55 protein-coding genes and 1 pseudogene (2 of these 56 running past the window's edge) are annotated in these 57,155 nt (G+C 73.3%); 21 read left to right on the forward strand and 35 right to left on the reverse strand.

The features are described from left to right. The 3 genes from CLV37_RS14565 to CLV37_RS14575 form a co-directional block, all read left to right on the forward strand. Positions 1–511, forward strand: the 3' portion of a protein-coding gene (locus CLV37_RS14565) for a hypothetical protein (RefSeq protein ID WP_106211610.1). The gene continues 488 nt to the left of window position 1, outside the view; the window shows 511 of its 999 coding nt (coding positions 489–999); the start codon falls outside the window, past its left edge; its stop codon occupies positions 509–511. 156 nt (positions 512–667) lie between these two features. Beyond that, positions 668–1,411, forward strand: coding sequence for a polyprenol monophosphomannose synthase (locus tag CLV37_RS14570; protein ID WP_245885414.1), 744 nt, complete (start codon positions 668–670; stop codon positions 1,409–1,411). Between the two features lie 207 nt (positions 1,412–1,618). After that, a complete protein-coding gene (locus CLV37_RS14575) occupies positions 1,619–2,740 on the forward strand; it encodes an EAL domain-containing protein (protein WP_106211612.1) in 1,122 nt (373 codons plus the stop codon). Between the two features lie 608 nt (positions 2,741–3,348). On the opposite strand, the pseudogene CLV37_RS29010 reads toward CLV37_RS14575, so the two are convergent. From CLV37_RS29010 to CLV37_RS14600, 5 genes and pseudogenes are all read right to left on the reverse strand, one after another. Then, positions 3,349–3,705, reverse strand: a pseudogene (locus tag CLV37_RS29010) (response regulator); the annotation flags it as partial. Positions 3,706–3,709: 4 nt separating this feature from the next. After that, positions 3,710–4,210, reverse strand: a complete 501-nt coding sequence (locus CLV37_RS14585) for a chemotaxis protein CheX (RefSeq protein ID WP_211298660.1) — start codon at positions 4,208–4,210, stop codon at positions 3,710–3,712. Continuing rightward, positions 4,207–4,590 carry a response regulator gene (locus CLV37_RS14590; RefSeq protein ID WP_106211614.1) on the reverse strand — a complete coding sequence of 128 codons (384 nt, stop codon included), beginning with the start codon at positions 4,588–4,590 and terminating at the stop codon, positions 4,207–4,209. Before CLV37_RS14590 ends, CLV37_RS14585 begins: the two co-directional genes overlap by 4 nt. Then, a complete protein-coding gene (locus CLV37_RS14595; protein ID WP_106211616.1) occupies positions 4,587–5,417 on the reverse strand; it encodes a CheR family methyltransferase in 831 nt (276 codons plus the stop codon). Before CLV37_RS14595 ends, CLV37_RS14590 begins: the two co-directional genes overlap by 4 nt. Position 5,418: 1 nt before the next feature. Further along, entirely contained in the window at positions 5,419–6,684 is a 1,266-nt protein-coding gene (locus tag CLV37_RS14600) for a protein-glutamate methylesterase/protein-glutamine glutaminase (protein WP_425433622.1), read from the reverse strand. Positions 6,685–6,941: 257 nt separating this feature from the next. On the opposite strand from CLV37_RS14600, the gene CLV37_RS14605 reads away from it, so the two are divergent. Then, on the forward strand, positions 6,942–7,742 hold the full coding sequence (locus CLV37_RS14605) for an alpha/beta fold hydrolase (protein ID WP_106211618.1): 801 nt from the start codon (positions 6,942–6,944) through the stop codon (positions 7,740–7,742). 7 nt (positions 7,743–7,749) lie between these two features. Further along, positions 7,750–8,406 carry an esterase/lipase family protein gene (locus CLV37_RS14610; protein WP_106211620.1) on the forward strand — a complete coding sequence of 219 codons (657 nt, stop codon included), beginning with the start codon at positions 7,750–7,752 and terminating at the stop codon, positions 8,404–8,406. 43 nt (positions 8,407–8,449) lie between these two features. Here the strand turns inward: CLV37_RS14610 and CLV37_RS14615 are convergent, their stop codons facing one another. Genes CLV37_RS14615 through CLV37_RS14625 form a run of 3 tightly spaced genes read right to left on the reverse strand, consistent with a single transcriptional unit; the run spans position 8,450 to position 10,731 of the window. Further along, complete coding sequence (locus CLV37_RS14615; protein ID WP_106211622.1) at positions 8,450–9,172, reverse strand: YcnI family copper-binding membrane protein; 723 nt, start codon at positions 9,170–9,172, stop codon at positions 8,450–8,452. A gap of 22 nt (positions 9,173–9,194) precedes the next feature. After that, entirely contained in the window at positions 9,195–9,791 is a 597-nt protein-coding gene (locus tag CLV37_RS14620) for a hypothetical protein (RefSeq protein ID WP_106211624.1), read from the reverse strand. Positions 9,792–9,816: 25 nt separating this feature from the next. After that, positions 9,817–10,731, reverse strand: a complete 915-nt coding sequence (locus CLV37_RS14625) for a hypothetical protein (RefSeq protein ID WP_146149419.1) — start codon at positions 10,729–10,731, stop codon at positions 9,817–9,819. 235 nt (positions 10,732–10,966) lie between these two features. On the opposite strand from CLV37_RS14625, the gene CLV37_RS14630 reads away from it, so the two are divergent. Further along, complete coding sequence (locus tag CLV37_RS14630) at positions 10,967–11,743, forward strand: hypothetical protein (RefSeq protein ID WP_106211628.1); 777 nt, start codon at positions 10,967–10,969, stop codon at positions 11,741–11,743. 43 nt (positions 11,744–11,786) lie between these two features. Then, on the forward strand, positions 11,787–12,143 hold the full coding sequence (locus tag CLV37_RS14635; RefSeq protein ID WP_106211630.1) for a signal peptidase I: 357 nt from the start codon (positions 11,787–11,789) through the stop codon (positions 12,141–12,143). Between the two features lie 75 nt (positions 12,144–12,218). On the opposite strand, the gene CLV37_RS14640 is transcribed toward CLV37_RS14635, so the two are convergent. From CLV37_RS14640 to CLV37_RS14670, 7 genes are all read right to left on the reverse strand, one after another. Beyond that, entirely contained in the window at positions 12,219–13,181 is a 963-nt protein-coding gene (locus CLV37_RS14640; protein ID WP_106211632.1) for a zinc metalloprotease, read from the reverse strand. 208 nt (positions 13,182–13,389) lie between these two features. After that, positions 13,390–13,830: a chemotaxis protein CheW gene (locus CLV37_RS14645; RefSeq protein WP_106211634.1), complete on the reverse strand. Its 441-nt coding sequence runs from the start codon at positions 13,828–13,830 to the stop codon at positions 13,390–13,392. A 1-nt stretch (position 13,831) separates the two neighbouring features. Beyond that, on the reverse strand, positions 13,832–16,228 hold the full coding sequence (locus tag CLV37_RS14650) for a chemotaxis protein CheW (protein WP_106211636.1): 2,397 nt from the start codon (positions 16,226–16,228) through the stop codon (positions 13,832–13,834). Between the two features lie 173 nt (positions 16,229–16,401). Next, positions 16,402–17,025 (reverse strand): GTP-binding protein, encoded by a 624-nt coding sequence (locus tag CLV37_RS14655; RefSeq protein WP_106211638.1) that lies wholly within the window; start codon positions 17,023–17,025, stop codon positions 16,402–16,404. Beyond that, a complete protein-coding gene (locus tag CLV37_RS14660; protein WP_106211640.1) occupies positions 17,006–17,401 on the reverse strand; it encodes a DUF742 domain-containing protein in 396 nt (131 codons plus the stop codon). Before CLV37_RS14660 ends, CLV37_RS14655 begins: the two co-directional genes overlap by 20 nt. Before the next feature lie 6 nt (positions 17,402–17,407). Further along, complete coding sequence (locus CLV37_RS14665) at positions 17,408–17,854, reverse strand: roadblock/LC7 domain-containing protein (RefSeq protein ID WP_106211642.1); 447 nt, start codon at positions 17,852–17,854, stop codon at positions 17,408–17,410. An 81-nt stretch (positions 17,855–17,935) separates the two neighbouring features. Continuing rightward, positions 17,936–21,121, reverse strand: coding sequence for a sensor histidine kinase (locus CLV37_RS14670; protein ID WP_106211644.1), 3,186 nt, complete (start codon positions 21,119–21,121; stop codon positions 17,936–17,938). A 181-nt stretch (positions 21,122–21,302) separates the two neighbouring features. On the opposite strand from CLV37_RS14670, the gene CLV37_RS14675 reads away from it, so the two are divergent. Next, positions 21,303–21,911: an NTP transferase domain-containing protein gene (locus CLV37_RS14675; RefSeq protein WP_170127282.1), complete on the forward strand. Its 609-nt coding sequence runs from the start codon at positions 21,303–21,305 to the stop codon at positions 21,909–21,911. Between the two features lie 10 nt (positions 21,912–21,921). Continuing rightward, positions 21,922–22,908, forward strand: a complete 987-nt coding sequence (locus tag CLV37_RS14680; RefSeq protein WP_106211648.1) for a zinc-binding dehydrogenase — start codon at positions 21,922–21,924, stop codon at positions 22,906–22,908. 126 nt (positions 22,909–23,034) lie between these two features. Here the strand turns inward: CLV37_RS14680 and CLV37_RS14685 are convergent, their stop codons facing one another. The 7 genes from CLV37_RS14685 to CLV37_RS14715 all read right to left on the reverse strand — a co-directional run bounded on the left by CLV37_RS14685 (position 23,035) and on the right by CLV37_RS14715 (position 30,354). Further along, entirely contained in the window at positions 23,035–23,475 is a 441-nt protein-coding gene (locus CLV37_RS14685) for an Hsp20/alpha crystallin family protein (protein ID WP_106211650.1), read from the reverse strand. 112 nt (positions 23,476–23,587) lie between these two features. After that, the gene (locus CLV37_RS14690; RefSeq protein ID WP_106211652.1) at positions 23,588–25,258 is read right to left on the reverse strand and encodes a type 2 periplasmic-binding domain-containing protein; all 1,671 of its coding nucleotides are present in this window, start codon (positions 25,256–25,258) and stop codon (positions 23,588–23,590) included. A 39-nt stretch (positions 25,259–25,297) separates the two neighbouring features. Next, entirely contained in the window at positions 25,298–26,170 is an 873-nt protein-coding gene (locus CLV37_RS14695; protein WP_106211980.1) for an ABC transporter permease subunit, read from the reverse strand. A 74-nt stretch (positions 26,171–26,244) separates the two neighbouring features. Further along, a complete protein-coding gene (locus tag CLV37_RS14700) occupies positions 26,245–27,240 on the reverse strand; it encodes an ABC transporter permease (RefSeq protein WP_106211654.1) in 996 nt (331 codons plus the stop codon). Between the two features lie 170 nt (positions 27,241–27,410). Next, positions 27,411–28,283, reverse strand: a complete 873-nt coding sequence (locus CLV37_RS14705) for a sugar phosphate isomerase/epimerase family protein (protein ID WP_106211656.1) — start codon at positions 28,281–28,283, stop codon at positions 27,411–27,413. Positions 28,284–28,294: 11 nt separating this feature from the next. Next, positions 28,295–29,389 (reverse strand): Gfo/Idh/MocA family protein, encoded by a 1,095-nt coding sequence (locus CLV37_RS14710; RefSeq protein WP_106211658.1) that lies wholly within the window; start codon positions 29,387–29,389, stop codon positions 28,295–28,297. Then, positions 29,386–30,354 carry an NAD(P)-dependent oxidoreductase gene (locus CLV37_RS14715; protein WP_106211982.1) on the reverse strand — a complete coding sequence of 323 codons (969 nt, stop codon included), beginning with the start codon at positions 30,352–30,354 and terminating at the stop codon, positions 29,386–29,388. Before CLV37_RS14715 ends, CLV37_RS14710 begins: the two co-directional genes overlap by 4 nt. A 194-nt stretch (positions 30,355–30,548) precedes the next feature. Between CLV37_RS14715 and CLV37_RS14720 the strand changes: the two genes are divergently transcribed. Then, entirely contained in the window at positions 30,549–31,517 is a 969-nt protein-coding gene (locus tag CLV37_RS14720; RefSeq protein WP_106211660.1) for an aldo/keto reductase, read from the forward strand. Between the two features lie 48 nt (positions 31,518–31,565). Here the strand turns inward: CLV37_RS14720 and CLV37_RS14725 are convergent, their stop codons facing one another. The 3 genes from CLV37_RS14725 to CLV37_RS14735 form a co-directional block, all read right to left on the reverse strand. Beyond that, the gene (locus tag CLV37_RS14725; protein WP_146149420.1) at positions 31,566–33,842 is read right to left on the reverse strand and encodes an EAL domain-containing protein; all 2,277 of its coding nucleotides are present in this window, start codon (positions 33,840–33,842) and stop codon (positions 31,566–31,568) included. Between the two features lie 74 nt (positions 33,843–33,916). Beyond that, a complete protein-coding gene (locus CLV37_RS14730; RefSeq protein ID WP_106211662.1) occupies positions 33,917–34,159 on the reverse strand; it encodes a DUF6458 family protein in 243 nt (80 codons plus the stop codon). Positions 34,160–34,221: 62 nt separating this feature from the next. Beyond that, positions 34,222–35,193: a sugar-binding transcriptional regulator gene (locus tag CLV37_RS14735; protein WP_106211664.1), complete on the reverse strand. Its 972-nt coding sequence runs from the start codon at positions 35,191–35,193 to the stop codon at positions 34,222–34,224. 199 nt (positions 35,194–35,392) lie between these two features. Between CLV37_RS14735 and CLV37_RS14740 the strand changes: the two genes are divergently transcribed. The 4 genes from CLV37_RS14740 (at position 35,393) to CLV37_RS14755 (ending at position 40,281) form a co-directional block, all read left to right on the forward strand. Beyond that, complete coding sequence (locus CLV37_RS14740; protein WP_106211666.1) at positions 35,393–36,823, forward strand: ABC transporter substrate-binding protein; 1,431 nt, start codon at positions 35,393–35,395, stop codon at positions 36,821–36,823. Between the two features lie 94 nt (positions 36,824–36,917). After that, complete coding sequence (locus CLV37_RS14745) at positions 36,918–37,883, forward strand: carbohydrate ABC transporter permease (protein WP_106211668.1); 966 nt, start codon at positions 36,918–36,920, stop codon at positions 37,881–37,883. After that, the gene (locus CLV37_RS14750) at positions 37,880–38,761 is read left to right on the forward strand and encodes a carbohydrate ABC transporter permease (protein ID WP_106211670.1); all 882 of its coding nucleotides are present in this window, start codon (positions 37,880–37,882) and stop codon (positions 38,759–38,761) included. The genes CLV37_RS14745 and CLV37_RS14750 overlap by 4 nt, the downstream gene beginning before the upstream one ends. Before the next feature lie 41 nt (positions 38,762–38,802). Further along, positions 38,803–40,281: a mannitol dehydrogenase family protein gene (locus CLV37_RS14755; protein ID WP_106211672.1), complete on the forward strand. Its 1,479-nt coding sequence runs from the start codon at positions 38,803–38,805 to the stop codon at positions 40,279–40,281. Positions 40,282–40,341: 60 nt separating this feature from the next. Here the strand turns inward: CLV37_RS14755 and CLV37_RS14760 are convergent, their stop codons facing one another. Next, positions 40,342–41,466 carry a helix-turn-helix domain-containing protein gene (locus tag CLV37_RS14760; protein ID WP_106211674.1) on the reverse strand — a complete coding sequence of 375 codons (1,125 nt, stop codon included), beginning with the start codon at positions 41,464–41,466 and terminating at the stop codon, positions 40,342–40,344. Between the two features lie 105 nt (positions 41,467–41,571). Between CLV37_RS14760 and CLV37_RS14765 the strand changes: the two genes are divergently transcribed. The 6 genes from CLV37_RS14765 (at position 41,572) to hisS (ending at position 47,940) form a co-directional block, all read left to right on the forward strand. Then, positions 41,572–42,597 (forward strand): alpha/beta hydrolase, encoded by a 1,026-nt coding sequence (locus CLV37_RS14765; RefSeq protein WP_106211676.1) that lies wholly within the window; start codon positions 41,572–41,574, stop codon positions 42,595–42,597. Positions 42,598–42,736: 139 nt separating this feature from the next. After that, positions 42,737–43,780: a sugar ABC transporter substrate-binding protein gene (locus CLV37_RS14770; protein ID WP_106211678.1), complete on the forward strand. Its 1,044-nt coding sequence runs from the start codon at positions 42,737–42,739 to the stop codon at positions 43,778–43,780. After that, a complete protein-coding gene (locus CLV37_RS14775) occupies positions 43,780–44,583 on the forward strand; it encodes an ATP-binding cassette domain-containing protein (RefSeq protein WP_106211680.1) in 804 nt (267 codons plus the stop codon). The genes CLV37_RS14770 and CLV37_RS14775 overlap by 1 nt, the downstream gene beginning before the upstream one ends. Beyond that, complete coding sequence (locus tag CLV37_RS14780; protein ID WP_106211682.1) at positions 44,580–45,632, forward strand: ABC transporter permease; 1,053 nt, start codon at positions 44,580–44,582, stop codon at positions 45,630–45,632. The genes CLV37_RS14775 and CLV37_RS14780 overlap by 4 nt, the downstream gene beginning before the upstream one ends. Further along, positions 45,629–46,603 (forward strand): alpha/beta hydrolase, encoded by a 975-nt coding sequence (locus CLV37_RS14785; RefSeq protein WP_106211684.1) that lies wholly within the window; start codon positions 45,629–45,631, stop codon positions 46,601–46,603. Before CLV37_RS14780 ends, CLV37_RS14785 begins: the two co-directional genes overlap by 4 nt. A 68-nt stretch (positions 46,604–46,671) precedes the next feature. Beyond that, on the forward strand, positions 46,672–47,940 hold the full coding sequence (hisS, locus tag CLV37_RS14790) for a histidine--tRNA ligase (RefSeq protein ID WP_106211686.1): 1,269 nt from the start codon (positions 46,672–46,674) through the stop codon (positions 47,938–47,940). On the opposite strand, the gene CLV37_RS14795 is transcribed toward hisS, so the two are convergent. The 6 genes from CLV37_RS14795 to CLV37_RS14820 all read right to left on the reverse strand — a co-directional run bounded on the left by CLV37_RS14795 (position 47,927) and on the right by CLV37_RS14820 (position 54,185). Beyond that, positions 47,927–48,934 carry an alpha/beta hydrolase gene (locus CLV37_RS14795; protein ID WP_146149422.1) on the reverse strand — a complete coding sequence of 336 codons (1,008 nt, stop codon included), beginning with the start codon at positions 48,932–48,934 and terminating at the stop codon, positions 47,927–47,929. The two genes, hisS and CLV37_RS14795, sit on opposite strands and share 14 nt — an antisense overlap. 106 nt (positions 48,935–49,040) lie before the next feature. Next, a complete protein-coding gene (locus tag CLV37_RS14800; RefSeq protein WP_211298663.1) occupies positions 49,041–49,964 on the reverse strand; it encodes a glycerophosphodiester phosphodiesterase in 924 nt (307 codons plus the stop codon). Between the two features lie 32 nt (positions 49,965–49,996). Next, a complete protein-coding gene (locus tag CLV37_RS14805; protein WP_245885418.1) occupies positions 49,997–51,364 on the reverse strand; it encodes an ABC transporter substrate-binding protein in 1,368 nt (455 codons plus the stop codon). Positions 51,365–51,388: 24 nt separating this feature from the next. After that, on the reverse strand, positions 51,389–52,288 hold the full coding sequence (locus tag CLV37_RS14810; protein ID WP_106211690.1) for a carbohydrate ABC transporter permease: 900 nt from the start codon (positions 52,286–52,288) through the stop codon (positions 51,389–51,391). Further along, positions 52,285–53,205 carry a carbohydrate ABC transporter permease gene (locus tag CLV37_RS14815; RefSeq protein ID WP_106211692.1) on the reverse strand — a complete coding sequence of 307 codons (921 nt, stop codon included), beginning with the start codon at positions 53,203–53,205 and terminating at the stop codon, positions 52,285–52,287. Before CLV37_RS14815 ends, CLV37_RS14810 begins: the two co-directional genes overlap by 4 nt. A gap of 134 nt (positions 53,206–53,339) precedes the next feature. Continuing rightward, positions 53,340–54,185, reverse strand: a complete 846-nt coding sequence (locus CLV37_RS14820; protein ID WP_106211694.1) for a DNA-formamidopyrimidine glycosylase family protein — start codon at positions 54,183–54,185, stop codon at positions 53,340–53,342. A gap of 89 nt (positions 54,186–54,274) precedes the next feature. Here CLV37_RS14820 and CLV37_RS14825 point away from each other — a divergent pair, with 89 nt between their 5' ends. Continuing rightward, the gene (locus CLV37_RS14825) at positions 54,275–55,489 is read left to right on the forward strand and encodes a WD40 repeat domain-containing protein (protein WP_106211696.1); all 1,215 of its coding nucleotides are present in this window, start codon (positions 54,275–54,277) and stop codon (positions 55,487–55,489) included. Between the two features lie 101 nt (positions 55,490–55,590). On the opposite strand, the gene CLV37_RS14830 is transcribed toward CLV37_RS14825, so the two are convergent. The 3 genes in view from CLV37_RS14830 to CLV37_RS28145 are tightly spaced (at most 10 nt apart) and all read right to left on the reverse strand, a layout consistent with a single transcriptional unit that may run on beyond the window. Then, the gene (locus CLV37_RS14830) at positions 55,591–56,664 is read right to left on the reverse strand and encodes an aldose epimerase family protein (RefSeq protein WP_170127283.1); all 1,074 of its coding nucleotides are present in this window, start codon (positions 56,662–56,664) and stop codon (positions 55,591–55,593) included. A gap of 10 nt (positions 56,665–56,674) precedes the next feature. Further along, positions 56,675–56,908 carry a hypothetical protein gene (locus tag CLV37_RS14835; protein ID WP_106211700.1) on the reverse strand — a complete coding sequence of 78 codons (234 nt, stop codon included), beginning with the start codon at positions 56,906–56,908 and terminating at the stop codon, positions 56,675–56,677. Beyond that, on the reverse strand, positions 56,905–57,155 hold the 3' portion of the coding sequence (locus tag CLV37_RS28145; protein WP_211298664.1) for a PspC domain-containing protein. 1,156 nt of this gene lie beyond the right edge of the window; the window shows 251 of its 1,407 coding nt (coding positions 1,157–1,407); the start codon falls outside the window, past its right edge; the stop codon is at positions 56,905–56,907. The genes CLV37_RS14835 and CLV37_RS28145 overlap by 4 nt, the downstream gene beginning before the upstream one ends.

Genomic DNA, 57,155 nt, shown 5'->3' on the forward strand with positions numbered 1-57,155 from the left:
GCAGGCGGTCGACCTGCGTTTCGTCGGCAGCCCTGCGCAGTTCGCCGTCACGGCCGCCGCCGTCGCCGGGCTGATCGCCCTCGCCGTCCGCCGGGCGCGGCAGGTCGTCGACGACCGGCGCGGCCCCGCGGGGGCGGTCCCCCGGCCCCGGACCGTCCTGCTCGCCGCGTTCGGCGTCACGACCGGTTTCTGGCTGCTCGACCTGTTCCTGGTCCCGGTGGCCGGGGCGTGGGTGGGCGTCTGCTGCGGGGCGGCGGTCCTGGCCGGCGGGGCGGTGCTGCTGTCCCGGGCCTCGCGCCGGGCGGGCTGGGGTTCGCAGCACCGTCTCGCCGCGGCCTGCGGTGCTCTCCCGACGTACCTGTGGCTGGCCCCGGTGAACACGGCCCAGCTCGGGATCCCCCCGGCCCTGGGCGCGGCCGGCAACGTCGTGTTCGGTGCGAGCGCGGTGCTGCTGGCGGTGGCCGCGTGGCGGGCGGACGCGCACCGGCGCCCGGTGGAGGCCCGCGTCTGACGAGGTGACGAGGCGGTGGCGGGGTCGAACGGGGCGACCTCCACCCGATCCCCACCCGACCCCCTCCCGCCCGCGGGCCCGACCGGCGCGATCGCGGCCCGGAACCGGTGTAGCGTCGGGCGACCTGTTCGCCCCGAGCACCCGAGCGAGTTCCCGTTGCCCGAAGCCCTGCGCTGCGTCGTCGTCCTGCCCACGTACGACGAGGCCGAGAACATCGCCGGGATGCTGGACCGGGTCCTGGCCTCCCCCGTCGTGCCCGACGTCCTGGTCGTGGACGACTCATCCCCCGACGGCACGGGGGCGCTCGTGGAGCAGGTCGCGGCGCGCTACCCCTCCGGCCGGGTGCGGTTGCTGACGCGCACCACGAAGGACGGGCTGGGCGCCGCCTACCGGGCGGGGTTCGCGCACGTCCTCGCCACGGGGGACCACGACGTCGTCGTGCAGATGGACGCCGACGGCTCGCACCCCGTGGAGGCGCTGACGCGGATGCTGGCGCAGATCGACCACGGCGCGGACCTGGTCCTGGGTGCGCGGTACGTGCGCGGCGGCGCGCTCGACGAGGCGTGGCCCTGGTACCGCAAGGCCCTCTCGCGCGGGGCGAACGTCTACGCGCGGGTCCTGCTGGGGGCTCCGGTGGCCGACCTGACGGGCGGTTTCAAGGCCTGGCGCGCGGACCTGCTGCGGTCGCTGGACCTGTCGCAGCTGACCGCGGCCGGCTACGCGTTCCAGATCCAGACGACGCTGGCGGCGCTGCAGCGGGGGGCGACGGTCCGCGAGGTCCCGATCCTGTTCACCGAGCGGACCCACGGGACGTCGAAGATGAGCGGGGACATCATCCGCGAGGCGATGGTCTCGGTCGTGCGGATGCGGCGGTACGGCCCGACGGGCCGCCGTCCCTGAGCCGCCGCCCGGATCGGGCGCCGCGTGAGCCAGAACACGCAGGGTCACGAGTGGTCGCTGTGACTCGCTCGTGATTGTGTAGAGCGCAGGGTTCTGGAAAGGTCAGCCGAGCGCACGATCCCGACGCACCGACCCGCGCGGTGCCCGATCGGACTGCGGACACGGTGGGGCAGGCAGGCGACGGGCACGTCCGCGGGAGGTCGACAGGTGCAGGTGCACGCGCAGGACGACGACGCCGACGCCGTCGCCCAACTCCTGGACCTGGCGCGTGACATCTTCGGCACGCCCGTCGCCGCCCTGACCCGCCCCACCGTCACCACGCCCCACCACGTGGAGCAGACCAGCAGCGAGCTGGACCCGCACGCCACCGTCCGGTTGCTGGCGGCGACGGACCTGGCCCTGGCGTCCCCGGCGGTCGACGTCGTCCGTCCCGACGGTGCGGCCGACGGCCGGATCGTCGGGGTCGGCGCGGACCCCTCCGAACGGCTCGAACCGCGGCAGCTGGAGGCCCTGCACGTCGTGGCGGCGCTCATCGCGGGGGTCCTGCACCACCGCGACCGGCGCCGCGCCGACCGCGAGGACCGGCTGGCCTCCCTCGACGCGCTCGTCGCGGGCTCGGGTCGCAGCACGGTCCTGCAACCCATCGTGGACCTGCGCTCGGGAGCGGTGGTGGGCGCGGAGGCGCTGAGCCGGTTCACGAGCCCGGCCGGGACGGCCCGCCGGCCCGAGCAGGTGTTCTCCGACGCCCGGACGGCCGGCGTCGGCGTGGAGCTCGAACAGGCCGCCATCGCCTCCGCGCTGGATCAGCTGCCGCTCGTCCCGATGGGCGGCTACCTCAGCGTCAACGCCTCGGCCGACGCCCTGCTCGACCCCCGCACGCGTGACCTGCTGACCGCGGACGGGTCCGAGCGCCTCGTCGTGGAGATCACCGAGCACGACCCCGTCGCCGACTACGAGGCCCTCACCGGCGTCACCTCCGCCCTGCGCCGGCACGGTGTCCGCATCGCCGTCGACGACGCCGGCGCCGGTTTCGCCAGCCTCCAGCACGTGCTGCACCTGACCCCGGACATCGTGAAGCTCGACATCGCGTTCGTGCGCGGGATCGACACCGACCCCGCGCGGCGCGCCGTCGCGCGGGCCCTGGTGGGTTTCGCCTCCGAACTCGGCTCGACGATGGTCGCCGAGGGGGTCGAGCGCGAGGACGAGCTCGCCGTCCTCACCGAGCTCGGCGTCGAGTGCGGGCAGGGGTACCTGCTGGGCCGGCCCACCGCGACGCCCTACTGGGGCGCCGGCCCCGACGGCACGACCGCGATCGTCCTGCCCCGCTGAACGACCCGCGCCGGACGCACGAGAACCCCCCGCCCGGACGGGCGAGGGGTTCTCGGGACGGACGCGGCTCAGAACGTGACGATGCTCAGCGCGCCCTTGCCGTAGCGGGACACCTCGACGGCCAGGTCGAGACGGCTGCCCGTGCGGGTGGCCCAGTCCACGACGTCCGGGCGCAGGACCTCACCCGGGACGTACGACGCGTACAGCTTCAGGTGCGCGGCACCCTCGACGTTGAACAGCGACGCCATGATGTTGAGCACCTCCCGCGCGTTCACGGCGAGGTTCTCGGGCAGTTCGCGGTCCTCGACGGCGGCCTCGCTGGCCCCGGGGGGCAGCAGGCCGATCGCGGCACCGGCGTGGGCGGCCAGGGCGAAGTCGAAGACCACGACGGCCTTGGACTTCAGGTGGTCGTCCACGTACAGGCCCACGAGCGAGCCGGGCGCGCCGCCGACGGGGACGGCCGAACCGTCCTTGAGGTCGACGTCGCGGTTCAGCAGGTCCGAGAGGAGGTTGCGGATCGCCAGGTTCGACGGCAACGGGTTGACCTCGAACCTGACCTCGCCCTGGGCGACGGAGGTCTCGGCCGCACCGGACCCGGCGTCGCCGCCGAGGACGGGGGCGAGCGCCGCGGCGAACGCCTCGGGGGTGAAGGGCTTGGCGATGAGGAACAGGGCGCCGGCAGCGGCCGCCTTGTCGCGCATCTCCTCCGAGCCCTCCGAGGTGACGAAGCCGAACGGCACGTCGATGCCCGAACCGCGCAGGTTCTGCAGCATCTCGATGCCCGTGGCCTCGGGCATGTTCCAGTCCGAGAGGACGATGTCCGGGTTCTCCGAGCGGACGAGGTCGAAACCCTCCTTGCCGTTCTCGGCCTGGACGACGTCGACCCAGTCGTAGCCCGCCTGCCGCAGCGTGCGGATGACGATCTGCCGCATGACGCGGCTGTCGTCGACCACCAGCGCCTTCACGACGTCACCCCTGCCCGTTCTCGGAACCGCCGGCCAGCCACACTTCGAAGGTGAGCCACTGACCCTGCCAGTTCGCGTCCAGACGCGCTGCCAGGCGGTCCGAGGCGCCGTGCAGGGGCTTGGCGGTCGACACGACCGGCAGACCCAGTGGTCCCGCGTCGGGGACGAGGGCCTTGATGTTGCCGCCGACGATGTTCGCGACCTCACCCAGGGAGTCGTACACGTCCTCGTCCTCCAGCTCGCCGTCCTCCTGCAGGAGGGCGGCGGCCAGCGGGGTGGCGAGCGGGCGCTCGACGCTGACGGTGACGATGCCCGGGCGGGCGCCCGAGATCGTCACCGACGCGCAGAGGATGTCGCCCTCGATGTCGTGCTGCTCGAACGACGGCAGCAGGAACTCGGTGTGCGCGAAGTACGACGACCACATGGCGTCGACGATCTGGCCCAGGGCCTCGTCCTCGACGTAGTCGGTCGGTTCGTCGTAGAACTCCTCGACCAGTTCGGTCACGCCTGCACCCCTTCCGGCAGCAACCCGAGGAGCGACAGCTTCTCCTCGAGGGACTCGACCGTGAACGGCTTGATGAGGTACTCGTGCGCACCGGCGGCCAGGGCGCGGACGATCTGCCCGTGCTCGGCCTCGGTGGTGACCATCATCAGGGTGAGCGCGCGGTAGTCACGGTTCGCCCGGACCTGGGTGACGAACGTGAGCCCGTCCATCACCGGCATGTTCCAGTCGACCGTGGCGAGGTCGGGCAGCGGGCCCGCCTCCAGAGCCTTCAGCGCCTCGGCGCCGTCGGCCGCCTCGACCGTTTCGTACCCGAGCTTCCGCAGCGCACCGGCGATGATCTTCCGCATGGCGCGGGAGTCGTCGACAACAAGAGCCCTCATGCCTGACCTCCGTTCTTGGGACGGTGGACCGAAACCCGTCCGATGAGTTCGCGGTCCCAGTTCTCATCGACGCCCAGCGTCGTTTCTGCACCCCCGAGGAACATGTATCCACCGGGGCGGAGGACCTTCCTGACCCGGGACAGGATGTCCCGCTTGGTCTCGAGGTCGAAGTAGATGAGCACGTTGCGCAGGAACACCACGTCGAACTGACCGAGGGCCGCGTACGAGCTCGTGAGGTTCAGCTGCTGGAAACGCACCATGCGCTTGATGTCGTCGTTCACCTGCCACTGGGTGCCCACGCGGGTGAAGTGGCGGACCAGCAGGGGCGCCGGCAGACCGCGGTTCATCTCCAACTGCGAGTAGCGTCCCGCCTTGGCCTTCTCCAGCACCTCGTTCGAGAGGTCGGTCCCGATGATCTCGGCCCGCCACCCCTCCGCGACCAGGCTGTCCTGCAGCGAGATCGCGAGGCTGTAGGCCTCCTGACCCGTCGAGCTGGCCGCGGACCAGACGCGCAGCGACCGGGTGGTCGCCCGCGCCTGCTTCAGGGCCGGCAGGACCGACGTCGAGAAGGCCTGGAACGGGGCGCCGTCGCGGAACCACGACGTCTCGTTCGTCGTGAGGGCTTCGACGATGGCGGTCTGCGCCCGGCGGTCGGGACGCAGCCGGACACCGTCGACGTACGCGGAGACGTCGGCGGCGCCGGCGGCACGCGCCAGCGGCACGAGCCGGGACTCGACGAGGTACTCCTTGCCCTTCTCGAGGACGATCGCACTCTCCTTGCGCACGAGGGTGCAGACCCAGTCGAAGGCCGTGGGTGTGAGTGCCATGTCACCACCTGCCTTGGGGGGGACGGGCCGCCGGGGCGGCCGGACGGAACGTCGACGGGCGGGCCGACGGGGAACTGGAGGAACCGGAGGAACCGGCAGAACCGGTGGAGCGGGGGGTGGTGCCGAACGGGGTGGACCTGACCGCCGGGGCGGGGGCCGTCGTCCGGGGCGCGGCGGCGGGCGCCACCCGGCCCGCCGGCCCCAGCCGGCGCTGGACGGCGTCAGCGATGGAGCCCAGGGGAAGGACCTCGTCCGCGATGCCCTCGCGGGTGACGGCTCCGGGCATCCCCCAGACGACCGAGGTGGCCTCGTCCTGGGCGAGGACCTGTCCCCCGGCCGCGGCGACGGCCTTGCACCCGAGCTTGCCGTCCGAGCCCATCCCGGTGAGGATCACCGCGAGGAGCTCGCCGCCGTACGTCGCGACCGCCGAGCGGATCATGACGTCGACCGCGGGTCTGCAGAAGTTCTCGGCAGGCCCCTGGTTCAACTTGATCACCGTCTGCGGACCGCGCCGGACGACCTCCATGTGGAAGTCCCCCGGGGCGACGTAGACGGTGCCCGGCACCACGACGTCGCCGTCGGCGGCCTCGACGACGCGCAGCGCGCTGACCTTGTCCAGGCGCTGGGCGTACAGGCGGGTGAAGACGGGCGGCATGTGCTGGGTCACCAGCACGGGGACGCCGAGGTTCGCGGGGAGCTTGGCCAGGACCGCCGACAGCGCCTCGGGGCCGCCGGTGGAGGAACCGACGACGAGGGCGCGGGGCGCCTTGAGGGCACCGGTGCGCTCGCGGGTCGTGACGGGGGTGGCCGCGCGGGCCGGCTCGGCCGCGGCGGGGCGGGCGAGGGCCGGGGCGGCGGGCGCACCGTGCCCGGGGACGAGCGCCTTGATCTTGGGGATGAGCTGCTGGCGGACCGACTCCATGGACTCCTGGACGCTGCCGACGTTGGCCGGCTTCGTCACGTAGTCCGAGGCGCCCGAGGACAGGGCCTCCAGGGTCGCGGTCGCGCCGCGCTCGGTGAGCGTGGAGAACATGATGACCGGCAGCTTCCGGTCGACCTTGCGGATCTCCTTGACGGTCTCGAGGCCGTCCATGACGGGCATCTCGATGTCCAGGGTCACCGCGTCGGGCTTGAGCTGGGCGATCTTCTCGAGCGCGATCCTGCCGTTGGCCGCCGTGCCGACGACCTCGATGGCCGGGTCCGAGGCCAGGACGTCGGTCACGATCCGCCGGACGACGACGGAGTCGTCCACCGTGAGCACACGGATCCTCTGGCCCACCTCGCACCGCCCTTCCTCACCGTCGGCGCGCGGTCCGGCGCCGTGGGACACCGCCCGCGACGGGCGACTCCCTATCCATCGGCGGCGGGGCCGCAACCTTGAACGACGGCACGCACCTCGTGACTGTCCCTACCCAGCTACTGTGCGTCGCCGAGCGCTCACTCGTCGACCGGGCCCGCGTCGGGGCCGGCCGCCGGGCGCCCAGCACCCGGCGAACCCCCAGCGGGACCGGCGATGATGCGCGGGTGCCCCGCCGCCTGACCGCCGCCGACATGCCCAGCGGGCTCACCGTCCGCATCGACCGCGTCCGCCGGGACGGCGCGTGGCTGCGGACGTGGACGATGTGGATCGCCGAGACCGACGACGTCCCCCCGCAGCACCGGCACGACGTCGTCCTCGTCCACGGCCTCGGGGTCTCCTCGGCGTACTTCCAGCGCCTCGCCGTGGAACTGGCCCGCTTCGGCACCGTGCACCTCGTGGAGCTGCCGGGCTTCGCGGGCGTCCCGCACCCGGACCGGCGCATGACGACGCAGGAGATGGGCAGGCTCGTCGCCTCCTGGGTCCGCGAGCAGGGCCTGACGGGGGTGCTGCTCCTGGGGCACTCGATGGGCGCCCAGGTCGTGACCGAGGTCGCCCTGCGCGACCCCGACCTCGTCGGGCACGTCGCGCTCGTCGGGCCGCCGGTGAACCTGGAGGAACGCTCGGTCCCGAAGCAGGTGGCCCGGTTGCTGCAGGCCGCGGTCTTCGAACCCCCCGCGGTGCGCCGGATGTCGATCGAGGGCTACCTGCGCTGCGGGTGGCGGTGGATCGCCCACACGCTCCCGTCGATGATGCGCTACCCCATCGAGGACCGGATCACCGGCGTCGACGTCCCCGTCCTCGTCCTGCGCGGCGCCCACGACGCCGTCGCGCCCGAGGGATGGTGCCGGATGCTCGCCGACCGTGCCCGCAAGGGGACCTTCGCGCAGGTCCCCGGCGCCCACTCGGTCGTGTTCGACCACGCCCGCGAGGTCGCCGACCACCTCGCCGGGCTCGTCACCCGGTGACCGCCCCGTGAACCTCACCGCCCGGCTGGCCGACTACGCCTGGCTCGTGCGGGCCCAGCTGCGGTTGCGGACCCCGGACTGGTCCGCTGGCACGGGTGCCCCGGTGCTGCTGGTCCCGGGGATCTGGGAGACGTGGCACGTGATGCGCGGGCTCGGGGACGCGCTGCACCGGGCCGGGCACCCCGTCCACGGCCTCGACCTCGGGACGAACTCCGCGGACCTGGCGTCCTCGGCGGAGCGGCTGTGCGCGCGCCTCGACGGCCTCGACCTGCGGCACGCGGTCGTCGTCGCCCACTCCAAGGGCGGGCTCGTCGCCAAGCTCGCCCTCGGGCGCACCGACCGCCTCGACGGGGTCGTGGCGCTGGCGACCCCCTTCGCCGGGTCCCGGTACGCGACGTGGTTCCCGGCCCGGCCCGTGCGGCGGCTGTCCCCGCGCGACCCGGAGATCCGGGCCCTGGCCGCCGACGCGAGCCGGCACGCGCGCATCGTCGCGTTCCGGCCCCGCTACGACCCGCACGTCCCCCGGGCCGCGACGGGGGCGGCCGCGCTCACCGGGGCCGTGGAGATCGAGGTCGACCTGGAGGGCCACTTCCGGCTGCTGGGGGACCCGGGCGTCCAGGCGGCCGTCGTGCGCGCGGTGGAGGGGTTCGGCGCCGGCCGGTGAGCCCGACGGCCCCCGCGGGACGGGGAGGCCGTCGGGCCGGTCGTCAGGACCGCTGGCGGCGCAGCAGCACGACCACCAGCGCGGCCAGCCCGAGGACGAGACCGCCCCCGGCCAGGCCGCGGGCCAGCGGGTCCGCCCCCGAGCCCGTCGCCGTCGTCGCGGCCACGGGTTCGGTCGCGGCCGTCGTGGCGTGCCCCGAGCCGTGCTCGTCGTCGGCCGCGGCGGTCGTCGTGAACTCCGGCGCCGGGTGCTCCGGTTCGGCCGCCCCCGCGGCGGCGACCTCGGTCCAGTTCGAGACCTCGCCGTCGGCGTAGGTCTGCACGGTCGGCAGGGTGACGCGGGTGCCCGCCGCGGGCAGCGGGCCGACCTGGGCCTCGAACTCCTGGAACTGGTGGACGGGGATGCCCGGGGTCCCGGGGTCGGCGGTCCAGGTGATCGTCAGCGGCGCCTTCGTGACGGTCGCGCCGGCCACGTCCACCGGCTCCGGCAGGGCCCCCTCGATGACCTGGGCGGTCCACCCGGTGAGGGGTTTCGTCGCGACGTAGGTGAGCGGGTGGTCGGTCGGCAGGGACACGACGATCGACGTCGTGGCGGCCGCGTCGGACTCGTTGGGGACGCGGAACGTCACGACGCTGTACCCGTCGGCGGCCGTCGCGTCGGGGGTGGCGTGGACGTGCGCGGAGGCGGGGACGGCGGCGAGCAGGACTGCGGCGCAGGCGGTCGCGGACACGGCCAAGGCGCGGGTGGGCAGGGTGGAACGGTTCACGGTGGGTCCTTCAGGGGTGTCGTCAGAACGTGGTGGCGAGGGCGGGGACCCTCGGCGGACCACGTCGGCGGACCCGGCGCGCGACGACCGCGCGCGGCCGCGGGACGACCGGCACCGGCGCGGGGACGACCCGCGCACGGACGAAGCGCACGAGCGCGAGCAGCACCCGGACGACGGGGCGCAGCCACGCCCACAGCGACCACACCAGGGACTCGCCGTGCTGCAGGGCGACCACCGCCAGGACCGTCGCCAGCAGGTGGGCACCCGTCATCACCGGCGACGGCGTCATCGGGTCGGCCGTCCCGGACAGGACCAGCGTCTGGTGGTGCCCGGAGGTGACGACCGTCGCCATCGGCCCCGAGCAGGCGTCGAAGACCTCGTGCAGCGCGAGCTGCCCGCCGCCCAGGACGGCCGACAGCACGGGCCAGGACAGCCGCCGGCCCGCCAGCAGCAGGCACACCGCGCTCACCACGACCGCGACGGCCGTGAACAGGAACGGGCCCGGCAAGCGGCCGCCGGCCGCGACGTGGGCCCCCGCGGCCAGGCCCAGGACTGTGGCCGACACCGCCCCGGCCCGCCACCGGCGCAGGACGCCGGTCGTGGGGGCGGGGGTCAGCACCCGCCCACGGTACCGGGGCGGTCGATCACTCCGGGCCGAACGCGGCCTCCCACGGCCGCAGCAGGACCGCGCGGGCGTCCGAGCTCAGCAGGTCGGCCACGACCTCGGCGTGCACGACGCCGCTGACGACGTTCCACAACCCGTTCGCCCCGTCCGCGGCGTCCAGCCCCCCGGCGCGGAACGCGCGCACGGCCAGCAGCTGCGCGGCGGCCGCGGTGCGGACGCGGTCGGACAAGTGCACCGCCCACGAGGCGTCGTGCACGGCGGAGGCCCACTCCCCCGCCGACGGACGGCCGCCGGCGGCGACGGCCCGCAGGCAGGCGCGGTCGGTGCCGTCGAGGCGGCGCAGGGTGTCCAGGACGCGCGCGACCCCGGCCTGCTCGGGTCCCAGGCCCGCCGGCTGCTCGGGCAGCGGCGCCAGGTCGCGGACGGCCTGCAGGTAGGGGTGGGCCAGGACGCGCCGGACGTGGTCGGGCAGCCGGTCGCCGAGGTAGGCGGACACGGCCGCGTCGGCCAGGACGTCCGCGGCCCGGCCGGCGTCCTCGGTGCGCAGCCGGGGACCACCGGCCAGCGGCGTCGACCACGTCCAGTCGAAGACGTCGTGGTGGACGAGCCGCACGAGGGCGTCGGCGTCGGCGATGGTGCTGGTCTGCAGGACGCGCACGACGCCGTCCTCCACGCGGGCGCCGGAGACCTCGTCGGCGAAGTCGTCGTGCTTGAGCCCGTTGGCGACCTGGTGCAGGACGTCGGTGATCTGCGGCAGGTTGTCCACCGCGCGGCGGACCGTCTCCCACGCCGACGCGCGGGCCTGCGGGTCGTGGCGGGCGGCGAGGACCGCGATCTCGCGCGGGCCGCACTCCAGCGCGCGCAGCAGGACCTCCGCCGCGGAGTCGCCGTCGCGGAGCCGGACGAGGTCGAAACCCAGGACGGGGGAGCTCACGAGGGAGTAGTGCACGGTGTCGCCTCCGGTGCCGGGTCGGGCTCGGTACCGGTCGGGTACCGCTCCACCGGTCCGGCGGAGTGGCTCAACCCTGACACTGCGTGACCTCCCGGGCCAGGGGACGTCCTCCGTCCGGCCCCCTGGCGGGGTCCACGACCCCCCGTGCGGGTCACGGCGCGGCACCGCGTTGAGCCGTCCGGGCGACGGCGGACGGCCCCGGCCGTAACGTCGGGTCGTGCAGCCGGAGGGGACCGCCGAGCCCGACCCGCCGCCGGAGGAGTCCCGGCACTGGTTGTCGTGGGTGCTCGTCGCGGGGTGCGCCGCCCCGGCCCTGCTGCTGGCCGAGGCCGCCCGCCGGGTCCTGCGCGGCGGGTACGACGCGCAGTACTTCGGCGGCTACCCCGCCGCCTACCTGGGCGACGCCGACGCCACGGACCGCCTCGACGTCACGACCGCCGAGCGCTTCCAGGTCCTGTGGTCGCTGCTGTCCCTGCCCGGGCCGCTGCTCGGCGCGGCCGTGGTGGGGGTCCTCGTCGTCGCGGTCGTGCTGGCCGGGCGGCCGGCGTGGCTCGTGCCCGACCGGTGGGGCCGCCGCGTCGCCGCGCTCGCGCTGTGGCTGGCCGCCGCCGTCTCCGCGGGGGTCGTCGCCGGGGTGCTGCAGGGGTACTCCGCCCCGGTGGAGTCGCAGGCGGACTCCCTGCAGGTCTTCCTCGGCAACCGCAGCCCCGACGACTTCCCCGGGGTGGCCGGCGCGCTGGCGCTGCTGCTGCCCGCCGTCGTCGTGCCCGCGCTCGGCGGCGCGGTGCTGTGGCGCACGGGGGACGCGCCGCCGGTCGTCCCCGCCGGGGGCGTGGTTCCCGACGAGGACGAGGAGGACGGGGCGCAGGACCCCGGACCCCCCGGACCGGAAGGAGCCGCGGCGGCGCCGGTGCCGGAGCGCGAACCCGTCGCGCCGGTGTCCCCGCCCACCGTGCCCGAGGCCCAGCGCCACCTGTACCGGCGCCCCGGCTGACGTCCGGCTCGTGCGCGCGGCCCACCCCGGGGACGATCACCGGGTGAGCTGGTACGCGGGCAACGCCGACGTCGACGGCGCGCAGGACGGGGGGTGGTTCTTCGGGTCCTTCATGGCCGGTCGCGCACCGGCCCGGACCAGCGAGCACCTCGAGGTGAAGTGGGCGCAGCTGGACCCGGGGTCGCGGGACGAGGAGTGGACCGCGCCGGAGGCGGAGACGTCGCTGTGCGTCCTGGTGGCCGGGTCCCAGCGGCTGCGCTTCCGCGAGGGGGACGTGCTGCTGAGCACCCCCGGGGACTACGTCGTCTGGTTCCCCGGCGAGCAGCACACCTGGGAGTCCTCCCCCACCGAGGTGACCACGACCATCACCGTCCGCTGGCCCTCGCGGGCGGGCGGCTGAGGACGACGCGGGTGCCCGGACAGGTTGCGGCGCAGCACGTCTGACCGCCCGGGACCCGATCCGTCGGCGGTCCGGTCAGCCGTTGCCGCCGACGCGGAACTCGATCCAGGCGTCGTTCATCCGCTGGGCCTGGCCCGGGGTGAACGTGTCCATGCAACCGTCGTCGGAGTAGTCCATGAAGTTGTGGACCGGGTCCAGCCCGGGCGCGGCGCAGGTGTCGGCGCCGACGGGGCACCCGAACTGCGGGACCGCCTCGCGCGGGGTGTCGGCGACCCCGTCACCGCTGGCGGAGCAGGCGCTGGCGAAGGTGTGCTCCAGACCCATCCAGTGGCCCACCTCGTGGGTCAACGTGTCGCCCCGGTTGTACGGGGCCGCCGTGCCGCCCGGCATGGACTCGTCGAGCATCACGACCCCGTCGACGTAGTCACGGCCGTTGTTGTACCCCTTGGGGAAGTAGGCGTAGCCGAGCAGCCCACCGCCGAGGTCGCCGACGTAGACGTTGAGGGTCTCCGAGTCACCCTCGTGCAGCGCCCGCTTCACGTCCCGTTCCGCCTTGCCCGGCGCCAGCGACGCCCAGGCGGCGTTCACCGTGTACGTCGTGCGCTCGAGCGCGAACCGGAACGGGGACGCAGCCGCGTCGGGCGAGGTCCTGCCGGCGTAGGCGTCGTTGAGCACCTTCACCTGCGCCGCGATCAGGGTTGCGTAGCGCGACCTCTCGGCCGGGGTCGTCGGCCGGCCGGTCACGACGTGGAAGACCGTCTCGACCGTCACCGACCCCGCGGGCAGCATCGGGTGGGGTTTGATGACGCCGTACTTCCCGGCGTCCTTCGCCGCGTAGAGCGCCGGTTCCGCGGCGGCACCGCCCTTGGCGACGCGCGCCGCGGAGCCGGACCCGGCGCACCCGGCGGTGGACGCCGGAGCCGCGGCCGACGACGACGTGACCGCCCCGGAGACCGTCACGGCGCTGAGCGTCGCGGCGGCGACGACGGGGGCCAGCCTGCGGGTGAGGTGCCGGACACGGGAGACGCGAACCGTCATGGCGGGATCCAGTCGTCGCGGGGTGAGGTGGCGACCACCCTGGCACACCGCAGGGTCTGCGGGCAGGGGGTTCCCAGGATCCGTCCAGCCGTCGTGCCGCACCGGCGCACGCGGGGTCCCGCCTCGTCCGTCCCGCCCGGACGCGGACGCGGAACGGGGTGGGACCCGAAGGTCCCACCCCGTTCGTCACCCGTGCGTCACCCGTGCGTCAGGCCGCGTGCTCGGCCCCCTCGATCTCGAGCGCCTTGTCGACGTCGAGGACGAGCAGCAGCGCACCGTCGAGCTTGTAGGCGCCGCGGATGAGTTCGCGGATCGGCCCGGACAGCGTGTCCGGCGGCGGTTCGAAGGTCGAGTCGGTGACCTCGATGACGCCCCCGATGGAGTCGACGAGCAGGCTCCAGACCTCCTCGGCGGCCCGGACGACGACGTTCATCGCGACCTTGCCCTCCTCGCGGTCGGGCATGTTCAGCCGCCGGCGCAGGTCCAGGGCCGTGACGACCTGACCGCGCAGGTTGATGAGGCCGGCGACCGCGTACGGCGCCAGCGGCGCGGGCGTGCGGGGCTGCTCGGTGAGCACCTCCTGCACGCGCCGGACCTCGACACCGAACAGGTGCCCGGCCAGGTGGAACGTGGCGTACTGCGTGGACACGTCAGACCCCCAGTCGCTTGGACGCTTCGGCGAGCTCGTTCTGAGCCTGCTCGGTGAAGAAGTGCGGGTCGGCCGCCAGGATCGCGGACCGGACGTCGAGGAGCTCGGTCACGCGGTCGCGGATGACCGCGGAACCGACCAGACCGGCGTCGTCGATGTCGGAGTGCGCGTCCTGACCGGCGACGATGTCGACGATCTCGTCGACGACGATCGCGACCGACCGGCCGCGCGCGGAGTACACGACGCCCGGGAGCGAGGTGACCTCCTGCGCGCCGTAGGTGGCCCGGGAACCGCCACCGAGGTGGTTGGACAGGCGGACCAGCGGCAGGATCTCGCCGCGGTAGCGGACGACCTCGCGGCGCCCGACCCGCTCGATGGAGTCCGTCTTGAACTCCTCCAGGCGGGTGACGACGTCCAGCGGGATCGCGACCCGGCGGTTGTCGCCGAGGCCGACGACCAGCAGGCGCTGCCCGTCGCCGGTGGCGGTCTGGGTCTCGGCCGCGGTGTCGGTGGCGTGCTCGATGCCGTCGGCGCGCATGGTGCGACGGGCCAGGGACTGCACGTCGAGGATCAGCGAGACCCGGCCGTCGCCCAGGATCGTGGCCCCGGCGTAGGCGCCGATGGCCTTCAGGGCCCCGGACAGGGGCTTGACGACGATCTCCTCGGTGTCCAGGACGCGGTCGACCAGCAGGCCGAACCGGCGTCCGTCGCACTCCAGGACCGCGATGACGAGGTTCGTCGGCAGCTCCACGTCGGCGGGGCGCTTGAGCTCCAGCGCCTCCTCGAGGCGGATCAGCGGCAGCAGGGCCCCGCGCAGGCGGTAGACCTTCGCGCCGCCGACGTCCTCGATGGCCTTGCTCATCTTCTCGGTGTCCAGGCTGACGAGCTCGAGCAGGTTCACCTGCGGCATCGCGTAGCGCTGGCCCGCGCACTCGACCGTCAGGGCCGGGACGATCGCCAGCGTCAGCGGGATCCGCAGGCGCCAGACGGTGCCCTGGCCGGTGACGGACTCGACGTCGACGGACCCGCCGATGCGTTCGATGTTCGTCTTCACGACGTCCATGCCGACCCCGCGGCCGGAGACGTTCGTGACCTTCGCCGCGGTCGAGAACCCCGGCAGGAACAAGAACTGCAGGATGTCGTTCGGGGTGAGCGACTCCAGCTTGGCCGCGGAGACCAGGCCCTTCTCGACGGCCTTGGCGCCGATGACGACCGGGTCGATGCCCTTGCCGTCGTCCTTGATCTCGACGACGACCTGGCCGCCCTCGTGCGCGGCGCGCAGCTTCAGGGTGCCGACCTCGTTCTTGCCCGCGGCGCGGCGCGTCTCGGGGGACTCGATGCCGTGGTCGACGGCGTTGCGGACGATGTGGGTCAACGGGTCCTTGACCGCTTCGAGCAGGGTGCGGTCGAGTTCGGTCTCGCCGCCCTCCATCTCGAGCTTGATCTTGCGGCCCAGCATGTTCCCGAGGTCGCGGACGACGCGGGGCAGCTTCGACCACAGGTGGTCGATGGCCTGCATGCGGGTGCGCATGACGGTTTCCTGCATCTCGCTCGCGACGAGGTTCAGGCGGTGGCAGGCGCGGGTCAGGTCCTCGTCGCGCAGCGCGCCGGCGCGCTGGAGGATCTGGTTGCGGGCCAGGACGAGCTCACCGGCCTGACGGACGAGGGACTCCAGGAGCTCGACGTCGACGCGGATGGTGGCGTCGGCGGCCGAGGCCTTCTCGCCACCGGCCGCGGGGGCGGCGGGGGCCGGAGCGGCGGCGGGCGCCGGGGCGGCCACGGGGGCCACGGGGGCCGGCGCCGGGGCGGCCACGGGAGCGGGGCCCTCGACGACCGGTTCGGGCTCGGGCTCGACGACCGGTTCGGGCTCGACCTCGGCGACCGGCTCGGGCTCCACGACCGGCTCCGGCTCGGGAGCGGCCTCGACGACGGGGGCGGGGGCGGTCTCGACGAGCGGCGCGACCGCGGCGACCTCGACACCGGCGCCGTCGGCCGGCGGCAGGTCCGGGGTCTCCCCGTCGAGCACGGCGCGGATGGCCGCGACGACCTGCGCGACCTCGACACCACCCTCGGAGTGGGTCTCCTCGATGGAGGCCAGCAGCGCGCGGATCGTGTCGACCATGCGCAGCAGGACGTCGGTCGTCGTCGGGGTCATGACCAGCTGACCGTCGCGCAGACGGGCCAGCAGGTTCTCCCCGACGTGGGCGACGGACTCCAGCTTGGAGAAGGCCAGGAAGCCGGAGGTGCCCTTGATCGTGTGGATGGTGCGGAAGACGCTCGCGAGCAGCTCGCGCGAGCCGGGCTGCTGCTCCAGCGCGACGAGGTCGGAGTCCAGCTGGTCCAGGTTCTCGTAGCTCTCGACGAGGAACTCTTGGACGATCTCGTCCATGTCGTCCACGTGGACTCCCACTTCTCGCGTCGGGGCGACCCGGCGGGCCGCTGTTCTTCTAGGTGCTCATCGGCAGCGGAGGCCGGGAGCTGAAACGCCCCCGGGCCCGGCCACCGGGGCGGGGACGCCGAAGAGGCCGGCCCCCGGGGAACGGGGACCGGCCTCGAGGGGCGGTGCGGGGCTCAGGCGCCGGCGTTCAGGCGCGCGAGGGCGGTCTGGACCAGCGTGATGAGGCTGTGCTTCGTGGCGGCCTTGGAGCGCGCGTCGGTGTAGACGAGCGGCACGTGGTCGGGGACCGCGAGCGCCTCGCGGACGGAGTCGAGCTCGTGCTGGGCGACGCCGTCGAAGCAGTTGACGGCGACGACGAAGGGGATGCCGCGGGACTCGAAGTAGTCCACGGCGGGGAAGCACTGGTCGAGGCGGTCGGTGTCGACCAGCACGACCGCGCCGATGGCGCCCTTGACCAGGTCGTCCCACATGAAGAGGAACCGGTCCTGGCCGGGGGTGCCGAACAGGTACAGCCAGAGGTTGCCGGGCAGCGCGATGCGCCCGAAGTCCATGGCGACCGTGGTCGACGTCTTGCGCTCGGAGTTGAGGCCCGCGTCGTCGACGCCGACCGAGTGCTCGGTCATGGCGGCTTCGGTGCGCAGCGGCTCGATGTCGGAGATCGAGCCGATGAAGGTCGTCTTGCCGACGGCGAAGCCGCCGGCGACGACGATCTTGACGACGGTGGGCGGGGCCTGAGTGTCGGTTCCCGCGGGCGCTCCGGCTCCGGCGGGGCTGACGTCAGAGCGAGGAAATGCCATTGAGAACACTCTCCAGGACGCTGATGGTGGTCGCGGGTTGGGGGGCGGAGGTCATGGTGAGGCCGTGGATGCGGACCTTCCCGGACTGGGACAGGTCGCTGACCACGACGCGCACGACGCCGACCGGCAGGTGGACGTGGGCGGACAGTTCGGCGATCGACAGGTAGGACTTCTTGGTGAGTTCGAGGATCTTGCGCCGTTCGGGCGTCATCCCGATCTCGGGTTCGGCCGTGGCCTCCACGAGCGCCTCGACGGGGAGGTCGGCGTTGCTCGGGCGGGTCCGTCCACCGGTGACGGTGTACGGGCGGACGGTGAACTCCTCGACGTCCTGGTCGTCGTCGTCGGACCAGAGGTCCGCGCTACCAGGTGCTGTCACCGGGCGTCACCGCCGCGCCGCGAGCGGCGCGGAGGTGGGCAGGGCGGCCCGCATCTCCGAGACGAGCTGCGGCGTCAGGACGGTCTCGGCGCGCTGGACGAGCATGGCCATCTCGTAGCCGATGAGGCCGACGTCGCAGCCGGCTTCGGCGGCGACGGCCAGGACCGAGCCGTCGGAGATGTTGACCAGGAAGAAGAACGCGTCGTCCATCTCGATGATGGCCTGGCGCACCTCGCCGGACTGGAGCTGGTTGGCGGCCCCGCGGGCCAGGCTCGACACGCCGGAGACGATGGCGGAGAGCTGGTCCCCGGCCTCGCGGTGGAGCTTGTCGGACATGGCCATCAGCAGGCCGTCGGCGGAGACGACGACGGTGTGGGTGACGCCGGGGACGCTCTTGACGAAGTTGTCGAGGAGCCAGCTGAAGTCGGCGGCCTCGGAGCTAAGCGCGGTCACAGTGGGTTTCCTCTTCTCGGGGCGTTCTTCTGGTCAGGGGTGGTGGGTACGGCGACCCGGAGGGTTCTCCGGGGGGTCTGGTCAGGCCTGGTCATCGGCCCCGCCCTCGGTGGGGGCGGCCGGTGCGTCGGCCGAGCGACCGCGGGACACGCCGGCCTGGAAGCCGGAGAGCATCGAGCGGACGTCCGCGGGGGCGCGTCGCTGCCGGTTGGCGGCGGCGGCGCGGGCCGGGGCGGGCTTGGCCGCGGCCGCCGTGGCGCCCGCCTGACGGCGGACCAGCGGAGCGGAGCCGGTGCCCCGGGAGGGGGTGAAGTTCTGGCCCTCGGTGAGGGCGTTGAGCGCTTCGGCCGCGAGGGCGTTGCGCTGGCGCAGGGCCTCGCCGACGGTGGCCCGGCCGGCGGGGGCCGCCGGGGTCTCGGGGGCCAGGCCGATCGGGGCGACGGGCGCCGGGGCCGGGTCGACGACCGGAGCCGGGGCGACCGGCGCCGCGACCACGGGGGCCGGGGCGGCCGGCGCCGCGAGCACGGGCGCCGCGAGCACGGGCGTCTCGACGACGGGGGCCGGCGCGGCGGGTGCCTCGACCACGGGCGTCTCGACCACGGGGATCTCGACGGGCGCCTCGACCACGGCGGGGGCCTGTGCCACCGGCGTCTCGACCACGGGGTCGGGGGTGCCGTTCTGCGCCGCGCGGTCGGCCTCGAGGGCGTCGAGCGCGGAACCCTTCAGCTCCGGTTCGGCCGCCTTCTTGCGGGAGGTCCAGAAGGCCTCGGCCGCGGTCTTGGGCGGGGTGGCGGACTCGCGGACCTGGCGGGGCTTCTTGCCCGCCTTCGGCAGGATGTCCTGCGCCGCGGCCAGAGCCGTCGGGGTCTCGACCTTGCGCTCGCGCTTGGGCATGGCCGCCGCGCCGGCGGCACCGGGGGCCGCGACGGGCTTCCAGTCCTGCTCGGGCTCGGCGACCGGGGCCGCAGCGACCGGGGCCGCAGCCGGGGCGGCGTCGACCTTGGCCTGGGCCTGGGCGGTGCGCTTGCGGGTCGGCAGCTGCCGGCCCTCGACCTTGGCCTTGGGGGCGGTGACCCCGACGTCGGAGCTGGCCGCGGCCTCGGCCGCGGACTTCGACAGCGTCTCGGACAGGGCGTCGCCCAGACCGCTGGCGGCGAGCGGGTTGCTGACGATCGTGTTCACGCCACCGGTGCCGGCGGCGGGGGTGCGGCTCGGCAGGGCACCGGGCTGGGCCGGCGGGACGTCGGGCAGGGCCGAGGCCGCGGTGTCGGGCAGCGCCGACGGCGCGGCGGGCAGCGCGGAGGCGCCCGCGGCACCGGCGCCGTCCCCGAGGGCGGGCAGACCGGAGTCCAGGGCGGCCAGCTCGGGCTCGCCGACCGTGACGCTGCCCGGGGTGAAGAGGGCGGCGGGCAGGACGAGCGTGACGGTGGTGCCCTGTCCCTCGGCGGTGACGAACTCGACCTCGACGTCCAGGCGGCCGGCGAGGCGACCCACGACGTAGAACCCGAGGCGCTGGGCGCCGACGAACTCGGAGGCGCGACCACCGGAGATGCGCTGGTGGGCGGTCTCGACCTCCTCGGCGTTCATGCCGAGGCCGGAGTCCTTGATGGTGACCTCGACGCCGCGGTCGGTCTCGGCGGTGCCGACGACGACGCGGCTGCCGGGGTCGGAGAAGTTCGTCGCGTTCTCGAGCAGTTCGGCGATCATGTGCGAGGCCGACAGCGCGAGGTGACCGACGACGGGCGGGTCGACCTGCAGGGCGAGGTCGACGCGGTCGTAGTGCTCGATCTCGCCGGCGGCGGTGCGGACGACGTCCGACAGCGGCAGCGGGCGGCGCAGACGGCGGCCGGTGTTGATGCCGGCCAGGACGAGCAGGGACTCGGCGTTGCGCCGCATCCGGGTCGCGAGGTGGTCGAGGGTGAACAGGTCCTCGAGGGTGTCCGGGTTCTCCTCGGTGCGCTCGAGCTGGTCCAGGAAGGCCAGCTGGCGGGCGAGCAGCGTCTGGTCGCGGCGGGCGACGTTGACGAACATCTCGGCGATGGAGGCGCGCAGGGCGGCCTGCTCGCCGGCGATGCGGAAGGTCGTCTCGTTGAGGTCGTTGATGACCTTGGTGACCTCGCCGATCTCGTCACCGGAGCTGACCTCGAGCGGGGTGAACTCCACGCCCGGGCCCTCGCCGGGGGTCTGCATGCGCTCGACCATGCGGGGCAGCTCGTCGCGGACCTCGGTCGCGGAGGCGGCCAGGTCGCGCAGGCGGGCGCCGATGCCGCGGACGGTGCGGGCACCGAACCAGACGACGGCGGCGAAGATCAGCAGGGTGACGACGATGAGGACGACGGTGCCGGTGGTGGCGCGCGCGGCCTCGGCGTCCGCCTCGTCGGCGACGTTGACGGCGCGCTCGGTGATGGCCTGCTGGTAGGCCGCGATGACCTGCCCGGAGGTCTTCTCCCAGTCGGCCTGCGCCAGCGACGGGGTGCTGCTGCCCGCGAAGAGGTTGCGGTCCTGGTTGAGGAAGGCGAGCGCGGAGTTCGTCGCGCCGTCGTTCAGCGCGGCGTCGAACTGCGCGACGTCGTCGGCGTGCAGGCGGAAGCGGGCCTGCTGCTCGAAGTACGCACCGCGCTCGATGGAGGTGTCGCGCAGGGCCTCGACGGAGCTGGATGACTTGCCCTGCAGGATGAGGGAGCCGGCGGTCTGCTCGACGGCCAGCGCGTCGACGCGCTTGAGCAGGTACCCGAAGGCCCCGACCTCCTGCGCCATCTCGCGGTCACCGGCCTCCTCGGCCACGGCGACGGTCAGGTCGGTCGCGGTGGAGCTGATGTCGCTGTAGGCGCTGAGCGCGGCGACGGGCGTGGTGGTGCCCCCGTCGACGGCCGCGCGCGTCTGCGGCAGCGTCTGGCCCAGGGCCTGCGTGACGGCGGCGTTGACCGCACCCGCGCTGCCGCTGGTGACGTCGAGGCCGCTGTCGACGACGGCCTGGCGGACGGCGGCGATCGCCGCGTCGGTCCGGGCCCGGTCCTTCGCCAGCTGCGCCTTGCCGGCGTCGCCGGGCGTCACCAGGTACTGGACGCTGTCCTTGCGCTCTCCCTGCAGCGCGCTGAAGAACTCGTTGATCTTGTCCGTCGACTTCGCGTAGGCGGCGAGGTGACGGCGCTCCGAGGTCGAGACCGCGTTCTGGGCGGCCGTGGCGACGACGGCGACGAGCAACAGCACGAGGGGAACGACGAGGAGGACCGCGAGCTTGGCTCGGATGCTCAGGTTCCGCAGCATGTCAACCTTCCGTACGCGGTGGTGGGCGGGCGGGACGTGCCCACCGTTGGTCGAGCAGACTCAGAGGTCTTCGGGACGCGGGACCGCGGAGTGAACCCCGCGGGCCCGAGAACCCTCGTTCGGACCATCGGCAGTCCGGCGCGCCGCTTGACCGGTTCCGGGGAACGTGCAATCCAGAGGGGTGAGCGGATCGGTGGAGGACGTCGGGGTCGTGGTCGTCGCCGGGGGCTCGGGCACCCGGTTCTCGGCCCGTTCGCACCCGGACGCGGACAAGCTCGCCGCGCCCCTGGGGTCATCGACCGTCCGGGGCACCCTGCTGGAGGGGCTGGACGGGTGGCCGGTCGTGGTCGTCGGTCCCGGCGGGGTGCGCGAGGACCCGCCCGGGGGCGGGCCGCTGGCGGGTTTCGCGGCCGGGCTGGCGGCCGTCCCGGGCGAGCTGGTGGTGCTGCTGGGCGGGGACGAGCCGTTCGCGGCGAGCGCCGTCCCGCGCCTGGTCGCGGCCCTGCGCGCCGATCCCGGGCTCGACGCGGTCGTGGGGGTGGACCCGTCCGGGCGGCGCCAGCCGCTGCTGTCGGCGCACCGGCGGCGGGCGGTGGTCCGGGTGCTGGACGGGTTGCCGGCGGTGGCCGGCCAGCCGTTGCGCGAGCTGTTCCGCGGCCGGGTGGGCGAGGTGCCGGTCTCGGCGCGCGAGGCCCTCGACGTCGACGTCCCCGAGGACCTCGACCGGGCGCGGGGGCTGGCGGCGGGGGACGGGGCGGGACCGGAGGCGGGCCCGGACGCCGGGTCGTAGTGTCCCCAGGGTGCGCGCGGTGATCGTCGACCCTCCTGGTTCCCTCCGGCTGTCAGAGCTGCCCGATCCGGTGGCCGGTCCCGGTGAGGTGGTGGTCCGGGTCGCGGCGGCGGGGGTGAACCGCGCCGACGTCGCGCAGCGGCAGGGGAAGTACCCGCCGCCGCCGGGGGCTCCGGGGCACCCGGGGCTGGAGGTGTCGGGGTGGATCTCGGCGCTGGGGCCGGACGTGCAGGGCTGGCGCGTCGGCGAGGCCGTCTGCGCGCTGCTCGCCGGGGGCGGGTACGCCGAGGCCGTCGCGGTGCCGGTGGGTCAGGTGCTGCCGGTCCCGCAGGGTGTGACGGTCGAGGACGCGGCGGCGCTGCCGGAGGTGACGGCCACGGTGTGGAGCAACGTCTTCACCCTGGCGGGGCTGCGCCCGGGCGAGCTGCTGCTCGTGCACGGAGGGTCGAGCGGGATCGGGACGATGGCGATCCAGCTGGCCCGGCAGGTGGGCGCGCGGGTGGCGGTGACGGCCGGCTCGGCCGACAAGCTGCGCGCGTGCGAGGCGCTGGGGGCCCAGCTCGCCGTCGACTACCGCGAGGACGACTTCGTCGCGCGGGTGCGGGAGTTCGAGCCGGCGGGCGCGGACGTCGTCCTCGACGTGGTGGGCGCGCCCTACCTGTCCCGGAACCTGGACGTGCTGGCCACGGACGGCCGCCTGGTGGTGATCGCCACCCAGGGCGGGACGAAGGCGGAGCTGGACCTGGGGGCGATGATGCGCAAGCGCGTCTCGCTGCACGCCACGACGCTGCGGGCCCGCCCGGCGGAGGAGAAGGCCGCGATCGTGGCGAGCGTGCGCGACCACGTGTGGCCGCTCGTCGTCGACGGCGGGGTGCGGCCCGTGGTCCACGAGCGGTTCGCCCTGGCCGACGCCGCCCGGGCCCACGAGGTGATGGAGGCCTCCTCGCACGTCGGCAAGCTGGTCCTGCTCACCGGCGCGCAGCCCCCCGCCCCCTGACCGCCGCCCCGGACCACCCCGCGCACCGCACGCTCTGGACCCCGCGAACCCTCTCCTCGGGGCCCGAAGCACACCTCGGACCCTTCGAGACGGGGATCTCGGGTCCGAGGTGTGCTTCGCGCGGGGTCAGGCCCCGGTGGTGACGGCGATCCGCGTCGGCTGGGCCGCGGCGTGGGCGCCGGCGACCCGGACCGTCAGGACCCCCGCGTCGCTGCTCGCGCTGACGGCCTCGGCCGTCACCGTGCTCGGCAGGGAGAAGCTGCGCCGGAAGGTGCCGTAGCGGCGCTCGGTGCGGCCCCGCGCGTCCTCGGCGCGGGGGTCCTTGCGCTCGCCGCGCACGACGAGCCGGTTCTGCTCGACCTCCACGGTGACGTCGTCGGCCGCGACGCCCGGCAGGTCGAGGGTCACGACGGCGTCGTCCCCGTCGCGGGTGATCTCGGCGGCCGGGGTGAACCCGGCGCCGGTCCCGGAGCCGACGCCGAAGCCGGCGCGGACCAGGGCGTCGAACTGCTGCTCGAAGCGGGCGTCGAAGGGACTGCGGCGCCACACGGACGACTGCTGGGACACGGGTCCTCCTCAGGACTCCTCGGTGGCTCCCGGTGCGGGTGCCTTCGGGGGTCACAACGGGGGTCCTGTCCCCGCCATGCCCGTGTTCGCCTGCGGCGCAAGACCCCAGCGATCAGGGAGCGGCGGTCGTGGTCCCCGCCTTCTGCAGCGCGTCCTGGTACTCGGTGCGCATGGCGTCACCGACGGAGTTCTTCCAGGTGGACACGAGCGTCTTGAGCTCGGAGAACGGGCGGCGTTCCTGGATGACGTCGTTGATGCCGTCGTTGAACGCCTTGTCGGCCGTGGCGTTCTTGCTCGAGGCCGTGTTGGAGTACAGGCCGGTGACGGGGTTCTGGATGCCGGTGGGGACCTCCTTGGACTGGTAGTCGTGCTGGACGTCGGCGTCCTGGGGCCGGCCGGGGACGTAGACGTTGTAGGGGCTGTCGGCGAGGTAGCGGATCGGGATGACGGTGTTCGCGGCCCCGGTCTTGGTGAGGACGGGGTTCCCGCCGGAGTCGACGGTGTGGTCGACGCCCTCCTGGCCGAAGAGGCGGTACTTGTACTCCTCGGTGCCGAACGGGGCGGCGAGCCAGTTCAGGACGCGCAGCGCCAGCTTGATCTTCTCCGGGTCGTCCTGCTTCTTCAGCAGCGTCGTGGAGAAGAACCCGCTGCCCAGGTTCCACTGGGCCAGCTCCCCGCCGTCGCGGGTGTAGACGGGCATGAGGCCGAGCTTGAAGTCGGGGTTGGAGGCGTTGTCGAGCTGGTACTGCACCCAGCCGGGGTACCCGTCGGCGGCGTTGATGGCGACGGTGCCGGCGTTGAACAGCTGCTTGAAGGGGGTCGCGGTGTTGAAGGAGTCGGGGTGCATGACGCCCGACTTCCACATCGCGATGAGGTCGGTGACGGTCTGGGCGTAGGCGTCCGTCTCGTACATGTGGGTGAGCTTGCCGCCGTCCTCGGCCCAGATGTTGGGTTCGCCGTTCATCCGGCCCAGGAGCTGGCGCGGCTGGTTGACCAGGGAGAACGCCCAGCGCCGCTGCTTGGGGTCGGTGAGGGCCTTGGTGGCGTCGACGAACTCGTCGTAGCTCTTGGGCTCGGGCGACACCCCGGCCTTCTCGAACAGGTCCTGCCGAATGAAGTGGTAGTTGCCGATGGCCCCGCGCGGGATGGGGATGCCGTAGATCCCGGAGTTGTAGACCGTGGAGAGCCAGTGCCGGGTCGGGATGTTCGCGAGGTTCGGGTAGTCCTTGACGGCGTCGCCGGACAGGTGCTCGGACAGGTTCGCGAACCGCTTCTCCAGCAGCTGCGGCATGTTCGGCACCGGCGGCGGGGAGCCGTTGGGGACCTGCAGGAGGTCGGGCAGCTCGTTGCCGGCGATGACGGTGGGGAACTTCTGCGGGTAGTCGGCGTTGCCGACCATCTGCAGCTTGAAGTCGACGCCCAGCCGGTCGTTGAGGCCCGCCCAGTACGTGTTGCTGTCCGGGCCCGGCGGCACGGCGTAGTAGATGTTCGCCATCCCGGTCAGGGTCTCCCCGTGGCCGGGGATGTCCTCGACCGACTTGGGGTTGTCGGACGGGAAGGTCCGCCACGCGGGGTCGACGCCCTGCTCGGTGCCGGGCAGGTCGGGGGTCAGCCCGGTGTAGGGGACGTACGTGGGCAGGGTGGCCGTGTTCTCCTTCGAGTCGCCGGAGCCGCCCCCGCTGGAGCCGCTGGAGCACCCCGCGAGCCCACCGGCCGCGACCAGGGCCGCGGTCCCCCCGGCACCGGCGATCAGGGAACGTCGGGTGAAGGCACTGCTGGACATGGATCCTCCTCGATCCGTGGGAACAGGTGGTCGGGGTGCTCAGCCCTTGACGGCGCCGATCATGACGCCCTTGGCGAAGTGCCGCTGCAGGAACGGGTACACGAGCAGGATGGGGACGATCGCGATGACGAGGATGGCCATCTGCAGGGGCAGCTGGGGCGGCAGCGCCTCGGCGCCGCCGACCTGGTCACCGCCGATCGTGGTCTGGTTGACGACGTAGGTCCGCAGCACGAGGGCCATGGGCCACTTGTCGCTGGACTGGATGTAGAGCAGGGCGTTGAAGAACGCGTTCCAGTAGGCCACGGCGTAGAACAGGCCGATGACGGCGAGCACGGCCTTGGACAGCGGCAGCACGATCCGCAGCAGGATCGTCCCCGCCCCCACCCCGTCGATGGCGGCGGACTCGAACAGCTCCTTGGGCAGTTCCTGGAAGAACGCGCGCATGACGATGACGTTGAAGGCGTTCACCAGGACGGGCAGGATCAGCGACCACCACGAGTCCAGGAGGTGGAACTCCTTGACCACGAGGTAGCTGGGGATGAGGCCCGGGGAGAACAGCACGGCGCCCAGCACGAGCATCAGGACGGGTTTGGCGCCCCGGGCCCCGGGCCGCGACAGCCAGTACGCCAGACCGGCCGTGGCGGCCAGCGACAGCAGGGTCCCCACGACGGTGACGGCGATGGAGACGACGACCGCGCGGGTCACGACCCCGCCGGACAGGACGGCCGCGTAGGAGTCGAGGTTGGCCCCGGACCCGGGCCACATGACCATCCCGCCGCCGGCGTCGTTGATCGTCTTCTGGTCGGCGAGCGAGGTGGCGACGACCGACCAGAACGGGATGAGCACGACGGCCACGGCGAAGGCCAGGACGACGAACTTCAGCCCCTGGGTGACGGGACCCGGTTTCTCCATCCACGGCGGCCGGCGGCCGTCCTTGGTGAACGTGCGGACGGTGTCGTCGCCGATGGTCGCGTTCTCGAGCGTGGTCACTTCTCGTACACCCCTCTCTCGCCGAAGACGTGCGCCAGCTTGTTGGCCCCGATCACGAGCAGGACACCCACGAGGCCCTTGACGAGGCCCGCGGCGGCGGAGGTGCCCCAGTTCCCGCCGAGGATGCCGTTGTTGTAGACCCAGGTGTCGAGCACCTCGCTGGCCTGCAGCCCGACCGGGCCCTGCTGCAGGAGGATCTGCTCGAACCCCACCGACAGGCTGCTGCCGAGGCGCAGGATGAGCAGCAGGACGATGAGCCCCTTCAGGGCCGGCAGCGTGATGTGCCACAGGCGCTGGCGGGAGTTCGCGCCGTCGACGGCGGCCGCCTCGTACTGCTCCTGGTCGATGCGGGAGATCGCGGCGAGGAACAGGATCGTGCCCCACCCGGCGTCCTTCCAGATCGCCTGGCTCGTCACGAGCGCCTTGAACAGCTCCGGGGCGCCGATGATGTGCAGGACGGGGAAGTCGTGCTGGACGAGGAACGTGTTCAGCATCCCGGCGTTGCCGAGCATCTGCTGGAACAGCGCGACGACGATGACCCACGACAGGAAGTGCGGCAGGTAGAGGATCGACTGCAGCGTCCGCTTGAGCCGCTCCCCCGCCAGGCTGTTGAGCACCAGGGCCAGGGCCAGCGGGACGGGGAAGATCAGCACGGTCTGGATGACCGTGAGGACGATCGTGTTCCACAGCGCGTTGCGGAACTCGGGGTTGCCGTCCCACAGGAAGGAGAAGTTCTGCCAGCCGACCCAGTCGGACTCGGTGAGCCCGAGGTAGGGCTGGTAGTCCTGCCAGGCGATGACGTTGCCCAGGAGCGGAACGTAGTGGAACACGATCAGCGCGAGCGCGCCGGGCAGGCCGATGGCGACGAGCAGCGCCTGGTCGCGCGTGAGCCGGGGCCGGCGCCGGGTGGACGTCGTGACCGTCACGGGGGTCGTCCGCGAACCCGTGGTCGCGGCGCTGTTCTTCTCACGGGTCGAGTTCGTTCTCACCATTGAGCTCCTGACAGAACACCTGCACGGTCACCTGGACGGTGGGGCGCCGGGACCCGGATCGGGGTAAACGCTTACCCCCGGAGTTCCCCGACGCTAGCACGGCGGTTGCGGGGACGGAAGGGTTTCCCCGGCCCGATCCCGCGCTGCCGCAACGCTTCACCGGAACGCCGTCACGAGACGGTCACGGCTCCGAGCACCTCCTTCGCCCACGCGAACGAGAGGCGGTGCGACTCGGCGACGGAGGAGACGCTGGGGTGGTCGACCTCGATCATGTAGTCACCGTCGTAGTCGTCCGGGAGCGCCTCGAGCACCGCACCGAGGTCGAGGACCCCCCGTCCCGGCTCGGCCCACAACCGGCCGCTGTCGGAGATCTCGCGGTAGCTCCCCCGGGCTTCCCGCGCCGGCAGGTGGTCGGCGTACACGTCCTTGAGGTGGATCCCCCCGATCCGGTCGGCGTACCGCCGGATCAGCGCCACGGGGTCGGCCCCGGCCCAGAACAGGTGCCCCGTGTCCGGCCCGAAGCCGAGGAGGTCCGGGCCGAGGGTGTCGAGCAACGTCGTCACCTCGTGCTCGGTCTCGAACACGCCCCCGACGTGCGAGTGGTGCAGCGGGCGGATCCCCTCCGAGACCAGCACCTCGCACACCTTCCCGGCGTTCTCCACGGCCCGGTCCAGGCGGCCCTGGTCGAACCCGGCCCCCACCGCCGGCCGCTCCATCCGGGCGGGCACGGCCATCGAGGACAGCATGGCGCGGTCGAGCCCGAGCTCGGCCTGCGTCGCCGCGAAGCCGCGCGCCCGCTCCAGCACCTCCCCCATCTCGACGGTCTCGTCGAGCGGGCTGGAGAACAGGCTCAGCGACGGGCTCAGCCCGAACCCGTCGATCCAGCGCGCGTACTCGGCGGCGGACATGCCGTCGAGGACGTCGGCCTTGACGGCGGTGAACCCGATCTCGGCGAGGTCGGTGAACGCGCGCTCGAAGACCTCCCTCGTCTTGCCGGCCTTGGCCCAGTACGGGATGGGGTTCGCGGCGATCCTGCGGGTCATCGGCGTTCCTCTCAGGCGACGGGGACGGGGGTCAGGGACACCGGGCGCCCGGTGCGCTGGGACTCGTACAACCCGGTGATGACGGCGACGGCCTGCCGGTTCTCCTCCAGCCCGACGAGCACGGGTCCCTCCCCGCGCACGGCGGCGAGGAAGTCGCGGTACTGGTCCAGGTGCGCGTCGGGCATGGCCCCCTCGACCGAGACGGTCGGGGCCGGCAGCGAACCGTCGGGTCCGGCGAACCGCTGCACCTGGTTGTCCCGGCCCCGTCCCCCCATGAACGCCTCGGCGGGTTCCTGCCCGACGGGTGTGCCGTGGAAGAACACGAGGCGGTCATCCTCGATGACGGCGGCGCCGCGGTCGCCGTGGACCTGCAGGCGCGTGCTGAGCCCCGGGTAGACCGCGGTCGACCCGTGGACGGTGGCCAGCGCACCGGAGGCGAACCGGACGACGCCGACCGCGACGTCCTCGACCTCGATGCGCTCGTGCGCGAGGGTCCCGGTGAACCCGAACACCTCGACGGGTTCGCCCAGGGCCGCGACCAGCAGGTCGACGGTGTGGACGCCCTGGTTCATCAGCGCGCCCCCGCCGTCGAGGGCCCACGTCCCGCGCCACTGGCCGGAGTCGTAGTAGGTCTGGCCCCGCCACCAGTCGACGTTCGCCACGGCGGAGGTGATCCGGCCGAACTCCCCGGCGCGCACCGCGTCGAGCACGATCCGCGACGACGGGTCGAACCGGTGCTGGGAGACGACCCCGACGAGGGTCCCCGCGCGGTCGCGGGCGGCGATGAGCTCGTCGATGCGTTCCACGGTCGTCTCGGCGGGTTTCTCGACGAGGACGTGCTTGCCCGCGGCGAGGGCCTGCCGGGCGAGGTCGCCGTGCAGGCCGGTGGGGGTGCAGACGACGACGACGTCGATCTCGACCTCGCGCAGCGCCTCCTCCAGCGAGGCGAACGCGCGGCCGCCGCGTTCGTCGGCCAGCGCCTGCGCGCGGTCGACGAGGACGTCCACGACGGCGACGAGCTCGGCCTCGTCGGCGAGCTGGTGCAGGACGACGCCGTGCTGGCGGGCGATGACGCCGCCGCCGACGATCGCGAAACGGGTTCTCATGCGGAGTGCTCCAGGGTCGTGACGGTGACTTCGTGGGCGAAGGGCTGCCCGGCGGCGAAGCGCCCGACCTCGTCGGCCGCCGACGCCGTCAGCCGGCGCAGCTCGTTGCCGAGCGAGCCCGCGACGTGCGGGGTGAGCAGGACGTTCGGGCGGTCCCACAGCGGGTGGTCCGCGGGCAGGGGTTCGGGGTCGGTGACGTCCAGGACGCCGTGCAGGCGACCGGAGACGAGCTCGGCGGTGAGGGCCCAGGGGTCCACCACGGCCCCGCGGGCGGTGTTCACGACCGTCGCGCCGTCGCGCAGCCGGGCCAGGAGCTCGGCGCCGACCAGGCCCCGGGTCTCGGGCAGCAGCGGGGTGTGGACGGACAGGACGTCGGAGCGGTCGAACAGCTCGGTGAGCCCGACGGGTTCGGCGCCCAGGGCGCGGACCTCGGCGTCAGGCACGTAGGGGTCGTGCAGCAGGACGTGCAGGTCGTGGGGGCGCAGCAGGTCGACGACCCGCCGGCCCACCCGCGAGGCCGACAGGATCCCGACCGTCGCGCCGAGGTTGCCGCCGGCGTCGCGCACGAGCGGCCGGCCCCGGGTCAGCGCGAACTCGTGCGCCGCCTCCAGGACCCGCTTGCCGGCGAGCAGGACGACCGCGAGCGTGAACTCGGCGACGGGCACCGCGTTCGCCGCCGCCGCCGAGGAGACCCCGATGCCGGCCTCCCAGACGGCGGGGGTCACGTGGTCGCGCACCGTCCCGGCGGTGTGGACGACGGCGCGCAGCCGCGGGGCGTCCGCCACGACGGAGGCCGTCAGCGGCGGGCAGCCCCAGCCCGTCACGAGCACTTGCGTGCCGGCGAGCGCCGCGCGGGCGGCCGGGGAGGAGAACTCCTCCAGCACCCCGGGGCGGACGTCGGCGACCTCGCCGAGGCGGTCGAGGAACTCGAGGTCGACGACGCGGTCGAAGGTGGCGGCGGCCATGGCCAGGGTGACCGCGGGCCTGTTCGTCACGCGCGCTCCCGGTGGTTCACGGGCTCCTCGTCGTCGAGGTGCCCTGGGGCCGTCACCGTGTCGTGCGTGAGCGAGCACGGTCAAGGTCGTTCGATCAGGGCCGATCGATCGATCCGACGCTCTCCGGACGCGCTGGTCGTGGGCCGGTCGGGCAAGCTGGCCCCGTGGACTACGTGAAACTCGGCCGTACCGGCCTCGAGGTCTCGAAGCTCGTCCTGGGCTGCATGAGCTACGGGGACCCCCACCGGGGCAACCACGCCTGGACGCTGCCGGAGGCCGACAGCGTCCCCTTCCTGCACCGCGCCCTCGACGCCGGAGTGAACTTCTTCGACACGGCCAACGTCTACTCCGACGGGTCCAGCGAGGAGATCGTCGGCAAGGCGCTGCTGGCGAAGGTCCCCCGCGACCAGGTCGTCATCGCCACCAAGGTGAACGGCCGGATGCGCCCGGGCCCCAACGGCGCGGGGCTGTCGCGGCACGCGATCCTCACCGAGATCGACAACTCCCTGCGCCGCCTCGGCACCGACCACGTCGACCTCTACCAGATCCACCGGTTCGACACCACGGTGCCGCTGGAGGAGACGCTGCAGGCGCTGCACGACGTCGTCGTGGCCGGCAAGGTCCGCTACCTGGGGGCGAGTTCCATGTGGGCGTGGCAGTTCGCCAAGGCCCTGCACCTGCAGGAGCTCCACGGCTGGACGCGGTTCTCGACGATGCAGAACCACTACAACCTGCTCTACCGCGAGGAGGAGCGGGAGATGCTGCCGCTGTGCGCCGACGAGGGGATCGGCGTCATCCCGTGGAGCCCGCTGGCACGCGGGAAGCTGACGCGCGACTGGGACGCCGAGACCACCCGCTCGGAGACCGACGAGTTCGGCAAGACCCTGTACCGCGACTCCGACGCCGAGGTCGTGGCGGCGGTGGCCCGGGTCGCCGAGCGCCGCGGGGTGCCGCGGGCCCAGGTGGCGCTGGCGTGGGTGGCGCGCAACCCGGTGGTGACCGCGCCGATCGTGGGGGCGACGAAGCCGCAGCACCTCGAGGACGCGATCGCCGCGGTGGACCTGGAACTGACGGACGACGAGGTCGCCGAGCTCGAGGCGCCCTACGAGCCGCACTCGGTCGCGGGGTTCTGAGACCCGTCCCACCGCGACCGGGCGCGCCCGGTCGCGGTGGGACGGCCGTCAGTCCGTCGGCCGCCACGGGTCGGGGGTGGACGGGACGGGGCGTCCCAGGTGGTGACCCTGACCGTGGGAGACCCCCAGGTCGCGCAGGCACTGCAGCTCGTGGACGTCCTCGATGCCTTCGGCGACGACCCGGGCGCCCGTCTGGTGGGCGAAGGTCGTCAAGGACGCCGCCAGCGCCCGCCGGGTGGCGTCGAGGTGGATGCCGCGGATCAGGCTCACGTCCAGCTTGATGAAGTCCGGTTGCAGGGCCAGCACGTGGCGCAGGCTGGCGAACCCGGCCCCGGCGTCGTCGACGGCGACGCGCAGGCCGTCCTCGCGCAACGGCGCCAGGTGCCGCAGCAGCCCGGGGTAGTCGTCGACCGCCTCGTGCTCGGTGATCTCCAGCACGAGGTCCTCGCGCGACCACCCGTCCAGCGCGCGGGCCAGGGCGGGCAAGGCGGCCAGGGCGGGACTGACGTTCAGCGACAGGAAACCGTCCCCGGCGGGACGCTGCCGCAGCGCTGCGCGCACCGCGGCGAGTTCCAGCTCCTGTCCCGCCCCCACCCGCGCGGCGTCGGCGAACCAGGTGTCGGGGGCACCGGCGGGGAAGCGGCTCAGCGCCTCGTGGCCCACCGGACGCAGACCGGCCAGCTCGACGACGGGCTGGTAGACCGGGCGCGGCCCCCCGTCGCGGTGCAGCGCGTCCAGCCGGGCCAGCACCGAGCGGCGTTCACGGACCCGGTGCTGCTCGTGGGTGAGCAGCTCCCCCAGCGCTTCGGCGATGATCTCCAGCACCCCGGCGTCACGTTCGCGCAGACCCGGCTGCGCGGTGGTCGACAGCGCGCACAGCGTCCCGTAGAGGCTGCCGTCGTCCAGGCGCACCGGGACGCCCACGTAGGCGCCGATGCCCACGGCGGTGGTGATGGGCAGGGTCGAGGTGAGCGGGTGCGCGTCGGCGTCCGCGACGACGGGTTCGAGGGAACCGTCCAGCACCCGCTGGCAGTAGGTCGCGCTGCGGTGGGTGTCGAACCCGCGCAGGTCGAGGGTGCCGGGAGCGCCGGCGGTGTTCCGCAACGTCCAGGTGTCACCGGAGAACTGCCCCAGGACGGCGGCGTCCATGCCCAGCTGACGACGCGCCACGTCGAGCAGCCGGTCGATGCGCGCGTTGAGCGCGGCACCGCCCACCGGCTGCGGGGTGGTCTCCAGCAGGTCCACCGGGAAGGGGCCCGCACCGGCCGCCGGGAACCGTTGCGCGGCGGCGGTGGCCACCTGCCCGGCCCGCGCGCTCTTGTCGGCGTACATGGCGGCGTCGGCCTCCCGCCACGCCGCGGCCAGGCCCGTCGCCGCGCGCCGGGTCGCCGCTCCCAGCGAGGCGTGCACCCCCGCCGCCCCCAGTCCCTCCCGCAGCCGGGCGAGCAGCGCGTCGGCCGTCGCGCGGTCCGCCGTGGGCAGCAGGGCCGCGAACTCGTCCCCACCGAGGCGGGCGAGCACGTCACCGGGGCGCAGGTGGGCGCGCACGACCTGGGCGGTCTGCACGAGGAGGGCGTCACCGGCGTCGTGCCCCTGCGTGTCGTTGAGCGTCTTGAGACCGTCCAGGTCCACCACGAGCACCGAGGCGGTGGACCCCAGCCGCTGGGCGCGGGCCTCCTCGGCGGTCAGGGCGCCGTCCCAGGCGCGGCGGTTGCCCACGCCGGTGAGGGCGTCGCGCTCGGCGACGGCCTCGGCCTGCTCCGCGCGGCGGGCCTCGTGCTCCAGGCGCAGCTCGTAGGACAGCACGGTGGCGAGCAGGTCCGCGGCCAGCTCGACCTCGGGCAGGTGCTGCTCCAGGGCCGGGTCCACCGCTTCGCGCCCACCCGCGCACAACGTGCCCAGCACGGTGCCGTCGGGACTGGTCAGCGGCACCGACAGGTAGGAGCGCCAGGGGAAGCCGGTGGCCCGCAGGGCGCGGGCCCACCCGGACTCCTGCTCCACCGCGACGGAGAAGCGCGGTGCCTGCCCCGCGTCCACCGCGCCGCAGAACGTGTCCTGCCAGAGCAGGACGTCGCCGGCGCGCAGACCGACGTCGGCGGCGTCGAGGGCGGACAGGACGACGTAGTCCTCCCCGTCGCGGCGCGCCACGGCCCAGGTCTCCAGGCCGACCCGCTCGTGCAGGTGCCGGAGGGTGGCCGCGGCCGCCGTGGCGAAGTCGTCCACGGCCACCGCGGTCGGCGCGACGAGCCCGGCGGGAGCGGACGACGGCGCGGGCGCGGGACGTGGTGGTGCCGCGCCGTCCGCGTCCTGCGCGTCCGTTCTCATCAGCAGCACCCGGGGTCGAGGTTCGCAGGGCGGAAGAAGGTGGCGGGGCCGCCCCCGGCGGGAGCGGCGGCGCCTCAGATGTCGCGGCGGGTGGTCTCGTGGCGGGTGGTGCCCGAGACGGGGTCGGCCGTCGTGACGCTCGTGGTCCGGCGGGTGCGGGGCCGGAAGAGGGCGAACTCGAGGATGAGCCCGAGCACGCCGACGAGCATGAGGATGACGCCGACGGTCCGGATGTCGATCCCGGAGACGGAGAAGGTCACCGCGAAGGTCAGGATCGCCCCGACGGCGAGCAGGAAGATGCTGGTGCCGAGTCGCATCCTCAGAGAGTGGCGCGCCTCGGCGTGATCCGCGCGCGGAAGGCGTGTCGCACGGGCGGGGCTCAGGTCGTCGCGAGCACGGAGCGCGCCAGGGAGTCGTGGGTGACGAGCGTGGAGACGAGGCCGCTGCGCAGGACGGTGGCGGTGGCCTCGGCGCGCAGGTCGCCGCAGGCCATGGCGATCACGTCGGGGGTGGCGTGCAGCTGGGGCCCGGTGACGCCGATGACCCGGTCGCTGAGGGCGTCGATCTCCTTGCCGCCCGGTCCGACGAGGACGCCGGTGACCTCCGCGACGACACCGGCGGCGGTCAGGGCCTCGCGATCGCCGTCCCCGAGGGCGTCGAGCGCCGTGGACTCCCCCGGCCGCCAGGCGCCGACGGACACGACGGCCTTGGTGAGCCGGTCGAGCTCGGCGAGGGCCTCGCTGATGCCGGACTGGGACCGCAGCGCGTCGGCGGTGGCGGCGTCGGGGACGGCGAGGGGGGCGTAGAAGGTGGTGGCCGACGAGCCGGTGGCCTCGGCGGCGCGGCGGACGAGCTCGACGGCGCTCTCCTCGACGTCGGGCCGGGGCAGGGCGCCGGAGAGCTGGACGAAGCGGCAGCCGAGGGTGGCCGAGAGGGTGGCCGCGAGCTGGGAGATGGAGCGCCCCCACGCGAGGCCGACGACGTCCTCGGCGGTGACGCTCTCCTCCAGCAGGCCGGCGGTGAACGCGGCGACGGCGCGGCGCTGGCCCTGGATCGAGTCGTCCTCGGGGCGCACGACGTAGACGGCCCGGATGCCGAAGCGTTCGCGCAGCGCGTCGGCGAGGTCCCCGTCGAGGGAGCTGGGCACGACGACCTGGATCTGCACGAGGCCGGCCTCCTGGGCGTCCGCCAGCAGGCGCGCGACCTTGAACCGGCTGACCCCGAGCTGCCGGGCGATCTCGACCTTCGTCAGGCCCTCGACGTAGAAGCGCCGGGCGGCCGCGGCGGCCAGGGCGAGGGCGCTGGTCGACAGGCGTCGGGACGCGGCACCACGGGCAGGCGTCTTCGCCATGGGCACCTCCTCGGGAGGACGGACTCGGGGACGGGGAGCGGCGTACGGAGTTGACAGTGACCCGGGCAGCGGGTCACGATCAGCACAGCTGAGACTAGCCCGCTCAGATGAGCGCTTGCAACGGTCGCAGACCGGGAGCACCACCGAGACGGCGACCCGGAACTCGGACCTTGTCGACGAAGACACTGGAGGGGACACGATGGCTGGACGTCAGAGCCCGCACCTCGGACCGAACGGGGCCGGCTCGACCTCGCGCATCAGCCGGAGGGCCGCCCTCGGCGGCACCGCCGGCCTGGGTGGCGCGGCGTTCCTGAGCGCCTGCGCCGGTGCGGGCGGCGGCGGGGGCGCGGGCGGCGGGGGCGGTGGCGGTGGCGACGACAAGAGCGTCAACGTGATCATGGTGAACAACCCGCAGATGGTCGACCTGCAGAAGTTGACGGCGGACAACTTCACCAAGGACACCGGCATCAAGGTCAACTACACCGTGCTGCCCGAGAACGACGTGCGCGACAAGATCAGCCAGGAGTTCTCCAGCCAGGCCGGCCAGTACGACGTCGCCTCCATCTCGAACTACGAGGTGCCGTTCTACTCCAAGAACGGCTGGCTCGCGCCCCTGGACGACTACATCTCCAAGGACTCCGAGTTCAACCAGGACGACATCCTCAAACCCCTCGCGACCGCCCTGACCGGCGACGACGGCAAGGTCTACGCCGAACCGTTCTACGGCGAGAGCTCGTTCCTGATGTACCGCAAGGACATCTTCGAGTCCAAGGGCCTGACCATGCCGGACAAGCCGACCTGGCAGGAGGTCGCGGACTTCGCCGCCCAGCTCGACGGCGCCGCCCCGGGCATGAAGGGCATCGCCCTGCGCGGCCAGCCCGGCTGGGGGCAGGTCTTCGCCCCGCTGACGACGGTCGTCAACACCTTCGGCGGCACCTGGTTCAACGAGGACTGGACCGCGCAGGTCAACGCGCCGGAGTTCGTCGAGGCCGTGAAGTTCTACGTCGACCTCGTCCGGGCCCACGGCGAGGCCGGTGCCCCGCAGGCCGGGTTCACCGAGTGCCTCAACGGCATGACCCAGTCGCAGGTCGCCATGTGGTACGACGCGACGTCGGCCGCCGGCTCCCTCGACGCCGCCGGTTCCCCGGTGGCCGGGAAGATGGGCTACGTCGCCGCCCCGGTCAACAAGACCGACTCCTCGGGGTGGCTGTACACGTGGGCGTGGGGCGTGCAGAAGGCGTCCAAGCGTCAGGAGAACGCCTGGAAGTTCATCTCCTGGGCCTCCAGCCAGAAGTACGAGGAGCTCGTCGGGTCGAAGGTCGGCTGGGCCTCGGTCCCCGCCGGCAAGCGCAACTCGACCTACGAGAACGCCGACTACCAGAAGTCCGCGGCCCCGTTCTACAAGGCGACCCAGGACGCCATCAACGCGGCGAACCCGAGCGACCCCGGCGTGCAGAAGCGCCCGGCGCCCGGCATCCAGTTCGTCGCGATCCCCGAGTTCGCCGACCTCGGGACGCAGGTCTCGCAGTTCATCTCCTCGGCCATCGCCGGCCAGACGAGCGTCGAGGACGCCTGCGACCAGGGCCAGGAGCTCGCGACGAAGCTGGTCACCGACAAGTACAAGAAGTGATCCCCGCCGCGGGTCCCCGGGCCGTCCCGGGGGCCCGCGGTCTTCCCGTCACCGGTCCCTGCAGTTCCCGCGGAAGCCTGAAGGACGTCCTTCCATGAGCGCAAGCACCGCCTCCAGCCACTCCAAGGTGGGCCCCGACCGGCCCCAGGTCCACGCGGGTTCGGCGCGCAAGGCCGCCGACTGGGCCCGCCGTGCTCCCCTGCTGCCCGCCCTGATCTTCACGATCGTCGTCACCCAGCTCCCGTTCGTGGCGACCATCGTCATCTCGTTCATGAACTGGAACTCGTACTACCCGCAGGACCGGGGCTTCGGCGGGGTCAGCAACTACGTCTCGGTCTTCACCAACGCCCAGCTCCGCTCGGCCGTGGTGAACACCGTGATCCTCACCGTCACGGTCGTGCTGGTCAGCCTCGTGCTGGGCATGCTCATCGCGCTGCTGCTGGACCGGAAGTTCGCCGGTCGCGGCGCCGTGCGCACCATGATGATCGCGCCGTTCCTCGTCGTCCCGATCGCCGCGGCCCTGCTGTGGAAGCACGCCCTGTTCAACCCGAACTACGGCCTGCTGAACGGCACGCTCAACGCGATCTGGAAGCTGTTCGGCTCGGACTCCGCCCCGCAGGTCGACTGGCTGTCCACCGCCCCGAAGATCGCCATCGAGGTGTCCCTCGTCTGGCAGTGGACGCCGTTCATGATGCTGATCCTGCTGGCCGGGCTGCAGTCCAAGCCCGCCGACGCCGAGGAGGCCGCCCGCATGGACGGCGCCACGAGCTTCCAGATCTTCCGCTACCTGACGTTCCCGCACCTGCGGCAGTACCTCGAGCTCGGCGGTCTGCTGGGCGCCATCTACATCGTCCAGAACTTCGACGCCGTGTTCACCATCACCGCCGGCGGCCTGGGGACGGCGAACCTGCCGTACACGATCTACCAGACCGTGTTCTCGGCCCACGACTACGGCCTCGCCTCCGCCATGGGCGTCGTCGTCGTCATCGCCACCATCGTCGTCGCGACCTTCGCCCTGCGCGTCGTGTCGAGCATGTTCAAGCAGGAGGCCGGTCGATGAGCACCCTCACCGCGACCATCCCCGGGACCAACGTCTCCACGTCGCGCCGGGACCAGAAGGCCCGCTCGATGAACCGCAGCAAGCCGCTGTGGAGCGTGCTGGCCTGGATCGTGGGCGTCCTGTTCGTCCTGCCCGTGCTGTGGATGGTCCTGACCTCCCTGCACTCCGAGCCCGACGCCGCGACCAACCCGCCGTCGATCGCGGCCGCCCTCACCCTCGACGGGTACCGCTCGTTCTTCTCCGCCCAGCCCGCCGCACCGCTGATCAACTCGGCGATGGCCTCGATCGTCTCCACGCTCCTCGTCCTGTGCCTGGCGATCCCGGCCGCCTTCGCCCTGTCGATCCGCCCGGTCCAGAAGTGGACCGACGTCATGTTCTTCTTCCTGTCGACGAAGTTCATGCCGCTGGTCGCCGGGCTGCTGCCGCTGTACCTGTTCGCCACCAAGACCGGCACGCTGGACAACATCTGGCTGCTCATCGTCCTGTACACGTCGATGAACCTGCCGATCGCGGTGTGGATGATGCAGTCCTTCCTGGCCGAGGTGCCCGGCGAGATGCTGGAGGCCGCCTCCATCGACGGTGCCGGGCTCATCCGGATGCTGTGGTCGATCGTGCGCCCGGTCGCGATGCCGGGCGTCGCGGCCACCGCGCTCATCTGCTTCATCTTCAGCTGGAACGAGCTGCTGCTGGCCCGCACCCTGACCAACACCGTCGCCAGCACCGCCCCGGTGTTCCTCACCGGGTTCGTCACCAGCCAGGGCCTGTTCCTGGCCCAGCTGTGCGCCGCCGCCACGGTGATCTCGCTGCCCGTGCTCGTCGCCGGGTTCGCCGCCCAGGACAAGCTCGTGCAGGGTCTGTCCATGGGTGCCGTCAAGTGACCGCCGGCGAAGTGACCGTACCGAACCACGGGAGTCCTGCTGTGAGCCTGCCCCTGACCACGGAGAACCTCGCCGCGATCGGCGCAGAGGTCCCCGTCCCGAGCTACGACCGTTCGCAGGTCACACCCGGGATCGTCCACCTCGGCGTCGGCGGGTTCCACCGCGCCCACCAGGCCATGTACCTCGACCGCCTGATGAACGACGGTGAGGCCCTGGACTGGGGCATCCGCGGGATCGGCGTCCTGCCGCACGACGCGCGGATGAAGGAGGTCATGGACGCGCAGGACGGGCTCTACACCCTCGTCCTGAAGGACCCCGACGGGTCGCGCGAACCGCGCGTGATCGGCTCGATACTGGACTTCCTGCACGCGCCGGCCGACCCCGACGCCGCGATCGAGGCCATGGCCGACCCGCGCATCCGGATCGTGTCCCTCACCGTGACCGAGGGCGGCTACAACATCGACGCGGTGACGGGCGAGTTCGTCCTCGACGAGCCCGGGGTGGCCGCCGACCTCACCGACGGCGCGGTCCCCCGGACGTCGTTCGGCCTGGTCACCGAAGCGCTGCGCCGTCGCCGCGACCGCGGCGTCCCGGCGTTCACCGTGATGTCCTGCGACAACATCCAGGGCAACGGGCACGTCGCGCGCAAGGTGTTCACCACGTTCGCCACCGCCAAGGACGCCGAGCTCGGCGCGTGGATCTCCGAGAACGTGCGGTTCCCGAACTGCATGGTCGACCGGATCACCCCCGGCACCACCGACGACGACCGGGCCGAGGTGACCGACCGGTTCGGGATCGAGGACGCCTGGCCCGTCGTGTGCGAGCCGTTCGTGCAGTGGGTCCTCGAGGACGACTTCGGCCTCGGCCGGCCCCCCTACGAGGACGCCGGCGTCCAGGTGGTCGACGACGTCGAACCGTACGAGCTCATGAAGCTGCGGCTGCTGAACGCCAGCCACCAGGCCCTGTGCTACTTCGGCTACCTCGCCGGGTACCGCCTCGTCCACGACGTCGCCCAGGACCCGCTGTTCGCGACGTTCCTGCTCGCCTACATGGAACGCGAGGGCACCCCGACCCTGGCGCCCGTCCCGGGCATCGACCTCGACGCCTACCGGCGCGAGCTCATCAGCCGCTTCTCCAACGGCGAGGTGCGCGACACCGTCGCCCGGCTGTGCAACGAGAGCTCGGACCGGATCCCGAAGTGGCTCATCCCCGTGATCAAGGAGCAGATCGCCTCCGGCGGGGAGTTCTTCCGCGCTGCGGCCGTCGTCGCGAGCTGGGCCCGCTACGCCGAGGGCGTCGACGAGCAGGGCGAGCCGATCGAGGTGTCCGACCGGATCGCCGAGCGGCTCGTCGCCACCGCGCAGAAGAACCGGACCGACCCGACGGCCTTCATCGCCGACCGGTCCCTGTTCGGCGACCTCGCCGACGACGAGGGGTTCGTCGCGGAGTACACCGCGACGCTCGCGTCCCTGCACGCCAAGGGCGCCCGGGCGACGCTGGAGGACCTCGTCGCCCGCTGAGGGCGCGGCCCCAGGAATCGGCACGTTGCCTCCACGGTCCCGTTCATCGAGACCGCGGAGTCAACGTGCCGATTCGCTGCCGCCGTGCAACTGCCACAGCAGCAACGCGGTCCGGGCCCGGTACCGCCCCTGCGGCGTCCGGACCTCGAAACCGAGCACGGCCTCGACGCCGTCGAGCCGGTAGGCCGCGCTGGAGTGGTGCAGGTGCACCGCGGCCGCCGCCTCCCGCACCGACTTCAGGTGGCAGGCCGCTTCCAGCAGCTGCAGGTCCAGGTCGCCGCCGCGGCGCGCGGCCAGGGCGTCCACCGCCTGCACGTCGGGCTGGGCCTGGACGACCTCCTCCGGCACGTCGGCCAGCACGACGACGGCGCCGAGCGCGCTCAGCCGCTGCCAGGGTGACCACTGACCACCCAGCGCCGCGAACCGCACGCCCCGGCGCACCGCCGTCCAGGGGGCGGCGCAGCGCTCGACGGGCACCGCGTCCCCGACGCAGGCCACCACGCCGGGGGGCAGCGCGGGCTCCGGCGTCGTCCCGGCGCTGAGCAGCAGCACGGCCAACCGGTCGCTGAGCGCCGTCCCGACCACCCGCCGGCCGGTCTGGTCCACCAACGCGGTGCGGACCGCGGCCAGCGCCTCCTCCACGCCGGAGGCGGCGGCGAGGGCGATGGGCACCACCAACTGGCCGGGGGCGAACCCGAGCAGCCGCACCGCGCGGGAGACCTCCGCCTCCCCCGCGCCGCCACCACCGCGCAGGAGGACCTGCAGGACCGCGGGGTCGGCCAGTCCGAGGTGCGCCGGGGGCGCCTCGGCGGCGGCCCGGCCGCTGACCGCGGCCATCGTCAGCGCCATCCGGGCCAGGATGAGGTCGTCCCAGTCCGCCGAACCGGCGCACCGGTCCAGCCACACCCGGCCGACCCCGCTGCCGTCGACGACGACGTCGTGCACCGAGGCGTGGTCGGAGGGGCCCGTGGCGCCCAGTGCGCGCCCGTCCTGGGTGATGCTCACCGCGATGCCGAGCCGGTCGTCGACGGCGCCGGCGGTGGCCTCGGCCAGGACCGCGGTGGCCCGGACCACGGCTTCGAGGTCGGCCCGGTGCATGACCAGCTGGTCGAAGAACTCGATGAGGCGCAGGCCGCGTTCGGCGTCGGAGTCCAGGCTGGCGAGCTTGCGCAGCAGTCCCTGCATCAGCGGAGCGTAGACCCGGGGCCCGTCGGCTCCAGCCGCCACGTGGCGGACGCGGGACGGGCAGCGTGCGCCGCGCGGCGGTCGCCGCGGACCGGCCCGGTGAGGATGCTGACCGGGGTGAACGGCACGCGCACCCTGGACCCCGAGCTGGCCGCCCTGGCCACGCTCATCCCCCTGATCGACCTGCACGACATGGAGCAGGCCCGGCGGATCGAACGCACCGTGGTCGAGGAGATGCACCGCGGCTCCCACCCCGGCCCCGTCGAGCACCACAGCGCCCCCCGTCCGGACGGGAGCGGCGTCGCGCTGACCCTGCGTCGCCCCCGGCCGGCCTCCCGGCGCATCCCCGGCGCGGTCCCGCGCGCCAGCCTGCCCGTCCTGGTGTTCCTGCACGGCGGCAGCTTCGTGACCGGTGGCCTGCACACCGAGGAGGAGCGGTGCGGGTACTACGCCGACGCGACGGGTTGCGCGGTGCTGTCCGTCGACTACCGCCTCTCGCCCGAGCACCCCTACCCGGCGGCGCTGGACGACTGCGGGTGGGTCCTGGACTGGCTGGCGGACAACGCGGCGGGTCTGGGACTGGACCCCACCCGGGTCGCGATGGGGGGCCTGTCGGCCGGTGGTGCGCTGGCGGCCGGGACGGCGTTGAGGTGGCGCGACGCCCGGCGCACCGCAGCCGGTGGTGGAGCCCGCCTGCAGGTGGTGCTCCAGCTGCTGCTGCACCCGGTGCTGGACGGGACGCTGGGCACGGCGTCGGTGAGGCTGTTCGAGGACACGCCCATCATCACCGGGCAGCACCTGCGCGACTGCTGGGCGATGTACCTCGGGGTGGGGCTCGGCGACGACGAGGGGTTGCAGGCCGCGGTCCGTGCGCCGTCGGCGCGCTACGCCTCCCCGGGCCGGGTGGACGACCTGGCCGGGCTGCCACCCGTCTTCCTGTCGACCGCCGAGTTCGACCCGTTGCGCGACGAGGGACTGTCGTTCGCCCTCGGCCTGCTGGCGGCGGGGATCCCGGTGGAGCTGCACCACTACGCCCGCGCGTTCCACTCCTTCGACTCCTTCAGCGCCACCCGCATGGGGCGCACCGCCCTGGCCGCGCACGTCGACGCCCTGCACGCGGCGTTCCGGTAGCGCGCGGAACCACCGCCGACTGACGGAAGAGCACCGCGGTTTCTCCGCCGCCTGGACCTGGGAGGCGCAGGTGGCGGTTCCTACTCTCGACGACGTACAGCACCGGAGGGCGACGACGCCCGGGAAAGGACCTTCGACGATGAAGCGCTCACGTCCGACCACCACGTCCACGACGGGAACCACCGCACGAGTTCTCACCGCGGTCGCCGCCACCTCCTCGGCGCTGCTCCTGCTCGCCGGGTGCGGGAACGGCACCGCACCGGCGAGTTCGACCGGTGCCGGCGGTTCCGCCCCGGCCGCGCTGAACGGCAACCGCAGCGTGCAGTTCGTGAACCCCCTCCCGAACTACCCCGCCTGGCGCGCCGCCGGGGACTGCATGGCGGCGGAGGCGAAGGCCAAGGGGGTGGAGTTCACCGAGACCGGCCCGACCGGCCAGGCCATCGACGCCACCACGATGATCGAGCAGGTGCAGTCGGCCATCGCGAACCGGAAGGGCGCGATCATCACCCTGCCCGCCTCCGACGCCTTCACCCCGCTGCTGCAGCAGGCGCAGAACGCGGGGATCGTCACCGAGACCTTCTACGGCACCGGTGCCGCGCACACCGGCGCCGACATCAACGTCGGCCTGGACTGGAACGAGCTCGGGGAGCTGTACGTCGGGGAGATCGCGAAACTGCCCGGTGAGCAGAAGCTCGGTCTGATCGCCTCCGCCGACACCGGACTGGGCAAGGCGTGGCTGGACGGGATGGAGCAGGCCGCGGCGAAGACGGAGAACGTCGAGGTGGTCGGCGAGGTCTACACCGGCGACGACTCCGCCAAGGCCCTGGCCCAGACCAACGCCCTGCTCACCGCCCACGGCGACCTCACCGCCATCGCCACCCACATGGGCACCGTGACGCAGGGCGCCGTCAGTGCGCTCACGGCCAAGGGCCTGGCGGGGAAGCTCGCCTACCTCGGCAACGGACCGGACAACGGCGGGCGCGAGGCGCTGGCCGACGGGTCGGCCTACCGGCTGCTCCTGCAGGACCTCTGCACCGCGGGCAAGGACGGTCTGGACGCGGCCCTGGCCAGGATCGACGCCGGTCGCACCGCCACCGACGGGGCGGCGCAGTTCATCCAGGTCGGTACGGCCATGGGCACGAAGGACGACCTGCAGCAGTACCTCGACGAGGGGTGGCACTGATGGCCCGCCAGGCCGGTGCACCGGGCCCGGCCTCCCCCACCGGGACCCCCGGCCTCGTCCCGACCCTGGAACTGCGGGGCATCGCCAAGTCCTTCGGATCCGTCCGCGCCCTGGAACGGGTCGACTTCTCCGCCCACGCCGGCGAGGTGCACGCCATCGTCGGTGACAACGGCGCCGGCAAGTCCACCACCATCAAGATCGTGACCGGCCTGCACCGCGGCGACGAAGGAACCATCCACGTCGCCGGGGAACGGCTCGACCTCGCCCACGACGCCTCCGACGCCCGCAGCCGGGGCATCGCCGTCGTCCACCAGGACCTGGCCCTGGTGGAGTGCCTCGACATCTCCACGAACATGGCCCTGGGGAACCTCCCCCGCCGCTTCGGGGTCCTGGACCGGCGCCGCATGGACCGCGAGGCGGCTCAGGTGCTGCGGGACCTGCAGGTGCGCGTCGGGGACGTCAGGACACCGGTGGGGTTGCTCTCCGGCGGTCAGCGGCAGGTCGTCGCCATCGCCCGGGCCGTGCGCATGGACACGCCGATCGTGCTGCTCGACGAACCCACCGCGGCGCTCGGGGTGCAGGAGTCCGCGCGCGTCGGGACCATCCTCGACAACCTCAAGGCCGCGGGCAAGGCCGTCATCTGCATCAGCCACGACCTGGAGTTCGTCTTCCGGCACGCCGACCGCATCACCGTGCTGCGGCTCGGACGCACCGTCGGCACGCGCGAGGTGGCCCGCACCACCCGCGACGAGGTCATCTCCCTGATCACCGGACTCGCCCACGACGAAGGCAGCGCAGCGTGAACAGCACCCCGGCCCCCGGTCCGACCACCACCGCACCCGCCCCCACCCCGCCGGTGACCGGCCCCGAGGAGGGAGGAACCCGACGCACGGCGGGGACCACCGCCCGCGGGATCCTGCTGCGTCAGGAGACCACGCTGCTGGCGGTCGTCGTCGTGATCGGCGCCGTCACCGCGGCGAAGAACCCGGCGTTCCTCTCTGCGGACAACCTGCTGGAGGTGCTGCGCAGTTCCGTCGTGTACTTCGTCATGGGCTGCGGCGCGGCGCTGCTGGTCATCGGCGGTGGCCTCGACTTCTCCGTCGGGGCGGGTTTCACGCTGGGGGCGCTGACCTCCACCAGCCTCATGAGCCACGGGCTGTGGTGGCCGCTGGCGGTGCTCGCCGGCCTGGCGGCCGGAGCCGCGCTGGGAACCGTCAACCACCTGGTCATCTCCCGGCTGCACGTGCCACCGATCATCGCCACGCTGGGGACGTTCTTCGTCTGCCTGGGACTGAACACCCAGATGACCGGCGGGGTCGACGTGCTCCCCCTCCCCCAGCCCTTCCTCGTCTTCGGGCAGGGCACCTTCGCCGGTCTGCCGAACGTCATCTGGTTCGCCCTGCTCACCGGGATCGTGTTCTGGTTCCTGCTCGAGCACACCCGGTTCGGCGTCGACGTCCGCGCCCTCGGCGGGAACCGGCAGGCCGCCGTCGGGAACGGGCTGCGGACCACCCGCATCGACCTGGCCCTGTACGTCGTCGCGGGCGTCACGGCGGCGTTCGCCGGCGTCGTCTACTCCGCCCGGGTGGGTGCCGGTCAGGTCGAGGCCGGCGGGTCGTCCACCACCCTCGTCGTCGTCACCGCGGTCCTCATCGGGGGAGTCTCGCTGCTCGGCGGCCTGGGGTCGATCACCGGTGTCGCCGTCGGGGCGGTCCTGCTGTCGGTCATCGACAACGCGCTGATCGTCGCGGCCGTCCCGCCGCAGTACAACAACATCGTGGTCGGGACCATCCTCATCGCCGCCGTCGCGGTCGACCACCTGCGCCGCCGCCGGCTGTACGACCGGCGATGACGACCCTCGACCCCGACGTGGCCGCCGCCCTGCGCGACCTGGACGGTCTGCTGCCGCGCACCGCGCCCGACAGCCCACCGGCGGCGGTGCGCGAGCAGTACCGGCTCGTGCTGAGCCACCTGCGCACCGGCACCCCGGCGGAGTTCAGCGGTTCCAGCGTGGACGCCGCCGTTCCGGGCCCGCACGGTCCCGTGCCGGTGCGCCGGTACACCCCGCACGGCTGGCGAGCCGGCGGACCCGTCGTCGTGTGGATCCACGGCGGCGGCTGGGTGGTGGGGGACCTGGACTCCGCCGAACCCTCCGCGCAGACCCTGGCCGCGGCGACCGGAGCCCACGTGGTGTCCGTCGGCTACCGCCTGGCCCCGGAGAACCGCTTCCCCGCCGCCCTGCAGGACTGCCTGGCCGTGGTGCGTTGCGAAGCCGGGAGAACCTCCCGGCTGGGGGTCGGCGGGGATTCCACGGGCGGGAACCTCGCCGCCGCGGCCGCGCTCGCCGCCCGCTCGGCGGGTGCCGCCGTCGACGCCGTGCTGCTGGTGTACCCCGCCCTCGACGCGCGCACGGGCAGCGACTCCTACCGGACCTTCGCCGACGGCCCCTTCCTGACCCGGGCCGCCATGGAGTACTACTGGGCCGCCTACGGCGGCGGGGCCGAGAGCGCCGACCCCGCGGACCCGCACCTGCAGCCGTCCCGCGCGGGCGACCTGCAGCGCTTCCCCCCCACCGTCCTGACGACCGCGGGTTTCGACCCGCTGCAGGACGAGGGCACGGCCTTCGCGGGCCGGCTCGCGGCCACCGGGACCCCGGTCCTCCACCTGCACGCTCCCGCGCTGCCGCACGGGTGGCTGGAGATGACCGACCGGTCGCCCGCCGCGCTGGCCGAACGCACCCGGACCTGGCGGGCGTTCGGCGCTCTCCTGCGGCGGCCCGACCCGTCCACCGCGCGGGAGGTGCTCCGGGAACCGGCACGTTGACTCCACGGTCCCTTTCACCGGGACCGGGGAGGCAACGTGCCGTCCCGACGCGCCCCTACCATGGCCCCATGGCTTCCAAGGTGGTCCCCGCACGGGGCATGCGCGACGTCCTGCCGGTCGAGAAGGCTCGCCGGGAGCACGCGCTGCACGTGATCCGGGAGGTCTACCGCTCGTTCGGCTTCGACGAGGTCGAGACGCCGGTCGTCGAGGAGCTGTCCCGGCTGGAGTCGGGGCAGGGCGGCGAGAACGAGAAGATGCTGTTCAAGGTCATGCGCCGGGGCCTGGCGGCCGACGAGCCGCTGCTGCCCGCCGACGCCGCCGACCTGGGCCTGCGCTTCGACCTCACCGTGCCCCTGACCAGGTACGTCGCGACGAACGCGGCGACGCTGCGGATGCCGTTCAAGGCGGTCCAGATCGGTCCGGTGTTCCGGGCCGAGCGACCGCAGAAGGGCCGCTACCGCCAGTTCGTCCAGTGCGACATCGACATCGTCGGTGAGGCCGGGACGCTGGCCGAGGTGGAACTCGTCACCGCGACCCACACGGCGCTCAGCCGGCTCGGGCTGACGGGGACGACGCTGCGCCTCAACGACCGCGGCGTCCTCACGGGCCTGCTGAACGGGTGCGGTTTCGCCGAGACCGACCACGGCAGCGTCCTCATCACGGTCGACAAGCTCGACAAGATCGCCCTCGACGGGGTCCTCGCGGAACTGCGCGCCAAGGGTTTCGGCGAGGAGCAGGTCGCTGCGCTGGAGAAGGCGCTGACCGACCTCCTGCCGCTGCGCGACGTCGCCCGGATCGGCGACGGCGCCCTGCCGTCCACCGTCCCCGCGACCTCGATCGCGAACCTGCAGGAGATCGCGGCCGCGCTGGCCGTCTCGGCGCCGGACCTGAACGTCGAGTTCGACGTGACGCTGGTGCGCGGGATGGGCTACTACACGGGGCCGATCTTCGAGATGTCGCTCGCGACCGGCGGTTCCTCGATCGCCGGGGGCGGGCGCTACGACAACATGGTCGGCCGGTTCTCCGGCCGGGACCTGCCCGCGGCGGGTTTCTCGATCGGGTTCGAGCGCATCGTCGACGAGATCGCGCTGCCCACCGACCCCGCCGGGGCCGTCGCCCTCGTCCACCCCGCGGGTGCCGACGCCGGTGCCCTGCTGCGCAAGCAGCAGGAACTGCGCGCCGGCGGGGCCCGTGTGGCCCTCGTCCGGCAGGCCAAGCGGATGCAGCCGCTGTTCGACGCGCTCGTCGCCGAGGGCTACACGCGGGTCGTGCGGGCCCGCACGAACGACGAGGGCGTGCTGGAGTTCTCCGAGCCGTCGGAGCTCAGCGCGAGCTGACGGGTGCCTGCAGGTGCTGGCTGAAGAACGCGAACACCTGCGGCATCGCCGCTTTGAAGGACGTCGTGAGGTGCTTGCCGCCGTCCTGCAGCGCGACCTGCGCGCTCGAGGGCGCCGTGACGAGGGCTGAGAACCGCTGCGCCTGCGTCACGTCCTCGGGGCTGTCGGTACCGGCGACGAGCAGCCACGCGAGGGTCCCGCCGAACCCGGGCGCCAGCGCCGAGGGGTACAGGGCCTGCACCGCGGGCGCCTTGTGCGGCAGGTTCGTCTCCATGTCGAAGTAGCCGGCGATGCTCACGACGGCGCCGTACTCCCCGGGGTGGCGCAGGGCGATGGCGGCGGCGCAGTAGGCCCCCGACGAGGCCCCCGCCGTCCCCCAGCCCTTCCCGGGCGGCAGGACGCGGAAGTCGTGCTGGACCATCGCCGGGACGTCGGTGTCGAGGAACGTGCCGACGGCGGGCTGCCCGGGCAGGTCGGTGCACTCGGTGTCGACGTCCTTGGAGACCTGCATCTCGGGCATGACGAACACGAACGGCAGCACCGAACCGTCGCGCGAGCCCTGGTCGACGACCTCCTGCGCCGAGTACGACCGGTCGGTCCAGTTGTTGTAGGTGGCCCCGTCGCCGCCGGGGTAGAGGAACAGCACGGGGAACTCGGTGTGCGCGTACCGCGGGTCGTCGTACTGCGGCGGCGTCCAGACCCACACCTTCATGCTGACGCCGGACGTCGCGCCGTGCAGCGTCGTCTCCCGGACGTCCTCGGCGCCGAAGTTCACGGTCGTGAACCGCTGGCCGTCGGGGGTCCGCGACGGGCTGGGCGAGGCCGACGCGGTGGTCGAGGTGGTGCTCGAGGTGGTGCTCGTGGTGGTGCTCGGAGAGCTGCCGGCGGAGGGGGAACGGCGGTGCTCGGGCATCGTGCGGTGCGACGGCGGCGCCGAGCACCCCACGACGAGCAGGGCCACACCGACGACAACGGGGAGTGCGCGCAACCTCACGCCCGGATCGTGCCGCACACCCCGCCCGGCCACGCCCTCCTGCACCGTTCCGACACCGGTCCCCCGCGAGATCCGGCACACGGCTCGCGCGGAGGACCGGGACCGGTCAGGCGGAGGTGAGCCGCGCGGTCGCGTGCCCCTGCCGGGTGGCGGCCAGCGTCAGTTCCTGCCGGTCCTCGAGGGCCCTGTCCTGCGTGGAGCGGACCTCGCGCGCGTCGAGGAAACCCCGGAGCCGCCCGGGGTCGTTCGTGATGATCCCGTCGACCCCGTGGCGCAGCAGGTCCGCCCACAACCGGGGCTCGTCGACGGTGTAGGGGTACGTCGCGACCCCCGCCGCGTGGTACTCGGCGACGACGTGCGGGCTGGCGACGAGAGCGGCGGCGTACGGGTTCACGGCGACGACCCCGAGCTCGGCCACGGCCCGGGCGGCCTGCTCGCGCGCCACCCCGGCCGGGGTGGACAGCGCCGTGAACGGGTCGCCCGCCAGGTCCTGGAACGACTGCTCGAGCTCGTCGGGGTCGACGGGGCCCGGGTGCAGCACCAGCAGCGCCCGGCGGACGTCCGGGGCGACGTCGCGCAGGGCGGCGACGGTCGTGCGGTCGAAGCTCTGGACGACGCTGCGCCCGGCCACCCCGGCCGTCCGCAGGGTCGCGACGGCCCCGGCCGCCTCGGCCGGTGTCCACGCGCCCTTGAACTCCACCAGCAGGCCGGCGGCGGGGAAGCGCGCCACGACGTCGACGACCTCGCGCAGCGTCGGGACGCGCTGCCCGGCGAACGCCGGGGCGAACCACGCCCCGGCGTCGGCGGTGCGCACGGCGGCGCTGGGCAGGTCCCCGACCGCACCCGGGGCGTCGGTGGTGCGGTCCAGGGTGGCGTCGTGCAGGACGACCGGGACCCCGTCGGCGTCGAGCCGGACGTCGAGCTCGAGGAGGTCCGCGCCGGCGCGCAGGGCCGCCTCGAACGCGGCGAGGGTGTTCTCGGGGGCCGCGGCGGAGTAGCCGCGGTGGGCGATCACGAGCGGTCGGGTCACGGGTCCAGGCTCCCAGGTGTCCGGGCGTCCGGTCAGGACTTCAGCAGCGGCTCGACGTCCGCCTCGTAGGACTGCTGGACCTCCTGCTGCGCGGTGCCCCACGCGTCCTTGGACGCGGTGCCCTGCAGCATGACCTTCTCCCAGGCCGTCACCGTGGACTGGTCCCCACCGGGGACGAAGACGCGCGCGTTGTCCTGCTTGCGGACGTTCTTCAGCTGGTCGACGGCGGTCTTGAACAGCGGCGTCTGCGCGTAGACCTCCTGCATCGGGCCGGAGTCCACGGCGCCGGTGGTGACGGGCATGTAGCCGGTGTTCTGCGAGAAGTACGCGGTGTTGTCGTCCTCGGCGAGGAACGCCAGGAACTTCGCGGCCGCGAGCTGCTGCTCGGGCGTGCGCTTGGCGGGGATCGCGAACCCGGCGCCCCCGGTGGGCGTGAACTGCCCGGCCGTGCCGCCGGGCAGGAACGCGTTGCCGACCTCGAAGTTCGCGGCCTTGAGGATGCCCGACAGCGACCCGGTCGAGCCGATGACGGAGGAGTACAGGCCCGCGCCGAAGTCGGAGGCCTGGTCGGAGGAGGAGACCGCGGCCCAGCCCTGCGTGATGTAGCCGCGCAGGTAGTCGCTGGCGGCGAGGACCTTCTCGCTGTCGACGGTCATCGTCCAGTCCTTCGACAGCGCCCCGCCCATGCCCCAGATGAGGTTCTGGTGGATCCAGGTCGCGTTGCCGGTGCCCTTGCCGAGGCCGTAGGGGGCCTGCGCGCCCGTGCCCGCCGCCTTCAGCTTCGGCAGCCACGTCGCGAACTCGTCCCAGGTGTCCGGGCCGCGGTCGGGCAGGCCGGCCGCGGACCAGTGGGCCTTGTTGTAGTAGAACACCGGCGTCGAGCGGCAGTAGGGGACGGCCCACTGCTCGTCCTGGTACTGGTAGTCGGCGTACAGGCCCTTCTGGTAGTTCTCGGTCTTCACCCCGGCGGCGGGCAGCAGCTCCTTCAGCGGGGCGAGCTGGTCGTTGAGGGCGTAGCGGAACCACCAGACGTCGCTGAGCAGCACCAGGTCCGGCAGGTCCGACCCCGTGAGCGCGGCCTGGAACTTCTGCGAGATCTCGTCGTAGTTCGACCCGGCGGTGACGAACTCGACCTTGATGTCGGCGTTCTCCTTCGCCCAGCGGGTCAGGAACTCCGCCTCGACTGCCTGGGAGGACCCGGGGTGGTTCGTCCAGATCGTGACGGTGTCGGCGGGGGTGACCTTCGACCAGTCCGTCGAGGAGGCCGAGGCGGTGCTGTCGTCGGACGCGGCCGTCGACGGGCCGGAGCAGGCGGCCAGGCCCAGGCCGGCGGCACCCAGGCCGACCAGGCCGAGGACCCCGCGGCGGGGCACGGCCACGTCGTTCAGCAGGTTGTTCACGGGACTCTCCAGGGTTTCGGTGGGTCAGTTCGCGAGGGCACCCGCGGCGAGACCCGCCACGAGACGCCGCTGGAAGAAGAGGAAGACGAGCAGGATCGGGAGCATGACCAGCACGGTCCCGGCCATGAGGACGCCCCAGTTGGTGATCCCGTCGTTGTTCTGCAGCAACGTCAGGCCCACGGGCAGGGTCATCATGGTCGAGCGGTCGGTGACGAGCAGCGGCCAGAGGTACTGGTTCCACTCGCCGACGACGGAGACGAGGGCGACGGCCGAGACGGTCGGCGCGGACAGCGGCACGACGAACTGCCACAGGCGCCGCCAGTGGCCCGCCCCGTCGAGGGTCGCGGCCTCCAGGACCGAGACGGGCAGGGTCTGGAAGTGCTGGCGGAACAGGAAGGTGCCGAGCGAGCTCGCGAGCCCGGGCACGACGATCCCCTGGTAGGTGTTCAGCCAGCCGGTCTGCGCGATGAGCGTGTAGTTCGGGATGAGCGTCACCTGCGGGGGGACCATGAGCGCCGCGAGCACGACGAGGAAGACGATCCGCTTGCCGGGGAACTCCACGAACACGAGCGCGTACGCGCACGTGAGGCCGAGGACGACCTTGAACCCCGCACCCAGCACGGTGGTGATGACGCTGTTCAGCAGGAAGTGCGCGAAGGGGACGGTCGCGAAGACGTCGGCGTAGTTCTGCCACTGCAGGGCGTGCGGCAGCCAGCGCGCGGGGATCGTGTAGATCTCGTTGCGCTGCTTGAGGGAGGCCAGCAGCATCCACAGCATCGGGACGACCATGACCAGAGCGGCGACCACGAGGCCGGCGTACCCGAGCACGTCGACGCGGCGCTTCGGTTCCCGCAGTTCCCGGCCGGACGACCGGGGGGCGGGGATGCGCCCCGAGCCCGACGTGGTCCTCTGCTCCACGCTCACCGGTAGTGCACCTTCCGTTCCACGACGACCATCTGGACGATCGTCACGACGAGCAGGGCGAGGAACAGCAGGGTCGCGATGGCCGAAGCGTACCCGGCGGAACCGTTCACGAACGCCTCCTGGTAGACCTGGTAGACCATCGTCGTCGTGCCCTCCAGCGGGCCGCCCTTGGTCATCGCGCGGATGATGTCGAAGGACCCGCCGGCGTTGGACTCGATGAACACCGTGACGCCCAGGAAGAACGTCGTGGGCGACAGCAGCGGGAAGACGATCGACCAGAACTGCCGCAGGGGGGACGCGCCGTCGATCTGGGCGGCCTCGAGGAGGTCGGCGGGAACCGACTGCAGCGCCGCCAGGTAGATGATGGCGACGTACCCGACGTACTTCCACAGGTAGACGACGCAGACCATGGCCAGCGCCCAGTCCGGGTCGTTGTACCAGTTCGGCGAGCCCAGGCCGACGGCGCGCAGCAGGCCGGAGACCAGGCCGTACTGCGGGTCGAAGACGAACAGCCAGCACATGCCGACGGCGACCCCGGACAGCACGTAGGGGGCGAACACGACGGCGCGGACGAACGTCCGGCCGCGCAGCCTCCGGTCCAGGAGGCGGGCCATCGCCAGCCCCAGGGCCATGCAGCCGCCGACGGTGACGACCGCGAACACCAGCGTCGTCAGCAGGACCGTCGGGGTCTTCGGGTCGTGGAAGTAGTTCACGTAGTTCTGCAGCCCGACGAACGTCGCGCGGTCGGACCCCAGGTTCCAGTGCAGCAGCGAGTACTGCACGTTCTGGACGAGGGGTTTGTAGACGAAGAGGACGAGGAGCGCGACGTTGGGCCCCGCCAGGAGCAGGAAGGTTCCCCACGACTTCCACGGGATGGTCCGGTGGCGTGTTGCGGGAACCTGGTGGAGGGTCGTCAACGCGACCTCCTCCCAGGACGGAGTGGGCTGGACGCAGGGAACAGTAGTTCGGGTTCCCCACCCCTCCCGACCACTCCCGCACCCGGAGCCGCAACGGTCACCAGGTGTTCACCTGGCGGGGTCCGGCGGCGGGTTCAGGTCACCGCGCGTTCACCCGGCGGGGATCCCGGGGGCTGGCAGTGGGGGCACCACCAGGTCCGGCGCCGTTCGGCGTCCCCGGGCACCTCGGCCTCCACGAGGATCGTCGTGCCGCACCGCAGGCACGGTTTCCCGGCCCGCCCCGAGACCCAGTGCTGGCGTCCGGGCCGGGTGTCGCCCGTGGTGACCTGCGGCGCCCCGGACGGCCCCACGGAGAACGTCAGGAGCTTCACGGCGAGGCGCACGAGCGGTTCGAGCTCGACCTCGCCCACGGGCGTCCGCGGGGAGCGACCGCGCAGGAAGCAGAGCTCGTCGGCCCACAGGTTCCCGAGGCCCGCGAGGTTGCGCTGGTCGAGCAGGGCCGCCTTGAGCCCGCGCTCCGGACGGCGGGCCAGGTTCGCCACGGCGGCCGCGACCCGGTCGTCCACGGACCGGTCCCCGTCGAGGAGGTCGGGGCCGAGGTGCCCGACGACGTCGGCCTCCCGGGCCGTCGGCAGGAGCTCGACGACGGGCATCCGCAGCGCCACCGCGGTGGGGCCGTCGGTGGCGAGCAGCACCCGCACGTCGGGCCACAGCCGGTGCGGCAGCCGCTTGCCGGGCCCCAGGACGGTCCACTCGCCGTCCATCCGCAGGTGGGTGTGCAGGGTCGTGGGCTCGGCCCCGGGACCGGCGAAGCGGGTCAGCAGGTGCTTGCCGCGGGAGGCGACGCCGAGGATCCGCGCACCGCGCAGGTCGGCCGTCGCGAACCGGGGGACCCGCAGGTCGCTGCGCTCGACGGTGCGCCCGGCCAGCCGGGCGTTCAGCCGCCGGGCCAGCAGGAAGACCGTGTCACCTTCGGGCACGGGCCCACCGTGCCCGACGGCGGCGGCGCCTGCACCACGAGTCCCGCGCGATGAGTGGCTGGGTGCGCCGCGGGGGGTGAAGCTGAGGCATGAGCTCGCGACGGCTGCCCCTCCTCGTGGCGTTCTGCGTCCTGGTGGTCGGGGTCCTGACCGTCCTGGCCGTGGCCGCGGTGCCGACCCACCGCCGGGTGCCCACCCGGACCACCGTGCCGCAGCAGTTCCCCGGCCCCAGCCGGCTGACCGCCTCGCTGGCCACGAACCCCGTGGGCCGGGCCGTGGCCCTCTACCGGCAGGGCACGGGCCTGGCCCTCGCCGGCTCGACGCAGACCCTCGTCCTCGGCAGCGACGGCGGCACGGTCCGCCGGCTGGACGGCGGGCGCGGTGGCACCGGGGCCGCGGGGGCGGACACGGCGTCGTTGTCGCCGGACGGGCGGACGGTGGCGGTGGGCAGCCACCGCCTGAGCGGTGGCGCGGACGTCACCCTCGTCGACCTGGCCAGCGGGCAGACGCGCTCCTACGTGGTCCCCCGCGTCCTGGGCGTCGTCCCGGTGGCCTGGAGCGCCGACGCCTCCCGGCTGGCCTACCTCGGGACCGCCGGGCCCTCGGCGCACCCGGCCGGGCAGCTGTTCGTGTTCGACGTGGCCTCCCACCGGGCCGTCCCCGTCCCGGGGGCCGACGTGGTGACGTCGGCGGCGTTCTCCCCCGACGGGACGCGGCTGGCGATCCAGTCCCCCGGTGCGTCGGCGGTGCGGGTCGTGGACCCGCGCACGGGCACGGGCACGGCACTGCCCGTGCCGGACGGCGAGCACCTCGCCGGCGGTGCCGCGTGGTCGCCGGACGGGGACCTGATCGCCGTCTCCGACGGTGACCGGCGCCTCGACTTCGTCCCCACGCAGCCCGGGCGCCCGGCGCCCGCCCCGCTCACCTCCGCCGGTGACGTGCTGGGCTGGTCCTCCGGGTCCACCGTCGTCCACGCGCGTCCGGCGGCGACGGGCGCCGGGGAGTTCCGCGTCGAGCGGACCGACGTGCGCACGGGGACGACCACCGCGTTCTGGTCCGTCCCCACCCCCGCCGGCCTCGACGTCAGCGGGGTGTCGCTGGCCACGGCGCTGCTGCCGGGGGCGACGCCGGTGCCGTCCGTCCCGGCGGACCGCGGACCGTGGCCGGTCGGCCTGCGGGTGGTGCTGGTCGTCGGCGCGGCGCTGCTGTCGGTGCCCGCGGTGGTCGGTCTGCGGCGGCGCTACGACGAGTTCCGCCGCATCGACGCCGCGCCGGAGTGGGCCCGCGACGTCAGCCGGGGGTGAGTCCGCCGACTCGCCTCCCCTCGGTGCTCCCGCGCCTCGCACACGTGGGACCCCGTCCCGCGTCCGGGGAGGGGGTCCCACGTGTGCGAGGCGCGGGAACTTCAGGAGGCGGAGAAGCGGAGTTCGGTGACGGACCGGAACTCCTCCCCGGCCAGCAGCACCGTCGTCGGGAACCCGGGGTGGTGGGGGGCGTCGGGGAAACCCTGCGTCTCCAGTGCCAGGCCGGCGCGCGGCCCGTACGTCGCGCCCGCCTTGCCGACGAGCGTCCCGGCCAGCGAGCCCCCCGTGAAGAACTGCACGCCCGGCTGGTCGGTCCACACCTCCAGGGTGCGGCCGGAGACGGGTTCGGTGACGACGGCGGCCAGGCTCGGCTCGCGGGTCCCGCCGGGGGTGGTGGCCAGGACGTAGCAGTGGTCGAACCCCTGGCCGAGGGCGAGCTGCGGGTCGTCCAGCTCGACGCGGTAGCCGACGGGGACGGCCTCGCGCAGGTCGAACGGCGTGCCCTCGACCGGGCGGAACTCCCCCGTCGGCAGTCCCGTCCCCTCCAGCGGCAGGAACGTGTCGGCCAGGACCCGGACGAGGTGCGGGTCGACCGTTCCGGACCCGTCGCCCGCGAGGTTCCAGTAGGCGTGGTTGGTGAGGTTCACGACGGTCGTGGCGTCCGTCGTGGCGACGTACTCGGTCGTCAGCCGGCCCTCGTGCAGCCGGTACGTGACGTGGACGGACAGCGCGCCCGGGAACCCGTTGTCCCCGTCGGGGCTGAGCAGCGAGAACCGGACGCCGCAGGCGCCGTCGAGGGTGTGGGCGCTCCACACCTTCTCCGAGAACGGGTGCGGACCGCCGTGGATCGCGTTGCCCCGGTCGGTGGGGGGGACCGTGACGGTCCGGCCGTCGAGGTCGAACGTGCCGCCGGCGATGCGGTTGGCGAACCGCCCGATCGTGGCGCCGAAGGACCGTCCCTTCCCCGTGTAGGGGGCCAGGTCGGCGAACCCCAGCGCGACGTCGGCGCGGACGCCGTCGCGGTCGGGGGCCAGGACGGACTGGATGCGCGCGCCGTGCTCGACGAGCCCGACCTGCAGCACGCCGTCGTCCAGGACCCAGCGCCCGACGGGGGTCCCGTCCTCGAGCTCGCCCCACCGCGCGTCGACCGTCACCGCACCCTCGGAGTTCTCCACGGACGGGACGCTACCGGTGACCGCCGCACGCAGCCGCCCGGACCACCGAGCTCACGACGACCCCGAACCCGCCGAGGACGAGGACACCCGCGGCCCAGTACCTCCAGTCGAACGCGAGACCGAACAGCTCGTGGAGACCGACGGCCGCGCCGACCGCCACGAGGACGAGGCCGGCGAGGACGGCGCCGAGGTTCGGGCCCGACGGCGGGGTGGGCGGCGGGACGGGGGTGGGCACGTCGTTCACGGCTGCTCCAGGGTGCTCGAGCCGGCGGTACCGAGCCGGACCTCGCCGGCCCACGCCGCGGCGTGCAGTTCGGGCGTCCTGGCCGGGACGGTCCAGTCGTCGGGGTCGTCACCGCGGACCTGGACCGAGCCCGCGAGCCGCGCGGCGTCCGGTCCGACGGCGAAGACGGACCGCAGGTGCACGCCACCGGCCGCCGCCGCGGCGGCCGTCTCGCCGGGGCCGACCTCTACCACGGCGCCCTCCTGCC

Origin of the sequence: Kineococcus rhizosphaerae (assembly GCF_003002055.1) — a bacterium.
Classification (GTDB): Bacteria; Actinomycetota; Actinomycetes; order Actinomycetales; family Kineococcaceae; genus Kineococcus; species Kineococcus rhizosphaerae.

Coding starts and splice junctions, on each gene's coding strand:
- CLV37_RS14590 (WP_106211614.1), bottom strand. CDS start 4,590: ATGAGGGCTCTTGTTGTCGACGACTCCCGCGCCATGCGGAAGATCATC.
- CLV37_RS14595 (WP_106211616.1), bottom strand. CDS start 5,417: ATGGCACTCACACCCACGGCCTTCGACTGGGTCTGCACCCTCGTGCGC.
- CLV37_RS14640 (WP_106211632.1), bottom strand. CDS start 13,181: ATGACGGTTCGCGTCTCCCGTGTCCGGCACCTCACCCGCAGGCTGGCC.
- CLV37_RS14655 (WP_106211638.1), bottom strand. CDS start 17,025: ATGGCATTTCCTCGCTCTGACGTCAGCCCCGCCGGAGCCGGAGCGCCC.
- CLV37_RS14670 (WP_106211644.1), bottom strand. CDS start 21,121: ATGCTGCGGAACCTGAGCATCCGAGCCAAGCTCGCGGTCCTCCTCGTC.
- CLV37_RS14690 (WP_106211652.1), bottom strand. CDS start 25,258: ATGTCCAGCAGTGCCTTCACCCGACGTTCCCTGATCGCCGGTGCCGGG.
- CLV37_RS14695 (WP_106211980.1), bottom strand. CDS start 26,170: ATGGAGAAACCGGGTCCCGTCACCCAGGGGCTGAAGTTCGTCGTCCTG.
- CLV37_RS14700 (WP_106211654.1), bottom strand. CDS start 27,240: ATGGTGAGAACGAACTCGACCCGTGAGAAGAACAGCGCCGCGACCACG.
- CLV37_RS14705 (WP_106211656.1), bottom strand. CDS start 28,283: ATGACCCGCAGGATCGCCGCGAACCCCATCCCGTACTGGGCCAAGGCC.
- CLV37_RS14710 (WP_106211658.1), bottom strand. CDS start 29,389: ATGAGAACCCGTTTCGCGATCGTCGGCGGCGGCGTCATCGCCCGCCAG.
- CLV37_RS14715 (WP_106211982.1), bottom strand. CDS start 30,354: ATGGCCGCCGCCACCTTCGACCGCGTCGTCGACCTCGAGTTCCTCGAC.
- CLV37_RS14725 (WP_146149420.1), bottom strand. CDS start 33,842: ATGAGAACGGACGCGCAGGACGCGGACGGCGCGGCACCACCACGTCCC.
- CLV37_RS14730 (WP_106211662.1), bottom strand. CDS start 34,159: ATGCGACTCGGCACCAGCATCTTCCTGCTCGCCGTCGGGGCGATCCTG.
- CLV37_RS14735 (WP_106211664.1), bottom strand. CDS start 35,193: ATGGCGAAGACGCCTGCCCGTGGTGCCGCGTCCCGACGCCTGTCGACC.
- CLV37_RS14740 (WP_106211666.1), top strand. CDS start 35,393: ATGGCTGGACGTCAGAGCCCGCACCTCGGACCGAACGGGGCCGGCTCG.
- CLV37_RS14745 (WP_106211668.1), top strand. CDS start 36,918: ATGAGCGCAAGCACCGCCTCCAGCCACTCCAAGGTGGGCCCCGACCGG.
- CLV37_RS14750 (WP_106211670.1), top strand. CDS start 37,880: ATGAGCACCCTCACCGCGACCATCCCCGGGACCAACGTCTCCACGTCG.
- CLV37_RS14760 (WP_106211674.1), bottom strand. CDS start 41,466: ATGCAGGGACTGCTGCGCAAGCTCGCCAGCCTGGACTCCGACGCCGAA.
- CLV37_RS14765 (WP_106211676.1), top strand. CDS start 41,572: ATGCTGACCGGGGTGAACGGCACGCGCACCCTGGACCCCGAGCTGGCC.
- CLV37_RS14770 (WP_106211678.1), top strand. CDS start 42,737: ATGAAGCGCTCACGTCCGACCACCACGTCCACGACGGGAACCACCGCA.
- CLV37_RS14775 (WP_106211680.1), top strand. CDS start 43,780: ATGGCCCGCCAGGCCGGTGCACCGGGCCCGGCCTCCCCCACCGGGACC.
- CLV37_RS14785 (WP_106211684.1), top strand. CDS start 45,629: ATGACGACCCTCGACCCCGACGTGGCCGCCGCCCTGCGCGACCTGGAC.
- hisS (WP_106211686.1), top strand. CDS start 46,672: ATGGCTTCCAAGGTGGTCCCCGCACGGGGCATGCGCGACGTCCTGCCG.
- CLV37_RS14825 (WP_106211696.1), top strand. CDS start 54,275: ATGAGCTCGCGACGGCTGCCCCTCCTCGTGGCGTTCTGCGTCCTGGTG.